General features: G+C 63.9%; 50 protein-coding genes, 1 tRNA gene and 1 pseudogene (2 of these 52 running past the window's edge). 29 read left to right on the top strand and 23 right to left on the bottom strand.

The annotated features are described in order from the left end of the window. Together AC72UB_RS14280 and AC72UB_RS14275 are read left to right on the top strand one after the other, a co-directional pair. Positions 1–2,561: the 3' portion of an HAD-IC family P-type ATPase gene (locus AC72UB_RS14280; RefSeq protein ID WP_505190361.1), read on the top strand. 73 nt of this gene lie to the left of the window's left edge; only the last 2,561 of its 2,634 coding nucleotides appear in the window; its start codon lies off the left edge, out of view; it ends in the stop codon at positions 2,559–2,561. A gap of 290 nt (positions 2,562–2,851) precedes the next feature. Further along, positions 2,852–3,139 carry a hypothetical protein gene (locus AC72UB_RS14275; RefSeq protein WP_505190360.1) on the top strand — a complete coding sequence of 96 codons (288 nt, stop codon included), beginning with the start codon at positions 2,852–2,854 and terminating at the stop codon, positions 3,137–3,139. Positions 3,140–3,820: 681 nt separating this feature from the next. Here the strand turns inward: AC72UB_RS14275 and ettA are convergent. Next, positions 3,821–5,476 (bottom strand): energy-dependent translational throttle protein EttA, encoded by a 1,656-nt coding sequence (gene ettA / locus AC72UB_RS14270; protein WP_463289528.1) that lies wholly within the window; start codon positions 5,474–5,476, stop codon positions 3,821–3,823. Positions 5,477–5,581: 105 nt separating this feature from the next. Here ettA and AC72UB_RS14265 point away from each other — a divergent pair, with 105 nt between their 5' ends. Then, on the top strand, positions 5,582–6,181 hold the full coding sequence (locus AC72UB_RS14265) for a nicotinate-nucleotide adenylyltransferase (RefSeq protein ID WP_505190359.1): 600 nt from the start codon (positions 5,582–5,584) through the stop codon (positions 6,179–6,181). Between the two features lie 40 nt (positions 6,182–6,221). Then, positions 6,222–7,691 (top strand): D-alanyl-D-alanine carboxypeptidase/D-alanyl-D-alanine endopeptidase, encoded by a 1,470-nt coding sequence (gene dacB, locus AC72UB_RS14260; protein ID WP_505190837.1) that lies wholly within the window; start codon positions 6,222–6,224, stop codon positions 7,689–7,691. Positions 7,692–7,910: 219 nt separating this feature from the next. Here dacB and AC72UB_RS14255 read toward each other — a convergent pair whose 3' ends face one another. Further along, a complete protein-coding gene (locus AC72UB_RS14255; RefSeq protein ID WP_505190358.1) occupies positions 7,911–11,204 on the bottom strand; it encodes a Hint domain-containing protein in 3,294 nt (1,097 codons plus the stop codon). A 257-nt stretch (positions 11,205–11,461) separates the two neighbouring features. On the opposite strand from AC72UB_RS14255, the gene AC72UB_RS14250 reads away from it, so the two are divergent. Further along, positions 11,462–11,761, top strand: a complete 300-nt coding sequence (locus AC72UB_RS14250; RefSeq protein ID WP_505190357.1) for a hypothetical protein — start codon at positions 11,462–11,464, stop codon at positions 11,759–11,761. Positions 11,762–11,764: 3 nt separating this feature from the next. On the opposite strand, the gene AC72UB_RS14245 is transcribed toward AC72UB_RS14250, so the two are convergent. Beyond that, the gene (locus AC72UB_RS14245) at positions 11,765–11,959 is read right to left on the bottom strand and encodes a hypothetical protein (RefSeq protein ID WP_505190356.1); all 195 of its coding nucleotides are present in this window, start codon (positions 11,957–11,959) and stop codon (positions 11,765–11,767) included. Continuing rightward, the gene (locus AC72UB_RS14240) at positions 11,956–12,741 is read right to left on the bottom strand and encodes a formate/nitrite transporter family protein (RefSeq protein ID WP_505190355.1); all 786 of its coding nucleotides are present in this window, start codon (positions 12,739–12,741) and stop codon (positions 11,956–11,958) included. Before AC72UB_RS14240 ends, AC72UB_RS14245 begins: the two co-directional genes overlap by 4 nt. A gap of 99 nt (positions 12,742–12,840) precedes the next feature. Between AC72UB_RS14240 and AC72UB_RS14235 the strand changes: the two genes are divergently transcribed. Further along, positions 12,841–13,179: an antibiotic biosynthesis monooxygenase family protein gene (locus AC72UB_RS14235; protein WP_505190354.1), complete on the top strand. Its 339-nt coding sequence runs from the start codon at positions 12,841–12,843 to the stop codon at positions 13,177–13,179. Positions 13,180–13,182: 3 nt separating this feature from the next. On the opposite strand, the gene uvrB is transcribed toward AC72UB_RS14235, so the two are convergent. Next, entirely contained in the window at positions 13,183–15,366 is a 2,184-nt protein-coding gene (gene uvrB, locus AC72UB_RS14230) for an excinuclease ABC subunit UvrB (RefSeq protein WP_505190353.1), read from the bottom strand. A gap of 337 nt (positions 15,367–15,703) precedes the next feature. Between uvrB and AC72UB_RS14225 the strand changes: the two genes are divergently transcribed. The 4 genes from AC72UB_RS14225 to AC72UB_RS14210 all read left to right on the top strand — a co-directional run bounded on the left by AC72UB_RS14225 (position 15,704) and on the right by AC72UB_RS14210 (position 18,111). Further along, complete coding sequence (locus AC72UB_RS14225) at positions 15,704–16,015, top strand: ETC complex I subunit (RefSeq protein WP_463289538.1); 312 nt, start codon at positions 15,704–15,706, stop codon at positions 16,013–16,015. Between the two features lie 72 nt (positions 16,016–16,087). Further along, positions 16,088–17,551: a hypothetical protein gene (locus AC72UB_RS14220; protein WP_505190352.1), complete on the top strand. Its 1,464-nt coding sequence runs from the start codon at positions 16,088–16,090 to the stop codon at positions 17,549–17,551. A gap of 3 nt (positions 17,552–17,554) precedes the next feature. Continuing rightward, positions 17,555–18,022 carry a GNAT family N-acetyltransferase gene (locus AC72UB_RS14215; RefSeq protein WP_505190351.1) on the top strand — a complete coding sequence of 156 codons (468 nt, stop codon included), beginning with the start codon at positions 17,555–17,557 and terminating at the stop codon, positions 18,020–18,022. Positions 18,023–18,034: 12 nt separating this feature from the next. After that, positions 18,035–18,111, top strand: a tRNA-Arg gene (locus tag AC72UB_RS14210). A gap of 170 nt (positions 18,112–18,281) precedes the next feature. Here the strand turns inward: AC72UB_RS14210 and AC72UB_RS14205 are convergent. From AC72UB_RS14205 to iolD, 6 genes are all read right to left on the bottom strand, one after another. Continuing rightward, entirely contained in the window at positions 18,282–19,424 is a 1,143-nt protein-coding gene (locus AC72UB_RS14205) for a glycine cleavage T C-terminal barrel domain-containing protein (RefSeq protein ID WP_505190350.1), read from the bottom strand. A gap of 162 nt (positions 19,425–19,586) precedes the next feature. Next, positions 19,587–20,102 (bottom strand): Lrp/AsnC family transcriptional regulator, encoded by a 516-nt coding sequence (locus AC72UB_RS14200; RefSeq protein WP_505190349.1) that lies wholly within the window; start codon positions 20,100–20,102, stop codon positions 19,587–19,589. A gap of 272 nt (positions 20,103–20,374) precedes the next feature. Further along, positions 20,375–21,226: a class II fructose-bisphosphate aldolase gene (locus tag AC72UB_RS14195; protein WP_505190348.1), complete on the bottom strand. Its 852-nt coding sequence runs from the start codon at positions 21,224–21,226 to the stop codon at positions 20,375–20,377. Further along, positions 21,223–22,062, bottom strand: coding sequence for a 5-deoxy-glucuronate isomerase (locus AC72UB_RS14190; RefSeq protein WP_505190347.1), 840 nt, complete (start codon positions 22,060–22,062; stop codon positions 21,223–21,225). The genes AC72UB_RS14195 and AC72UB_RS14190 overlap by 4 nt, the downstream gene beginning before the upstream one ends. 11 nt (positions 22,063–22,073) lie before the next feature. Next, on the bottom strand, positions 22,074–23,054 hold the full coding sequence (gene iolC, locus AC72UB_RS14185; protein ID WP_505190346.1) for a 5-dehydro-2-deoxygluconokinase: 981 nt from the start codon (positions 23,052–23,054) through the stop codon (positions 22,074–22,076). Next, on the bottom strand, positions 23,054–24,916 hold the full coding sequence (gene iolD / locus AC72UB_RS14180) for a 3D-(3,5/4)-trihydroxycyclohexane-1,2-dione acylhydrolase (decyclizing) (RefSeq protein WP_505190345.1): 1,863 nt from the start codon (positions 24,914–24,916) through the stop codon (positions 23,054–23,056). Before iolD ends, iolC begins: the two co-directional genes overlap by 1 nt. Positions 24,917–25,024: 108 nt before the next feature. Between iolD and AC72UB_RS14175 the strand changes: the two genes are divergently transcribed. From AC72UB_RS14175 to AC72UB_RS14165, 3 genes are read left to right on the top strand one after another with little or no spacing between them, the layout of a single operon-like run. Continuing rightward, a complete protein-coding gene (locus AC72UB_RS14175) occupies positions 25,025–26,140 on the top strand; it encodes a Gfo/Idh/MocA family protein (RefSeq protein ID WP_505190344.1) in 1,116 nt (371 codons plus the stop codon). A 7-nt stretch (positions 26,141–26,147) separates the two neighbouring features. Beyond that, positions 26,148–27,038, top strand: coding sequence for a TIM barrel protein (locus tag AC72UB_RS14170; RefSeq protein ID WP_463289548.1), 891 nt, complete (start codon positions 26,148–26,150; stop codon positions 27,036–27,038). Positions 27,039–27,050: 12 nt separating this feature from the next. Further along, complete coding sequence (locus AC72UB_RS14165) at positions 27,051–28,184, top strand: Gfo/Idh/MocA family protein (protein ID WP_505190343.1); 1,134 nt, start codon at positions 27,051–27,053, stop codon at positions 28,182–28,184. Here AC72UB_RS14165 and AC72UB_RS14160 read toward each other — a convergent pair. The 3 genes from AC72UB_RS14160 to AC72UB_RS14150 form a co-directional block, all read right to left on the bottom strand. Next, positions 28,181–29,176, bottom strand: a complete 996-nt coding sequence (locus tag AC72UB_RS14160; RefSeq protein WP_505190342.1) for a LacI family DNA-binding transcriptional regulator — start codon at positions 29,174–29,176, stop codon at positions 28,181–28,183. The genes AC72UB_RS14165 and AC72UB_RS14160 overlap by 4 nt on opposite strands. Before the next feature lie 147 nt (positions 29,177–29,323). Next, positions 29,324–30,511, bottom strand: a complete 1,188-nt coding sequence (locus tag AC72UB_RS14155) for a Zn-dependent hydrolase (RefSeq protein ID WP_505190341.1) — start codon at positions 30,509–30,511, stop codon at positions 29,324–29,326. 155 nt (positions 30,512–30,666) lie between these two features. Next, the gene (locus AC72UB_RS14150) at positions 30,667–31,671 is read right to left on the bottom strand and encodes a glycosyltransferase family 2 protein (RefSeq protein ID WP_505190836.1); all 1,005 of its coding nucleotides are present in this window, start codon (positions 31,669–31,671) and stop codon (positions 30,667–30,669) included. A gap of 153 nt (positions 31,672–31,824) precedes the next feature. On the opposite strand from AC72UB_RS14150, the gene pth reads away from it, so the two are divergent. The 3 genes and pseudogenes from pth to AC72UB_RS14135 all read left to right on the top strand — a co-directional run bounded on the left by pth (position 31,825) and on the right by AC72UB_RS14135 (position 34,285). Continuing rightward, a complete protein-coding gene (gene pth / locus AC72UB_RS14145) occupies positions 31,825–32,547 on the top strand; it encodes an aminoacyl-tRNA hydrolase (protein WP_505190340.1) in 723 nt (240 codons plus the stop codon). Positions 32,548–32,623: 76 nt separating this feature from the next. Beyond that, a pseudogene (locus tag AC72UB_RS14140) lies at positions 32,624–33,786 on the top strand (serine hydrolase domain-containing protein). 136 nt (positions 33,787–33,922) lie between these two features. Then, the gene (locus tag AC72UB_RS14135) at positions 33,923–34,285 is read left to right on the top strand and encodes a hypothetical protein (protein ID WP_505190339.1); all 363 of its coding nucleotides are present in this window, start codon (positions 33,923–33,925) and stop codon (positions 34,283–34,285) included. Here AC72UB_RS14135 and AC72UB_RS14130 read toward each other — a convergent pair. The 5 genes from AC72UB_RS14130 to rpoN form a co-directional block, all read right to left on the bottom strand. Beyond that, positions 34,268–34,729: a low molecular weight protein-tyrosine-phosphatase gene (locus tag AC72UB_RS14130; RefSeq protein ID WP_505190338.1), complete on the bottom strand. Its 462-nt coding sequence runs from the start codon at positions 34,727–34,729 to the stop codon at positions 34,268–34,270. The genes AC72UB_RS14135 and AC72UB_RS14130 overlap by 18 nt on opposite strands. After that, positions 34,726–35,406, bottom strand: coding sequence for a pyridoxamine 5'-phosphate oxidase family protein (locus tag AC72UB_RS14125; protein ID WP_505190337.1), 681 nt, complete (start codon positions 35,404–35,406; stop codon positions 34,726–34,728). The genes AC72UB_RS14130 and AC72UB_RS14125 overlap by 4 nt, the downstream gene beginning before the upstream one ends. 72 nt (positions 35,407–35,478) lie before the next feature. Then, positions 35,479–35,976 carry a copper chaperone PCu(A)C gene (locus AC72UB_RS14120; RefSeq protein ID WP_505190336.1) on the bottom strand — a complete coding sequence of 166 codons (498 nt, stop codon included), beginning with the start codon at positions 35,974–35,976 and terminating at the stop codon, positions 35,479–35,481. A gap of 223 nt (positions 35,977–36,199) precedes the next feature. Beyond that, positions 36,200–36,487: a 50S ribosomal protein L28 gene (gene rpmB / locus AC72UB_RS14115; protein WP_463289559.1), complete on the bottom strand. Its 288-nt coding sequence runs from the start codon at positions 36,485–36,487 to the stop codon at positions 36,200–36,202. 101 nt (positions 36,488–36,588) lie between these two features. Next, positions 36,589–38,040, bottom strand: coding sequence for an RNA polymerase factor sigma-54 (rpoN, locus tag AC72UB_RS14110; protein ID WP_505190335.1), 1,452 nt, complete (start codon positions 38,038–38,040; stop codon positions 36,589–36,591). A 117-nt stretch (positions 38,041–38,157) separates the two neighbouring features. Between rpoN and selD the strand changes: the two genes are divergently transcribed. After that, on the top strand, positions 38,158–40,338 hold the full coding sequence (selD, locus tag AC72UB_RS14105; RefSeq protein WP_505190334.1) for a selenide, water dikinase SelD: 2,181 nt from the start codon (positions 38,158–38,160) through the stop codon (positions 40,336–40,338). A 136-nt stretch (positions 40,339–40,474) separates the two neighbouring features. Here the strand turns inward: selD and mnmH are convergent, their stop codons facing one another. The 3 genes from mnmH to rpe all read right to left on the bottom strand — a co-directional run bounded on the left by mnmH (position 40,475) and on the right by rpe (position 42,993). After that, positions 40,475–41,524 carry a tRNA 2-selenouridine(34) synthase MnmH gene (mnmH, locus tag AC72UB_RS14100; RefSeq protein WP_505190333.1) on the bottom strand — a complete coding sequence of 350 codons (1,050 nt, stop codon included), beginning with the start codon at positions 41,522–41,524 and terminating at the stop codon, positions 40,475–40,477. A 102-nt stretch (positions 41,525–41,626) separates the two neighbouring features. Further along, the gene (gene gph, locus AC72UB_RS14095) at positions 41,627–42,304 is read right to left on the bottom strand and encodes a phosphoglycolate phosphatase (RefSeq protein ID WP_505190332.1); all 678 of its coding nucleotides are present in this window, start codon (positions 42,302–42,304) and stop codon (positions 41,627–41,629) included. Continuing rightward, complete coding sequence (rpe, locus tag AC72UB_RS14090) at positions 42,301–42,993, bottom strand: ribulose-phosphate 3-epimerase (protein ID WP_505190331.1); 693 nt, start codon at positions 42,991–42,993, stop codon at positions 42,301–42,303. The genes gph and rpe overlap by 4 nt, the downstream gene beginning before the upstream one ends. Before the next feature lie 124 nt (positions 42,994–43,117). Here rpe and idi point away from each other — a divergent pair, with 124 nt between their 5' ends. The 9 genes from idi to AC72UB_RS14045 all read left to right on the top strand — a co-directional run bounded on the left by idi (position 43,118) and on the right by AC72UB_RS14045 (position 52,101). Further along, positions 43,118–43,636: an isopentenyl-diphosphate Delta-isomerase gene (gene idi / locus AC72UB_RS14085; protein ID WP_505190330.1), complete on the top strand. Its 519-nt coding sequence runs from the start codon at positions 43,118–43,120 to the stop codon at positions 43,634–43,636. Between the two features lie 250 nt (positions 43,637–43,886). Continuing rightward, entirely contained in the window at positions 43,887–44,810 is a 924-nt protein-coding gene (locus AC72UB_RS14080) for a lipid A-modifier LpxR family protein (protein WP_505190329.1), read from the top strand. Positions 44,811–45,052: 242 nt separating this feature from the next. After that, the gene (locus tag AC72UB_RS14075; protein WP_505190328.1) at positions 45,053–46,045 is read left to right on the top strand and encodes a Hint domain-containing protein; all 993 of its coding nucleotides are present in this window, start codon (positions 45,053–45,055) and stop codon (positions 46,043–46,045) included. A gap of 253 nt (positions 46,046–46,298) precedes the next feature. Then, entirely contained in the window at positions 46,299–46,919 is a 621-nt protein-coding gene (gene rpsD, locus AC72UB_RS14070; RefSeq protein WP_463289569.1) for a 30S ribosomal protein S4, read from the top strand. An 80-nt stretch (positions 46,920–46,999) separates the two neighbouring features. Then, positions 47,000–47,533: a TIGR00645 family protein gene (locus AC72UB_RS14065; RefSeq protein WP_463289570.1), complete on the top strand. Its 534-nt coding sequence runs from the start codon at positions 47,000–47,002 to the stop codon at positions 47,531–47,533. A gap of 11 nt (positions 47,534–47,544) precedes the next feature. Next, on the top strand, positions 47,545–48,960 hold the full coding sequence (locus tag AC72UB_RS14060; protein ID WP_505190327.1) for a homospermidine synthase: 1,416 nt from the start codon (positions 47,545–47,547) through the stop codon (positions 48,958–48,960). A gap of 156 nt (positions 48,961–49,116) precedes the next feature. Next, a complete protein-coding gene (gene hisC, locus AC72UB_RS14055) occupies positions 49,117–50,202 on the top strand; it encodes a histidinol-phosphate transaminase (RefSeq protein WP_505190326.1) in 1,086 nt (361 codons plus the stop codon). Then, complete coding sequence (locus tag AC72UB_RS14050) at positions 50,199–51,134, top strand: prephenate/arogenate dehydrogenase family protein (RefSeq protein WP_505190325.1); 936 nt, start codon at positions 50,199–50,201, stop codon at positions 51,132–51,134. Before hisC ends, AC72UB_RS14050 begins: the two co-directional genes overlap by 4 nt. A gap of 4 nt (positions 51,135–51,138) precedes the next feature. Beyond that, a complete protein-coding gene (locus tag AC72UB_RS14045; RefSeq protein WP_505190324.1) occupies positions 51,139–52,101 on the top strand; it encodes an extensin-like domain-containing protein in 963 nt (320 codons plus the stop codon). Between the two features lie 21 nt (positions 52,102–52,122). Here AC72UB_RS14045 and AC72UB_RS14040 read toward each other — a convergent pair whose 3' ends face one another. Then, the gene (locus AC72UB_RS14040; protein WP_505190323.1) at positions 52,123–53,106 is read right to left on the bottom strand and encodes a DUF2125 domain-containing protein; all 984 of its coding nucleotides are present in this window, start codon (positions 53,104–53,106) and stop codon (positions 52,123–52,125) included. 96 nt (positions 53,107–53,202) lie between these two features. On the opposite strand from AC72UB_RS14040, the gene AC72UB_RS14035 reads away from it, so the two are divergent. From AC72UB_RS14035 to AC72UB_RS14025, 3 genes are all read left to right on the top strand, one after another. Then, positions 53,203–53,733 carry a gamma-glutamylcyclotransferase gene (locus tag AC72UB_RS14035; RefSeq protein ID WP_505190322.1) on the top strand — a complete coding sequence of 177 codons (531 nt, stop codon included), beginning with the start codon at positions 53,203–53,205 and terminating at the stop codon, positions 53,731–53,733. 93 nt (positions 53,734–53,826) lie between these two features. Continuing rightward, a complete protein-coding gene (locus tag AC72UB_RS14030) occupies positions 53,827–54,996 on the top strand; it encodes a biopolymer transporter ExbB (RefSeq protein WP_505190321.1) in 1,170 nt (389 codons plus the stop codon). Position 54,997: 1 nt separating this feature from the next. Further along, a protein-coding gene (locus tag AC72UB_RS14025; RefSeq protein ID WP_505190320.1) for a peptidoglycan -binding protein crosses the window boundary here: on the top strand, positions 54,998–56,224 show its 5' portion. Its footprint extends 228 nt past the window's final position; the window shows 1,227 of its 1,455 coding nt (coding positions 1–1,227); its start codon is at positions 54,998–55,000; the stop codon falls past the right edge of the window.

Here is a 56,224-nt window from a genome sequence, read left to right as displayed (position 1 = left end):
AAAGCCTTGGCGTGACCGAGGCCGGGATTTCCTCTGCCGAAGCGGCCGACCGTCTGGCCTGTCATGGTCCAAACCTGTTGCCGCAGGTTCATGCCCGGGGGCCTTTGCGCCGCTTTCTGGCTCAGTTCAACAATGTGCTGATCTATGTGCTTTTGGCCGCCGCCGCCGTAACCGGGGCGCTGCAGCATTGGGTGGATACAGGGGTGATCCTTGCGGTGGTGCTGGCCAATGCCAGCATCGGATTTTTGCAGGAAGGCAAGGCTGAAACCGCCATGGCCGCGATCCGCAACATGCTGGCCCCGCGCGCTGCGGTCTTGCGCGATGGGCGCCGGCAGGCGGTGGAGGGGGCTGTTTTGGTGCCGGGCGACATCGTGCTGTTGGAACCGGGTGACAAGGTTCCGGCGGACCTGCGCCTGATCGAGGCGCGCGGTCTGGCCGCGCAAGAGGCGATCCTGACCGGTGAATCCGTGCCGGTGGACAAGACGCCTGACCCGGTCGCGCCAGATGCCGCGCTGGGCGACCGCCGGTCCATGCTGTGGTCGGGCACGCTGGTGACCCAAGGCACGGCGCGCGGGCTGGTGGTGGCCACCGGTGCAGGCACCGAGATTGGCCGCATCGGAGGGCTTCTGGCTGGGGTCGAGGAACTGACCACGCCCCTTGTGGCGCAGATGGACCATTTCGCCCGCTGGCTGTCGTTCCTTATCCTTGCGGCGGCCGGGCTTTTGCTGGCCTGGGGCTATTTCGTCGGTCACATGGCCTTTACCGAAGTGTTCATGACCGTCGTTGCCATCGCAGTCTCGGCCATTCCCGAAGGCTTGCCCGCCGTGATGACCATTACGCTGGCCATCGGGGTGCAGGCCATGGCGCGCCGCCATGCCATCGTGCGCCACCTGCCGGCGATTGAGGCGATTGGCTCGGTCTCGGTGATCTGCACCGATAAGACCGGCACGCTTACCCGTAATGAAATGGTGGTGGCAGCGGTGGAAACGCCCGAGGGGGTGTTTGCCGTGGCGGGCGAGGGTTATGCCCCGCAGGGCCGGATCACGCCAACGGGCGATCTGACCCGGCTCGCGCGGGCGGCAGCCTTGTGCAACGATGCCGCCCTTGTTGACAAGGGTGGCCTTTGGACCGTCGAGGGCGATCCGATGGAAGGTGCGCTTTTGGCCTTTGCGGGCAAGGTCAGCCCCGGCATCGCGGCCCAACGTCTGGACGTGCTGCCCTTTGACAGCCGCCACCGGTTTATGGCTGTGCTGAGTGAGGAATCCTTGGGCCGCGTCACCCATGTCAAGGGTGCGACAGAGCGGGTGCTGGGCATGTGCCGCGACATTGACCAGCGCCATTGGCACGCAAGGGCCGAGGTTATGGCGCGGCGCGGTCTGCGCGTGCTCGCGCTGGCTGAACGAGTTGAGGCGGGCGCCAAGATCCACGCCGAGACCTTGGAAAGCGGCCTCACCTTTCTGGGGCTTGTCGGCCTGATCGATCCACCCCGCCCTGAGGCGATTGCCGCCGTGGCGGAATGTCGGGCGGCGGGCATCCGGGTTAAAATGATCACCGGCGACCATGCTGGAACAGCGGCGGCCATCGCCGCCCAAATCGGGCTGGAGACGCCCCACCGCGTGCTCACTGGTGCGGATCTTGATCGGCTGGACGAGGCTGAACTGGCGCTGGAGGTGGGATCGGTCGATGTCTTTGCCCGCACCAGCCCCGAACACAAACTGCGCCTTGTCACCGCCTTGCAGGCCGCTGGGCTGACGGTGGCCATGACGGGGGATGGGGTGAACGACGCCCCAGCACTGAAGCGCGCCGACGCAGGCATCGCCATGGGGCTGAAAGGGTCTGAGGCCGCCAAGGAGGCCGCCGATTTGGTGCTGGCCGACGACAACTTTGCCAGCATCGCGGCCGCGGTGCGCGAGGGGCGCACGGTTTATGACAACCTGAAAAAGGTCATCAGCTGGACCTTGCCCACCAATGCCGGGGGATCCTTGGTGATCGTTGTCGCATTGCTCGCAGGGATAGCCTTGCCGATGACCGCGGTCCAGATCCTGTGGATCAACCTGATCACCGGGATCACGCTGGGCATCGCTCTGGCCTTCGAGCCGACTGAGACCGGCACCATGTCCCGCCCCCCGCGCCGCCGCGAGATGCCGATCCTGTCAGGACAGCTGGTCTGGCATGTGGTGCTGGTGGCCGGGCTGTTTGTAGCGGCGGTTTTCAGCGTGTTCAGCTATGCCATAGACCGGGGCTATCCCTTGGCCTTGGCGCAGACCCTTGCGATGAACACGCTGGTGGTGCTGGAGATTTTCCACCTGTTCTTTATCCGCAACCTCCACAGCACCTCACTGACATGGGCAGCGGTGCGGGGGACGCGGGTGGTCTGGACGGTGGTTCTGGCCATCACGGCGGCCCAATTCGCGGTGACCTACCTGCCCGCGCTGCAGGCGGTCTTGGGCACAAGGCCGGTGCCGTTGTGGGATGGCGTGCTGATCGTCGGCATCGGCGCCGCATTTTTCGTGTTGATCGAGATTGAAAAGCAGATCCGATTGGGGCTGCGCATGGGGTGACTGATCAAGCGTGCCCAAGGTCAAAAGCGTGTAAATGTCTGAAAGAAATTGATTTCGAAGACTGCATGAACCCAAGGTAAAGGCTCAACCCTGGGCGCGGCTGGCTTCTGGACGGCGGTTGGTGTGGGTGCAAGCCCTGCGTCTGGGATCAAGCGGCAGGCCTTGTCCCAATTTTGCTTGTCCGGTTGGGGATTCCTAGCTTTAGTGAACACTGGGCTTGGGGTTCCCTCCTGACGCTCATTTCTGGACGCAGGCGATTTTCATTTTCACATTTGAACAAAGGAATTCAGATGGGACAGCAGTATTTTTTGGTGGAAAGCATCCAGCAGGTTGGCGCGGACCAGGTGATCAAAGGGCAGTTCATCGTTGCTGGCGAGATCGTGATCAGCGGCGGGCAGACATCGGCCTTGGCATCCGAACAACCAAAGCCCAAGTCAAAACCGAAGATAAAGCCGCTTAAGCCGCGAGAGTTGAAGTGGATCATCGGACCCAGCGGCTTTGGCAAGGAAACGGCTGAGTTGATGGGGTATGAGACCGTGCGCTTCGACGATATCAGCTATCCCGGCCCCCGGATCTAAGGCGTTCAGGATTTGCCAACGATATGGGCTGTCCGGCAGCGATGCCGGGCAGCCTGTGCCGTGTCAGCGTTTCGGGTGGATCGGGGCACGGGTTCGGTTGAACTCTTTATGGGCGTGGGTGGGGTGGGCCATCTGCCCACCGCCCATTCGCCTTGGCCTAAAAGAAGTCGAAATAGTAAAGCGCGATGATCGCGATCAGCGGGACGCCCAAGAACCAAGCAATGATACCCTTCATCTGAAACTCCATGTGTTTGCCTTGTGGCAGTGGGATTTATGGATCCAGCGTAGGGCAGATGCCGGGGGGCGGTGTTATCAGGGATCAGGATTTGGGGTGAGAACCGCCCCGCCCCTTGGCGGGGGAAAACGCTCCAGTGGAGCGTTTTCAGGTTCGAACGCCCGCGAACGCTTTCGCGGGCCGGGTAAGACCGAACGCCTGCCACATGCGCCCCTTGGCCCGCAATCAAGGCGCGAACGCTCCGCCGGGTTTGCCATTGGTTTGAGAAGCCAATGGCATGGCCCGACATCTCCCCGGGAGGGCGCGTTGCAACGGTTGCCAGCAGAACTGCGGTGGGAGGGGTTGGGAGATAAAGCGCCTAGCATGGGCGTTGGCGCGTCGTCCCGAGGTCGGGCGCGGCCCAGGGTGGGGATGGGGTGCGCAATGAATGCGCACCCTACGTTTTCTTACCGCGAGAACCGCTTATACTTCACCCGCTTCGGCTCCAGCGCGTCCGGTCCCAGGCGGCGGACCTTGTCGGCCTCATAGGCCTCGAAGTTGCCCTCGAACCATTCGACATGGGCATCGCCCTCAAACGCCAGAATATGCGTGCAAAGACGGTCAAGGAAGAAGCGGTCGTGGCTGATGATGATCGCGCAGCCCGCGAAATCTTCGATGGCGGCTTCCAGCGCTTGCAGGGTTTCCACGTCCAGATCGTTGGTCGGTTCGTCAAGGAGCAACACGTTGCCGCCCGATTTCAACAGCTTGGCCATGTGAACGCGGTTGCGTTCCCCGCCTGATAGCAACCCAACCTTCTTCTGCTGGTCGGTGCCCTTAAAGTTGAAGGCCCCGGTGTAGACGCGGCTGTTGACCTGCATGTCACCCAGATGAATGACCTCGGCCCCGCCCGAGATTTCTTCCCAGACGTTCTTACCCGGGTCCAGCGCATCGCGCGACTGGTCGACATAGGCCAGATGCACAGTGTCGCCCAGCGTGATGGTGCCCTCGTCAGGCTGCTCGCCGCCGGTGATCATGCGGAACAGGGTGGATTTGCCCGCGCCGTTTGGCCCGATGACGCCCACAATCGCGCCCGGCGGCACGGTGAAGGAGAGATCTTCAATCAGCAAGCGGTCACCCATGGCTTTCTTCAAACCCTGAACCTCGATCACCTTGTTGCCCAGACGTTCGCCATTGGGGATGATGATCTGCGCCTGCGAGGCGCGTTCGGTAACAGTTTGGCCGGCCATTTCGTTATAGCGCGCCAGACGGGCCTTGCCCTTGGATTGGCGGGCCTTGGCGCCAGAGCGGATCCACTCCAGTTCCTTTTCCAGCGCCTTTTGCTTGGATTTGTCCTCACGGGCCTCTTGCTGCATCCGCTTGGCCTTTTGGTCCAGCCATGCCGAATAGTTGCCCTCGTAAGGAATGCCCCGGCCGCGGTCGAGTTCCAGAATCCACGTTGTGATGTCATCCAGGAAGTAACGGTCGTGGGTGACGATCAGGATCGTGCCCTTGTAGTCGATCAGGTGCTTTTGCAGCCAAGCGATGGATTCGGCGTCCAAGTGGTTGGTCGGTTCGTCGAGGAGCAGCATGTCGGGCTTTTCAAGTAAGAGCTTGCACAGCGCGATGCGGCGGCGTTCCCCGCCCGACAGCGTGGTCACATCGGCGTCATCCGGCGGGCAGCGCAGCGCGTCCATGGCGACGCCCACGGTCGCCTCCAACTCCCAGAGATTCCCAGCGTCGATCTGGTCCTGCAGCGCGGCCATCTCATCAGCGGTCTCGTCCGAGTAGTTCATGGCAAGTTCATTGTAGCGTTCCAGAATCTTAGTCTGTTCGGCCACGCCCAGCATCACGTTTTCTTTGGCGGTCAGGGCCGGGTCCAGATAGGGCTCTTGCGCCAGATAGCCGACCTTGGCGCCCTTGGCGGCCCAAGCCTCGCCTTTGAAATCCTTGTCCATCCCGGCCATGATCTTCAAAAGTGTCGATTTACCGGCGCCGTTGACACCGACGACCCCGATCTTCACGCCGGGCAGGAAGTTCAGGTGGATGTTTTCAAAGCAGGTCTTGCCGCCCGGATAGGTCTTGGAGACGTTCTCCATGTGGTAGACATATTGATAGCTGGCCATGACGGGCTCCTGACAGGTGATCTTGCGGGTTGCGGGCTATGTAGCGATTGTTGTGGACAAGGGCAACGTGTGCGGGGATGGTGACGCCCGGATTCTGGAGGGGCCATGCGGTCGGGGTTTCCCATAGCGACAAAGGGCATGGTCATTGGCCTTTTGGGCGGGTCGTTTGACCCTGCCCATGAGGGGCATGCCCATCTGAGCCATGAGGCGATGAAGCGGATGGGGCTGGATCAGGTCTGGTGGCTGGTGACCCCCGGCAACCCGTTGAAAGCCCGTCAACCTGCCCCGATGGCCGAGCGGTTGGCGCGGGCCAAGGCGGTGCTCAAAGGCCATCCGCGCATCAAGGTGACGGCTCTAGAGCTGGCCTTGGGCACCAAGCGCACCGCCGATACCATCGACAGGTTGCGGGCGATCTATCCGGGTGTCAAATTCGTCTGGTTGATGGGGGCTGACAACCTCGTGCAGTTCCACCGCTGGGGCCGTTGGCGCGACATCCTACGCAGCGTTCCGGTGGGGGTTTTGGCGCGGCCGGGCTCGGGTGTGGCGGCGCGGATGTCGGTCGCGGCGCAGTCGTTCCGTGTGCATCGGGTGCAGCGCGGCGAGGGTCTGGGGCGGCAACGTGCCCCGGTCTGGGCGTTCGTCAACATGCCGATGAGTACGGCCTCGTCCAGCGCCATCCGGGCGCGGGGCGAGTGGAAGGTCTAGCGGGCGAGAAGATGCAGGCAGGGCAGGGGTCTTGGCAGGAATGATCGGGCGGCGGGCGCTGATAGGCGGGCTAATGGCAGGCATGGCGGCGGCGGCGCAGCCGGTCTGGGCCGAAGCCCCATCTGTTGTCCCGCGCCCCAAGCGTCGGCCCGAGCCGGGCGAGGACCGCGCGCTGAACCGCCTGATCGAGGCGGCCAAGCTCTCGGGCGCTTTGGCCTATGTGGTCGCTGACCGCGCCACGGGCCTGGTTCTGGCCTCGAAAGATGCAAGCCTGCCCCTGCCGCCCGCCTCGGTCGCCAAGGCGATCACTTCGCTTTATGCGCTCGAGCAGCTTGGCCCCGCCTTCCGCTTTCGCACCCGGCTGATGCGACAAGGGCCGGTGGTGAACGGGCGGCTTGAGGGGGATCTCTATCTGGTCGGCGGGGGGGATCCGAACCTTGACACCGACGACTTGGGCGATCTGGCCGCTGCCCTTGCCGCCACGGGTCTGCGCGCGGTGTCGGGCCGGTTCATCGCCTGCGACGGGGCCTTGCCCGCCCATGCCCGGATTGCCGCCGATCAGCCCGACCATCTGGGCTATAACCCGGCGATTTCCGGGCTGAACCTGAACTACAACCGGGTGCATTTCGAATGGAAACCGGCAGGGCAGGGCTGGCAATTGGCGATGGACGCGCGGGGCGCGCGCTTTGTGCCGCCCGTCGCCGGGGTCAAGGTGGCTTTGGCTGCACGCGAGGCACCGATCTTTGCCTATGAGGGCAGCGATCCGACCGAGCGTTGGACCGTGGCCGAGCCTGCCTTGGGCGAGGCGGGCAGCCGCTGGCTACCCGTGCGCCGCCCCACGCCCTATGTGGCCGAGGTCTTTGCCACGTTGGCCGCCGCCCATGGCCTGACGCTTCCGCGTGCCGAGATCATGGCCCAGCCGCCCGCAGATGCGGTGGAGATCGTGGCGCATGAGGGGGAAGATCTGACCGCCGTCTTGGCCGATATGCTGCGCTTTTCCACCAACCTGACCGCCGAGGCCGTGGGCCTGATGGCCAGCGGGGCGGGCAGCCTTTTGGGGTCTGGCGCCGCGATGAGCGACTGGGCGCGGCGGCGCTTTGGGCTGGCGGCGCGGTTTGTCGATCATTCAGGCCTTGGCGTGCAATCGGCGATCACTGCCGAGGATCTGGTCAAGGTCATGCTGCGCGCCGATGCCGCCCGCCATGGCGACCTTTTGGCGGGGCTGATGCGCGAAAAGGGACTGGCCGATGACGAGGGAAAAGAGCTGCAATCGAACCCTGTGCGCATTCACGCGAAATCCGGCACGCTGAATTTCGTGTCCAATCTGGCGGGCTATGTCGCCGCACCGGGGGGCGAGTTGGCCTTTGCCATTATCGCCGCTGACCCAACGCGTCGTGCAGCCGTGCCGATGGACGAGCGGGAACAGCCCAAAGGCGGGCGAAGCTGGACCCGGCGCGCACGCCGTCTGCATCACCAGTTGATCCGGGCTTGGAGCGAGGCCTATCTTTGACATCAGTCGCTTGGTCTGCGCCAAGAAAATCACGTGATTTCAATTGCCTGCCATGGGTTCATATTTGCCGCGTTGGGCGGGACCTTGCCCCCGCAACGGTCAGAAGCCAGACGCGGGCGATCTACCAAAAGCTGGGCATCGACTACCGCGCCAGCCTCTGTGCGGCGCTGTCGAAGCCACATTACGCAGCCTGATCTCTCGCGCCATCAAAAGGCAAAGCTAGGCCGCCTTTCGCCGGGGCGCCTCGGGGGCCAGCAGCAACCGCGCCTCATGCGCCTTGAGGGTTAAGCGGGCTGAGACATATGCCTCGGGGTGTGCGGGTTCGGGCGCGTTGGCAAAGACCGCAAACAGCTCATCGCGCGCCGCATCATCCAACCCGCCGATATTGCGCGCGGCGGGCTGGAAGCTTTCGCTCCAGATGCCATCGGCCAAGATCACCTCGTGGCGGTCGAACATCAGGTGCAGATAGGTCACCTCCTGCACCACCGCTTCCACAATTCCGGGCTGGCCTGCCATGTGCAGCGCGCGGACAAAAACCTCGTCCTCGCCGAAATACAACTCGGCCCGCGAGCCGCTTTGCAACAGGCAATGCTGGCGCGACACTTTCATGTCACGCTCAGGCACGCCCATGCCGAAGGCGTCCTTATGGATGAGGATCGGCTGCAAGGCGGCATTGGCCTGCAAGTCATGGGTGCCAAAGCTTTTGACCCCCACCCAGCGGATCGGCTGATAGCCCCGGTCGCGCGTCAGGACCATGTCGCCCGGTTGCAAGCGTTCAATCGCGCGGGGGCCAGAGGGGGTGGCCACCTGCGTTCCGGGGGTGAAACAGGCGATCCCGGCGTCGATGCCGGTAAAGCTGAGCGTGCCGATGACATTGCCCAGCGCATCCAGAAACTCGACGGTGCCCGAAGTCCGGTCACTGGGGTCCTTGATGATCCGGTAGGGGCCCGCGCCGGACAGGTCGAGCACGTCATTGTCACCCGCGCCGCCCACGATGGTATCGCCAATGCCGCCGACAAAGGTATCAGACCCCGCGCCGCCAACCAGACTGTCTGCCCCCGCCCCGCCCGAGATCAGGTCATTGCCTGTGCCGCCAAACAGGGTATCGTTGCCTGCCCCGCCATAGAGGCTGTCATTGCCTTCACCGCCCGTGACGCTGTCATTGCCGGTGCCTGCGTCGATCAGATCATCGCCTGTGCCGCCATCGGCGGTGTCATTGCCTGTGCCGCCATAAATGGCGTCATTGCCCTCGCCGCCCGTGGCCACGTCATCGCCCGCGCCGGCCAGAATGGTGTCATTGCCCTCATCGCCATTGGCAATGTCATTGCCCGCGCCGACATCGATGTAATCATTCCCACCACCGCCGAAAAAGACGTTGGTATAGACGTCACCCACCAGCCCTTGGTTGTCAAAGCCGATCAGCGTGTCGTCAAAGGCCGAGCCGAAGATACCGTCCACCCCGGCCAGCACATCTCCCGTGGCATGCCCGCCCGAGGCCGTGCCCGCGCCGAGGTTGACCGACACGGCGGCATTGCTGTCGGAGTAGTCAAGGTAATCCATCCCTTGGCCGCCATAGAGCGTGTCACGCCCCGCACCGCCATTCAGGGTGTCGTCGCCATTGCCCGCGTCGATGAGGTCGTTGCCCAGCCCACCGCGGATGGAGTTGTCACCAGTGCTGCCGTAAAGCGAGTCGTTGAAGACCGAGCCGAACAGGTTTTCGACCCCAACCAGCGTGTCCCCGGCCGCCGTGCCGTCAGCTCCGCTACCGCTCGCAAGGTTGACGTTCACGGCGGCGGTTGAGTCCGAGTAATCGGCCGTATCAATCCCCGCGCCGCCCTCGACCCGGTCGGCTCCTGCGCCGCCCTGCAGCAGATCATTGCCATCGCCACCAAACAGGCTGTCGCTGCCCGCGCCGCCATACAGGCTGTCATCCCCCGCGCCGCCGCTCAGGCTGTTGGCAGTGCCATCCCCGATCAGCAGATCGGCATAGCTTGAGCCCAGAATATTCTCGATCTGGCTTAGCACATCGCCAGCCGCATCCCCCCCAGCCCCGGCGCCGGTGGTCAAATTCACCGTGACGCCCGCGCCCGAGGCGGAATAGTCCGCCGTGTCAATTCCGGTGCCGCCAATCAGCGTGTCACTGCCCGCGCCGCCGACCAAGAGATCATCCGCAGCGCCACCGTCCAAAAGGTTGGCACCGCTGTCGCCGATCAACGTGTCGTTAAAGTTCGACCCGATCAGGTGTTCAATCCCGCCCAGCACGTCGCCCGCCGCAAAGCCACCCGTGAAGCCGGTGGCCAGGTTGACGCTGACCCCCGCCGTCGCACTGCCATATGAGGCGGTGTCATTGCCGCTGCCGCCCAAAAGCGTGTCGGCCCCGGCTCCGCCTTGCAGGATGTCATCGCCTGCGCCGCCCGCAAGGATATTGGCCGCGCCATCGCCTGTCAGCGTGTCATTCAGGCCCGAGCCTGTGAGGTTTTCGATCCCCGTCAGGCTGTCGCCCGCAGCATCACCCCCAAGGCCCGGCGTCCCCGTCAGGCCAATGTTCACGCCCGCAGCCGAGGTACTGTAATCGGCGGTGTCACTGCCCAACCCGCCCACCAGCGTATCGGCCCCGGCCCCACCGATCAGCAGGTCATCGCCCGCCCCGCCTGACAGGCTGTTGGCCAGCCCATCGCCCTGCAAGCTGTCGTTGAAGCCCGAACCTTCGAGGTTCTCGATCCCAGCCAGCACATCGCCCGCCGCATCGCCGCCCAGCCCGGTGCCGGCCGCCAGATCGACATTCACCGCAGCGCCCGAACTGGCGTAATTCGCCCAGTCGATGCCCGCGCCGCCGTCCAGCGTGTCGGCCCCTGCGCCGCCGCTCAGGCTGTCATTGCCCGCGCCGCCAAGCAGATATTCATTCCCCGCCGCTCCGATCAGCGTGTCGTTAAACCCTGACCCGATAACGCCTTCGATCCCGGTCAGCGTATCGCCCGCTGCATCTCCTCCGCTGCCCAAACCTGTTGCAAGGTTGACCGAAACCGCTGCGGTTGAGCCGCTGTAATCGGCAATGTCAAAGCCGTCGCCCCCAAAAAGCCGGTCCGACCCGCCGCCGCCGATCAGCGTGTCACCCCCATCGCCGCCGTAAAGGGAATCGTTGCCCAAGCCCCCAAACAGGCTGTTGGCCCCGCTGTCACCGGTCAGCGTGTCGGCAAAGTTCGATCCGATCAGATGCTCGATCTCAAACAGAACGTCGCCCGTGGCATGGTTGCCGCTGCCCAGCCCGGTGGACAGGTTCACAGAAACCGCGCCTGTCGCCGAGGCATAGGTCGCAATATCATTGCCCGTTCCACCATAGAACGTATCTGCGCCGTTGCCGCCGTTCAGCGTGTCATTGCCGTCGCCACCGAACAAAACATCGTTGCCCGACCCAGCATTGAGCGAGTCGTTGCCGCCAAAGGCGTTCAGCGTGTCGGCCCCGGTGCCCCCGGTGAGGGTGTCGTTGCCGGAAGTGCCATTGAAAACGGGCACGTCGGTTCTTCCTGCTCTGCCGCGCCCGCCTTGGGTCTGATGCCCGGTCGGGTCTGTTCTGGGATGGCGCCCCTTTGGGGGCTTTGGTCTTATATGATCTGTTGCGCGCGTGAATTGGGGCAAAATCATGACAAATACGGCGAAAATGGAATGATTGTCTCGCGAACGTGGCAAAGTCGCCGCGAAATCAAGGCGCTGACGCCCTGTTTCCATGTCGCCTTAACGCCCTGTTAACCTTGGTTTGGCAGGCTCACGGCATGATGCAGCGATGGATTTCCCTCCTTTTTCTTGTCGCCTTGGTCGGCTGTGGCGCGCATCCCGCGCCTGAATTTTTCGGAGCCCAGCGCAGCGAGGTCAGCCGCGATGGCCGCAGCTATATGGTGTTTCACACCGACAAACGGGTTGAGGTCGTTCGTCTGGGATATGCGCCGCGCGGCGCGCATCGGGCGATCCGGGCCACGATGATCGATCTGATCCCCGAAGTGACGGGCTGCAAACTGGTGGACAGCACGCTGCAAGGCGACAGCGGCGAAATGCGGGGCAGCATCCGCTGCTGATCCTCAGGCGCGCAGGAACAACTCCCACAGCGCCCAAGCGGCAGCCGCGGCGAACAGGATGCCAAAGCCGGGGCTGGCCATGGAAAACTCCAGCGCCGCCATCCCGGCGGGCACCGCCACCGTCACCGCGCGAACCCAAGTCTTGGCAAAGAACGGATGGTTGCGGTCAAGGAACTTGTATTTCGGACTGTTGCTCATCTGGGGTCCCCTTTGGCCCCAAGATAGGCATAGCGATAGGCCAGCGCCACCCCTCCGGCCCCACCCAGCAGATTGCCTAAGGTCACCCAGAACAGGTTGTTCAGGGCCAAGGCCACCGGGATGTCGGCCCCGGCCAGCAGGCCAAGCGGGAAAAAGAACATATTGGCGACCGAATGTTCCAACCCCAACAGCACGAAGGTCGAGATCGGCCAGAGGATCGCTAGGATCTTGCCCGTGGTGTCGCGCGCCGAAAACGACAGCCAGACCGCAAGGCACACCAGCGCGTTGCACAAGGCCCCCTTGACCAGCCAAGGCACGGCGCTGCCCGCCGCCTTGGCGGTGGCGACAGTCGCGGCGGTCTGGCCCAAGGCGCCATCCGTCAGCCCGCCAAACCAGAAAGCCCCCGCAACCCCCACAGCGCCCAGCAGGTTGCCGACATAGACCACCCCCCAATTGCGCAACAGCGCGCCAAGGCCGATCTTGCCGTCAACCGCCGCCATCACCATCAGCGCATTGCCGGTGAACAGCTCGGCCCCGCCGACGATCACAAGGATCAGGCCCAGCGAAAACACAATGCCGCCCAGCAGTCGCTGCGGGCCAAAGCCCGCATCCGCCCCGGTCATGACCATCAGATATCCCGCCGCGCCAAAGCTGATGAAGGCCCCGGCCAGCACCGCCAGTGTCAGCATTTGGCCAAGGGGCAACCGGGCCTTGGCCACCCCGACCTGTTCGATCAACGCGGCAATCTCGGCGGGTTTATAGGCGTCATGGTCATTCGGCATGTCGGGTCTCCCATGGGGCTAAGCCTAACCTGTCCGGTTGGGAAACGGGATGATTTTTCGCGCCATCCGTGGCAGACTGCGGGGCAGGGAGGACCGTCCATGCACGACCATCACCTGACCATTACCCCCGGATTTGTGGGGCAGACCGTCATCACCACCTTCGAGATGACCCCCGCCACCGCCCATGACCTGATCGAAAAGCTGCAAGCCGCCTATGACGAAGTCATCCGCCATCAGCCGGGCTTTGTGGCCGCCGGGCTCCACATGAACGACGCAATGACGCGGGTCTGCAACTATTCGCAATGGCGCGTGCGCGAGGATTATCAGGCCATGCTGCGCACCCACGAAATGCGCGACCGAAACCGCGAGATCAACGCGCTGTGCAAAGGATTTGAGCCGGTGATGTATGAGGTGGTGGGGGTCTTGTCGAAGAGCTGAGCGTTACCGCCCCCGGTTCGAGCGCTTGCCACCCCGCATCCCCGCGCGGCCACCCGTGCTGCGGCCCCGCGCCTTCACGGCCTCATCCACCGCCTCTTCGATCACCGACTGGCGCGCCAAGGGGTCGTCAGCCACGGCCAGTTCTACCGCCTCCAGCCGCTTGACCTCATCGCGCAGGCGGGCGGCTTCTTCGAATTCCAGATTTTCCGCCGCCTTGCGCATGGCCAGACGCAGCGCATCAAGATGCGCAGCAAGGTTCTGGCCGACATTGGGCTTGTCGACCTTGGTCGTCACCCGCGACTGGTCGGTGTCGCCCTGATAGATGCCCAGAAGGATGTCTTCGACGTTCTTCTTAATGGTCGTCGGCGTGATGCCATGTTCGGTGTTATAGGCCACTTGCTTGGCGCGGCGCCGGTTGGTTTCGCCCATCGCCCGTTCCATCGACCCGGTGATGCGATCCGCATACATGATGACCCGGCCTTCGGAATTGCGCGCCGCCCGCCCGATGGTTTGGATCAGCGAAGTTTCTGAGCGCAGGAAGCCCTCTTTGTCAGCGTCAAGGATCGCCACCAGCCCGCATTCCGGAATGTCCAAGCCCTCGCGCAAGAGGTTGATCCCCACCAGCACATCAAACGCCCCCAGCCGCAAATCGCGCAGGATTTCAATGCGTTCGATGGTGTCGATGTCCGAGTGCATATAGCGGATGCGAATGCCCTGTTCGTGGAAATACTCGGTCAGATCCTCGGCCATCCGTTTGGTCAACGTTGTGACAAGCACCCGCAAGCCCTGCGCCGCGACTTTGCGGATCTCGTCCAAAAGATCGTCAACCTGCATTTCTACGGGCCGAATTTCGACCTGCGGATCAATCAGGCCAGTGGGGCGGATGACCTGTTCGGTAAAGACGCCGCCGGTCTGCTCCAACTCCCATTTCGCGGGCGTGGCGCTGACAAAGACCGACTGCGGGCGCATCGCGTCCCATTCCTCAAACTTCAGCGGGCGGTTGTCCATGCACGAGGGCAGGCGGAACCCGTGTTCGGCCAGCGTGAACTTACGCCGGAAGTCGCCTTTGTACATGCCGCCAATCTGCGGCACCGAGACGTGGGATTCATCGGCAAACACGATGGCATTGTCAGGGATGAACTCAAACAGGGTGGGCGGTGGCTCGCCCGGTTGCCGCCCCGTCAGCCAGCGCGAGTAGTTCTCAATCCCGGCGCAAGAACCCGTTGCCTCCAGCATCTCAAGATCAAAGTTGGTGCGCTGTTCCAGCCGTTGTGCCTCAAGCAATTTGCCCTCGACATTCAGCTGTTTCAGGCGGTGAAAGAGCTCATCCTTGATGCCTTTGATCGCCTGCTGCAGCGTCGGGCGCGGGGTGACATAGTGCGAATTTGCATAGATGCGGATCTGCTCAAAGCTGTCGGTCTTGGCCCCCGTCAGCGGATCAAATTCCACAATCGTTTCAAGCTCTTCGCCAAAGAAGGAAAAGCGCCAGGCCCGGTCGTCAAGGTGGGCGGGCCAAACTTCCAGACTGTCGCCCCGCACCCGGAACGCGCCACGCGAAAATGCCTGATCGTTGCGGCGGTATTGCTGGGCCACCAGTTCGGCAATCACCTTGCGCTGGTCGTAAAGCTGGCCAACGGTCAGGTCTTGGGTCATGGCCGAATAGGTCTCGACCGAGCCGATACCATAGATACACGACACAGACGCCACGATGATCACGTCGTCCCGTTCCAAGAGCGCCCGGGTGGCCGAGTGGCGCATCCGGTCGATCTGTTCGTTGATCTGGGATTCTTTCTCAATATAGGTGTCGGTGCGCGCGACATAGGCTTCGGGCTGGTAGTAGTCGTAGTAAGACACGAAGTATTCGACGGCGTTATCGGGGAAGAAGCCTTTGAACTCGCCATACAACTGGGCCGCCAAGGTCTTGTTGGGGGCCAAAATGATGGCTGGGCGCTGAGTTTCCTCAATCACCTTGGCCATGGTAAAGGTCTTGCCGGTGCCGGTGGCCCCCAAAAGCACCTGATCGCGCTCGCCCGCCATCACCCCTGCGGCCAGTTCGGCAATCGCCGCGGGTTGATCGCCCGCCGCCTGAAACGGCGTCTGCATGACAAAGCGTTTGCCGCCCTCCAGCTTCGGCCGGGTCAGCACTTCGGGGCGTTCAGTGGGCAGGTTGGCATTGTTGTGGGGCATGGTGATTCCCTTTCCCCGCAATCTATTCTGTTTTTGTTCTAGAGAAAGGGTTGCGGGCGGTTCTGGTAAGGCTTTGTTCAGCTTGATGAAGGGAACGTGAACAATGCCGGCTCAATTTTAGGGGAAAGGCGCCTAAAAATTGCATCTTTGGGTTGCAAGGCGGCTGGGGCTGGGGCAAACTGACCTTGCAAGCAGCAAACCTCGCTGCCGGCTGGTCGCACCACACACCCCACCCACACTCCCCGTGACCAGCCGGCAGCATCTTGCGCGCCTTCGGCCCTTGCACTTTCCCGCAGTTTTCGGAATAACCCGACCATAGCCCAAGGGAGGTTCCACCATGCGCGCCCGCATCTATCAGCCCGCGAAAACCGCCATGCAGTCGGGTGTCGGCAAGACCAAGCTTTGGGTGCTGGAATATGCGCCCGCCGCGGAACGCACCGTTGATCCGTTGATGGGCTGGACCTCGTCCAACGACACGCAGACCCAGGTCAAACTGCGCTTTGACAGCCGCGAGGCGGCGCTGGCCTATGCGGCCTCCAAAGGGATCGAGGCCGAGGTGGTTGAACCAAAGCCGCGCAAGCACAACATCCGCCCCGGCGGCTATGGCGAAAACTTCGCCACCAACCGCAAGGGCGCTTGGACACACTAAGACATTGCCCGCCGCGCCCGCCCTTGTCGGCGGGCGGTTTCATTGCCAGCCCTTCCTTTGAAAGGTGATTTCATGCGGATTATCTCAACTTCGGCCTTGGGCCTGACCTGCGCCATGACCCTATGGTCCACCACCGTCTTGGCCGAGGCCACCGATCAGGGCGCGGCGGATCTTTTGGCGGTGTTCCAGACCTATCTTGGCACCACCGAGGGCGTTGTGACCGTGGCCGTGGACGGCGATGCCTATCAGGTGACGCTCGATCCCGCCTCCCTGTTGGCCCAAGTCCCGGCCGAGGTTGGCATGACCTCGACCATCACCCCCATCGTGATGACGCTGGCCGACAATGGCGACGGCACCTGGGCCTATGAGGTCGATCAGCCGGTGTCGGTCGCCTATGACATCCCCGGCGCGATGACCACAAAGACCGAGTATGAGCAGTTCTTGCTGACCGGCACCTTCGATGAAGCCTTGGGCGATACCTCCTCCTACAGCCTTGCTTTGAGCAACATGCTCACCGAGCAGACCCAGATCGCCCCGACTTTGGGCGAAATGGTGATGAAAGTGACCCAAGACAGCGTCACCATCGAGGGCACAGCGCAGGCGGGCGCGGCGGGCGGGGTGGATGGCCAGTTCACGACCAGCTCGGGCAATCTGCGCTATGAAATGACCATTCCGGGTGGCGAAGGCATGCCGCCGATGCCCTTCGTCCTCACTATGGCCGAGGGCAGCGCCGAGGGCGGCATGACCGGCTATCAGCCCAAAGGCCTTTACGGGCTTTTGGCCTATTTCGTCGCCCGCCCCGACGCGGCCATGATCGAGGCGGACAAGGCTGGGCTGAAGGCCGCGCTTGAAGCCGCCATGCCGATCTTTGCCAATCTACAAATGACCGGGGCTTACAAGACCCTGACGCTGGAAACCCCGATGGGTCCGGTGGGCATGGATGAGGTGGGGCTGACCATCGACGTGAACGGCGCGGTGGCTGAGGGCAAATTCCGCGAGGCGATCAGCTTCAAGGGCCTGTCCCTGCCTGAGGGCCTGGTGCCACCCTTTGCCGCCGCGATGGTCCCGACGGATATGACGCTGGACGTCGCCGCATCGCGCTTTGATCCGGCCGCGGGTGCGGCGCTGGCGCTGGGCTTGTTGGATCTGCCGGCAGATGCCACCGCAGGCCCTGAGTTCGGCATGCAGTTGCTCTCAGCGATCCTGCCCGAAGGCTCGCTCGACATCACTATCGCGCCCGGTGAAACCAACGCGCCGGGCTACAGGCTGACCTATGAGGCCAGCATGGCCGTTGGTCCCGCGATGCCGATGCCCGTGGGCAAAGCCCGCATCGGCCTGACCGGGATGGACAAGATCAACGAGGCGCTCTTGGCCAGCCCGCCCGAAATGGGTCTGCAAGAGATGGGCATGATGCTTGGCATGGCGCAGATGATGTCGCAGCCCGGCGTCGATGGCGAGTTGATCTGGGAGATCGAGGCGACCGAGGCCGGGGGTCTGTTGATCAACGGTCAAGACATGATGGGGGGCGGTCAGTAAGCCATGGCGGTTACCATTGCCAAGGAAAGCCCGGTCGGCCCGGATCTGACGCTCTTGTTCACGCGTCACACCGCCGACATGCACGCCGACACCCCGCCCGAAAGCATCCATATGATGGATGCCTCGGAGCTGGCCATCCCGGCGGTGCAGTTCTTTGTCGCGCGCGAGGCGGGGCAACCCTTGGCCATGGGGGCCTTTAAGGCGCTGTCAGATCCCACCCATGCCGAGATCAAGTCGATGCATGTGCTGGCCGAGGCGCGGGGCAGGGGTCTTTCGAAAGCCATGCTCGCCCATGTCGAGGCGACCGCGTGGGCATCGGGTGTGACGCGGTTGTCCTTGGAAACCGGGGTGCAACCCACCTTCATCGCCGCCCGCGCGCTTTATGAACGCGCGGGCTACAGCATCTGCGGCCCGTTTGAAGGCTATTGGGATGACCCCAACAGCCTTTTCATGACCAAGAGCTTGGTCTAAAAGACCCTCACTGGTCCCGTAGCTCAGCTGGATAGAGCAGCCGCCTTCTAAGCGGCGGGTCGGGGGTTCGAGTCCTCCCGGGATCGCCAATCCTTTGGTGTGTTGACGCCGTAAGGGGCAAGGGCAAGCCCCCTGCCTGCGGTCAGCAACAACGCCACAAACTAGGTGCGGTTGTCAGCCACTAGCTTACCAAGCCGCCTTAACGCATTGCCAGCGCAGCTGGACGGACCGCGCCCTTTTTCGCGCGCGGTCTCTCAGATCAGGACGCGGCCAGCGTCTTTTTCGGGTCGTAGAACGGGCGCTCTACCACGGTGGCTGAGAGCGTGCCGTTGCCCGTAACGACCTCAACCCGCGTGCCAATCGCGGTGTGATCCACGGCCAGCATCGCAAGCGCGATGTTTTGCTTCAGCCGCGGCGAGTGGATGGCCGAGGTCACCTTGCCAATCGCCGCGCCATCCTTCGTAATCGCCCAGAAAGTGGTGTTCGGCCCGGTTAGGGCAGCGCTTTCAATCACCAAGCCCACCTGCTTGCGGCTGACACCCGTGTCCTTGATGCGCTGCAAGGCCGCCTTCCCGATGAAATCGGCGCCGCTTTCCAGGTTCACCAGCCGATCAAGCCCCAACTCATAAGGGTTGGTGTTGATATCGGCATCCGCATGATACGACAGCATCCCCCCTTCGATCCGCCGGATCGACGAGGTATGGCCCGGCTTCAGCCCCAAGGGCTGACCCGCTGCCATGATCTTTTCCCACAGTTTATCGCCATCAGCCGAATCCTGCAGGTAAATCTCGTAGCCCAACTCGCTGGACCATCCGGTGCGCGACACGATCAGCGGGATGCCGTCCAATTCGACACGTCGCAGCCAATAGTATTTCAGATCCATAATGCTGTCGCCAAAGAGCGCGCGCATCACCTCGCCCGATTTCGGGCCTTGCAGCTGCAAGGGCGAGACGTCCGGCTCGTGGATGGTGACATCCATGCCCGAATGTACCGCAACCCCCTTGGCCCACAGCAAGATATCGGTGTCCGCCAAGGACAGCCAAAAGCGGTTTTCTTCCAGCCGCAGCAGAACAGGGTCATTCAAGATGCCGCCTTCGGCATTGGTGATCAGCACGTATTTGCACTGACCCACCGCCAGCTTGGACAAATCACGCGGCGTCAGCATTTGCACAAAGCGCGCGGCATCCGGCCCTGCGATTTCCACCTGACGTTCAACGGCAACATCGCACAGGATGGCATCGTTGATCAGGTTCCAGAAGTTTTGCTCGGGGTTTCCGAAATCACGCGGAATATACATGTGGTTGTAGACCGAAAACGCCGTTGCCCCCCAGCGCACCGTGGCATCAAAATAGGGGGACTTGCGGATCTGCGTGCCGAAGCCAAAGTTCTGGACGGTTGTCATCTGATGTGCCTTTTCTGGTGGGTCTGGAGCCTCAAAACCTGAGGCCAGACCGCGCGAGGGTTCGTTGATGACAAGAATCTAGGCACAGAGTACCAGACAAGCGGGCCAAAAATCGCGCGCCAAAAGACCGATCAGACCAAAGTTATCAGCAAGACAGACCGATCAGTCTTTTGGCCCTGCATCGGGTTTAAGACCTTGCCCCGCGGCAAGCCTTGCAAGATCGGGACGGGTCGATTTGATCTGACGGGTGACGATATAGGTCATGTACCGGTCAATCGCCAAATCGGCGTCCAGCATCGCCTCCATCAGGTTTTGAAAAGCGGGCAGGCTGGTGGTCACCACGGTCATGACATAGTCCATCCCGCCACCGGTCGAGATACACTCCGTCACCTCGGGCGTGGCTTGGACAAAGTTCTCAAACTTTTCAAAATCGGCCTTGCGATGGGTTTTGAGCGAGACCGTCACCACGACCTTCGCCATTTCGACAATCTGCGCCAGCGCGAGGTCGGCATGATAGCCTTGGATAAGCTTCGCCGTCTTAAGTCGGTTCAGCCGCGACCAGCAGGGGGTGGGCGAAAGGCCAACGATCATGGCCAGCTGCGACTTGCTCAGCTGCCCATGATCCTGCAACGCGCAGAGAATCCGAATATCGGCGGCGTCAAGCGCGAAGGGCTTCATCTTGGAACCGACTGCAGGTTGGGGAACTGTGCAAGGGGGCCAGTTCCAAGGACATATCGGCGCTGTTTACGCCGCCAGACCTGCAAATGCCAGCAAATGTAGATGGCGGAGCCTTAAACGGGCGTTGCAGTCGCTTGCTTCGGTCGGATCGCAGCGATCAGGAGGCCGATGTAGCATGGAGAACCGTTGATTGACTATGCGACACTGGGGCTCGCCTCGCAGGATTGCGCGTTCTTGAGGAACCGCTCGCCGCCCATCAATCACCCAAAGGCCTACCCCGCAGCCTCTGCCTGACCATGGGCGCCCAGATTGCGGATCACGGCCTGCGCGGCGGCCGTCATGGGGGCTTCCGTGGCGCGCAGGATCTCAATCCGATCAAACTGGCTGGGGTCACGCGCCAGTGCCGCGCGCAGGGCCGTGCCAAAGACCATGCGCAATTCCGTGCCGATGTTGAACTTGCAGATATTGCTGGTCGCGGCCAGTGCCGCGCGCTCTGCGGTTGGCACGCCAGACCCGCCGTGGATCACCAGCGGCACGGGCGTCAGCGCCTCAATCGCGCGCAGGCGGTCAAGGTCGAGGCCCTGGCCGGCATCTTGCTGCAAATGGACGTTGCCGATGGAAATCGCCATCGCATCCACGCCAGTTTCCCGGGCAAAGCGCGCGGCCTCGTCCGGGTCTGTGCCCGCCGATGCCGCCCCTCCGGCATAGCCGACAAAGCCGATCTCGCCTTCGCAGGACGCCCCCGACGCATGGGCCAGTTCGGCCACGGCGGCGGTCAGGTCGATGTTAGCCTGCAGCGGCAGTTTTGATCCGTCCACCATCACCGAGGTAAACCCCGCATCCAAGGCCGCGCGGCACTCCTCTAGCGTATAGCCGTGGTCGAGATGCGCCACGACCGGCACCGATGCCTCCTCCGCCAGATGCCGGAACATGCGCCCAAGGATGGGCAAGGGGGTGTGCGCGCGGCAGCCGGGGCCCGCCTGTAGGATGATCGGCGCGCGCTCGGCCTCAGCGGCGGCGACATAGGCGCGCATATCCTCCCAGCCCAAGCACACGAGCCCCGGCACGGCATAACCGCCCTTCAGCGCCGGTTGCAGAACTTGGGCCAGTGTCACAAGCGTCATTTGAACTTGGCCACCATGTCCATGATGCCGGGGATGGTGTGCAGTTGCGCGGCATGGGTGGGTTGGAAATACTGCTTCAGGCTGCGCTGGCTTTGGCCGCCAAGGATGGTGAAATAATACATCTCATAGCCCGGCAGCACGCAGCAGGGGTGATAGCCCTTGTCGATCAACACGGTTGAGCGGTTCATGATGTGATAGGCGTCACCCGGTTCATTATCGACCCGCTGCAGCATTTGCAGGCCAGACCCGTAATCGGGACGAAAACGGAAGTTATAGCATTCGTCGTGGCGTGTTTCATCCGGCAGGCGGTCGGTGTCATGCTTGTGGCTGGGAAAGCCCGACCAGCCGCCTGCACCGACGGTGAACAGCTCGCTAACCAACAGGCGGCCCACGCGGTCATGATAGGCCGCGCCAAGGATGTGCTTGATCTTTCGGTGCGTCTTGGTGTCGTCAGACCCATATTGCACCCGGTCCAGATCCGCCGCCCGCACCGCAAACGGGCGCAGGGTTTCTGCGAATTTGGCACCTGCGATGAACACCTCGGTGTCGGTCAGGGCTGTGATGCGGCAACCGGTGTCGGTCGGCACATAAACCCCCTCAGGCTCGCCATCCCAGACATCCACACCGCGATGGCCGATCTGCGCGAATGTCTCCCCGGCGCAGTCCACCGTCACCGTGCCAGTCGCGGGCACCACGCAGGTCTCGTAGCCCGGCGTGCGATAGTCAAAATGCTGCCCTGCCGTCAGACGCACAATGTTGAAATAGACATAGGGCACCAACGGGTGGTCCATCTCGACGATGGGGCGGTTTTGGTTGTCATGAGGGGCGATATGCATGGGGTGTCCTGTCAGGCCGGGGTGGGGCCATTGTGAAAGGTGTTAAAGCGGTCAAGCTCCTCGCGGCTGGGCATGGCCGGGGCGCAGCCAACACGCGACACCACAATCGCGGCGGCGGCAGATCCGTGCAGCACCGCCTGTTCCAAGCCGCTGCCCCGCGCAAGGCTGGCGACAAGATTGCCCAAGAACGCATCGCCCGCCCCGGTGGGCTTCAAGGTGGCGGTGCGGAAGATGCCCGTTTTGATCTCGGCCCCGCGGCTGAAGGTGATCGCACCCTTTTCGCCCATCTTGTAGACCACGATCTGCGCGCCTTCGGCGATCAGGCTGCGGGCCTTCTCGAGCCCTTTCTCGAAATCCCCAGCCATAAACCCGAACTCCACATCATTGCCGACGATCACATCGCAAAGGGCGGCAGCGCGGGAATAGACTTGGGAGGCCTCCTCGGCAGAGGCCCAGGAATAGGGGCGGTAATCCACGTCGAAAATCAGCGGCAATCCGGCCGCGCGGGCCAGATCAAAGGCGCGAAAGGCCGCCTTGCGTGAAGGTTCAGAGGCCAGCACTGTGCCCGTGGTGATCAGGGCCGAAAAGCGGGTGTAATCCACCGCCTCAACATCCTGCATCGACATCTGAAAATCCGCCGCGCCGTTGCGGTAAATGACGGATTGGCAGTTTTCCAACCGGCTTTCCACCACGGCCAGCGAGTTGCGCGCCTCGCCCGCGATGCTGCGCACATGGGTGCGGTCGATGCCGTAGTGATCCAGCTGCGCCAGACAGAAGCGCCCCACCGCATCATCCGACACGCAGGTCAGCAGCGCAGCCTTCCCACCCGCCCGCATCAGCGCCACAGCGATATTGGCCGAGGATCCGCCAAGGGCGGTGGTAAACCGCGTGGCTTCTTCAATCGCCGTGCCCGGCGGATCGGCGTAAAGGTCCATCCCGGCGCGACCGATCACAAGGCAGGGCTTGGCGCCCAACTGGCTTAGCGATCCCATCAGACGCCCGGCCTTTGGGCCGCGCGACCTGCCTCAACCTCGGCATGTTTTTCGGTCACGCGGGCATTTGCCGAAACCTCGGCGGTGCCGATCTCCCACCAGGCGTGGCCTTGGGTGGTCCAGCCCTCATAGGCGTCAACCTGCATGACAATCACGCTGGTCTTCGCCGCCGCCTTGGCGCGTTGGAAGGCCGCACCCAGTTCCGCCGGATTGGCCACAGTTTCGGCATGGGCCCCCATCGCGCGGGCATGGGCCTCAAAATCCACCCCGAAAGGCGCGGGCACTGTCGGGCAATCGGCGATCAGGTTGTTAAAGCTGGCTTGGCCTGTGTTGTTCTGCAACTTGTTGATCACGGCAAAGCCGCCGTTATCAAGGACCAGAACGATCAGCTTTTTCTGCGTTAGGACCGACGAGTAAATATCTGAATTCATAAGAAGATAACTGCCATCTCCCACAAAGACGATGGTGTCTTGATCGGGTTCGGCTTCCGCTTGGGCAATGCGCGCGCCCCAGCCGCCCGCGATCTCATAGCCCATGCAGGAAAAGCCAAACTCGACATCCACAGTGCCGACGCCCAGCGTGCGCCAGTTGGCCGTGACCTCGGCAGGCAGGCCGCCCGCCGCCGTCACCACCCGGTCACGCGGGTCACACAGCGCATTCACCACGCCGATGGCTTGGGCGTAGGAGTTGGGCCGGTTGCCGTGGGCGACGTTGCCCGCCACATAGGCGTCCCATGTGCGGCGATTCGCTTGCGCGGCGCTCAGCCAGGTCGCATCGGCCCGGTGATCGCCCAAGGCGGCCCCCAGCGCCAAAAGGCCCAGCTTGGCATCGCCGACCACCGCCAAGGACTGATGCTTCGCCGCATCCTGCCGCCCGGCATTCAGGCCAATCAGGCGGGCGTCGGGGGCAAAGACCGTCCACGACCCGGTGGTAAAGTCTTGCAGGCGAGTCCCGACGGCCAGAACCACATCTGCGGCACCCGCCACCGCATTGGCGCTGTCAGACCCGGTCACGCCTAAGGGGCCAATGTTCAAGGGATCACCGGACAACAGGTTCGCCCGCCCCGCGATGGTTTCCACCACCGGAATGCCATGCGCCTTGGCAAAGGCCGTCAACGCCCCCACCGCACCCGAATACTGCACCCCACCGCCCGCCACGATCACTGGGCGCTTGGCGGATTTCAAAAGGGCTGCAGCTTCGGCAATCTCAAGCACATCGGGCGACTGGCGGCGAATACGGTGGACATGGCGGGCAAAGAAGGCGGTTGGGTAATCATAGGCCCAGCCCTGCAAATCCTGCGGCAGGCCGATGAAGGCAGGCCCACAATCGGCCGGGTCCAGCATTGTGGCCAAAGCAGCGGGCAGGGATTGCAGGATCTGCGCGGGGTGCGTGATGCGGTCCCAATACCGGCTGACCGCCTTGAAGGCGTCGTTCACACCGAAGGTCGGGTTCCCGAAATGCTCCAACTGTTGCAGCACCGGATCGGGCAGGCGGGTCAGGAAGGTATCACCACACAGCATCAGCATCGGCAGGCGGTTCGCATGAGCCAGCGCGGCCGAGGTCAAAAGGTTCGCCGTCCCCGGCCCGGCACTGGCGGTGCAGAACATGAAGCGACGCCGCAGGTGGTATTTGGCATAGGCGGCCGCCGCAAAGCCCATGCTTTGCTCATTCTGACCGCGATAGAGCGGCAAATCCTGATGCACCGGATATAGCGCCTCGCCCAGACAGGGCACATTGCCATGGCCAAAGATGCCAAAACCACCGCCGCAGATGCGGGTTTCCACCCCGTCGATGTCGATGAACTGGTTCATCAGCCAGCGCACAATCGCTTGGGCCACGGTCAGCCTGATCGTATCCTGCATCGTCCATCTGCCTTTCGAACGGGGCTTGCGCGATTTTCAAGGCGAGGATACATATTTTGCAACCGGTTGCAATATCGGCGTGCGATGCGCGTTCAGGGGGAATGTCCAATGCTAGACATCGGAATCGGGCTGGTCGGCGGCGGCTATATGGGCAAGGCTCATGCGGTCGCGTTGTCGGCTGTGGGCCCCTTGTTTGAAACCGCTCTCCGCCCCCGGTTGGAGGTGATTGCGGCCACCACCCCGGCCTCAGCCGCGCGCTATGCCGCCGCTTACGGCTTTGCCCGCGCCACCGATGATTGGCGTGACCTTGTGGCCGATCCTAAGGTGCAGGCCGTGGTCATCGCCTCGCCCCAATCGACCCACCGCGCCATTGCCGAAGCCGCCTTTGCCGCTGGCAAGCCAGTCTTTTGCGAAAAGCCCTTGGGCGCGTCACTGGACGACGCCAAGGCCATGACCACGGCGGCCGAAGCCTCCGGTCTGGCCAATATGATCGGCTTCAACTATGTCCGCACCCCGGCCACCCAGTTTGTGCGCCAGCTCTTGGCCGAGGGCGCGATCGGCACCGTGACGTGGTTTCGCGGCGAACATACTGAGGATTTCCTCTCCGATCCCCAAGGCCCCGCCAATTGGCGCACCACAGGCCGTGCCAATGGCTGCATGGGTGATCTTGCACCGCATCCGATCAACTGCATGCTGGCACTGATGGGCCCGGTGGCGGAACTGTCGGCGCGGATCGAAACCGTCCATGCCACCCGCCCCGGCCCAAATGGCCCCATGGCGGTGACCAATGACGACCACGGCCAGTTGATGCTGCGCTTTAACTCCGGCGCGATGGGGCATCTTTACATCAGCCGCATCGCCACGGGCCGCAAGATGGGCTATGCCTATGAAATTCATGGCACAAAAGGTGGCATCCGTTTTGATCAGGAAGATCAGAACGCGGTCTGGCTTTACCGGGCCGAAGGCCCCGAGGCCACGCGCGGCTATACCCGCATCCTGACCGGGCCTGCCCATCCTGACTATGGCATGTTCTGCCAAGGGCCGGGCCATGGCACCGGCTATCAGGATCAGATCATCATCGAGGCCCGCGATTTTCTGCAGGCCATCCATTCGGGCAAACCCGTCTGGCCCACCTTCCGCGATGGGCTGGCAGTATCCCAGATCATCGACACCGCGTTCAAAGCATCTGACGATGGCGGCTGGCACGCCGTCCCCCAAACATGAGGACCCTATGACCATCCGTATCGGCAATGCGCCCTGTTCTTGGGGCGTCGAATTTGCAAACGACCCGCGCAACCCCACTTGGGCTCAGGTTTTGGCCGACTGCGCGGGCGCGGGTTACAAGGGGATCGAACTTGGTCCCATCGGATTTATGCCCGAAGACCCGGCGATCCTGGGGCCTGCCTTGGCCGAGAATGATCTGGAGCTGATCGGCGGCGTCGTGTTCCGCCCCTTCCACGATCCGGCCAAATGGGATGAGGTCTGGGACGCCGCGCAGCGCACCTGCAAGGCGCTGACCGCGCATGGCGCGCAGCATCTGGTGCTGATCGACAGCATCTCACCCCGCCGCGCACCCACCGCAGGGCGCGCCGCCGATGCCGAACAGATGGACAGCGCCGAATGGGCCGCCTTCCGCGACCGCATCGCGCAGGTCGCCAAGCTCGGGGCCGAGGAATACGGCCTGACCGTCGGCATCCACGCACATGCCGCAGGGTTCATCGACTTTGAGCCGGAGTTGGAGCGCCTTTTGGATGAGGTGGACGAAAAGATCCTGAAGATCTGCTTTGACACCGGGCACCATTCCTATGCCGGATTTGACCCCGTGGCCTTTATGCGCCGCCACATTGGCCGCATTTCCTACATGCACTTCAAGGACATCGATCCGGTCGTAAAGGCCGATGCCATCGCCAAATCCACCGGCTTTTATGACGCCTGCGGGCAGGGGATTTTCTGCAATCTCGGCAAGGGCGATGTGGATTTCCCGACAGTGCGGCAAATCCTTTTGGATGCCGGGTTCGAAGGCTGGTGCACAGTGGAACAGGACTGCGACCCCACGCTGGACGTCAGCCCCATCGACGACGCGCGTAAGAACCGCGAATATCTTTCCTCCATCGGTTTCTGAGGGGCAGACATCATGGCACAACTGAACTGGGGCATGATCGGCGGCGGTGAGGGCAGCCAAATTGGCCCAGCCCACCGTCTGGGCGCCTTGGCCGATGGGCATTTCAAACTGGCCGCAGGCGCCTTGGACCACCGGCCCGATGTGGGGCGCGACTATGCCCAGCGGTTGGGCGTGGCGGCCGACCGCGCCTATGGCGACTGGCAGGAAATGCTGGCGGGTGAACGGAACCGGCCTGACCGCTGCGATCTCGTCACCGTCGCCACCCCGAACTCCACCCATTTTGAAATCACCAAGGCCTTTCTTGAGGCCGGCTTCAACGTCTTGTGCGAAAAGCCGATGACGGTGACGGTGGAAGAGGGCGAAGAGATCACCCGCATCGCCGCCAAAACCGGTAAGATCTGCGCGGTGAACTACTGCTATTCGGCCTATCCGATGATCCGCCAAGCCCGCGCCATGGTGCGCAATGGCGATATTGGCAAGGTTCGGCTGGTGGTCACCAACTTTAGCCACGGCCACCACGGCGACGCGACAGACGCCGACAATCCGCGGGTGCGCTGGCGCTATGATCCGGCGATGGCGGGGGTGTCTGGCCAATTCGCCGATTGCGGCATCCATGCGCTGCATATGGCGAGCTTCATCTGCGACGATCAGGTGGAAAAGCTGTCCGCCGACTTCGCCTCGACCATTCCCAGCCGCGTGCTGGAAGATGACGGGATGGTCAACTTCCGCATGTCGAAAGGCACGGTCGGGCGGCTTTGGACATCCTCCGTCGCCATTGGGCGGCAGCATGGGTTCGAGATTCAGGTCTTTGGCGAAACCGGCGGCTTCCGTTGGGCGTCGGAGCAACCGAACCAATTGATCTACACCCCCGTCGGCGGGCGCACCCAGATCATGGAAAAGGGCGAGGGCGGGCTTTACGACGATGCCAAGCGCCTATCCCGCGTGGCGATTGCCCATCCGGAAGGCTTCCCGCTGGCCGTGGCCAATATCTACTGCGATCTGGCCGATGCGATCCGCGGCATCCCGCGCGACGGGCTGCCCACGGCCGCAGATGGCACGCGGTCGATGGCGGCGGTGCACACGGCAGTGGCCTCGGCCAAGGCAGGCGGCCAGTGGATGGACGCCCGCCCGCCGATGTTCCGCTAAAGCGCCCGCAAGGTCCGCCGTTCGATCACCCGGCAGGGGAACAGGCGGACCTCCGGGGGGCGATCAGGCGTTTCGATGATCGACACCACCAGATCAATCGCCGCCTCAATGATCTGAGCCACGGGCTGATGAATGGTCGTCAGCCCAATCAACTGCCAGCGCGCCATTTCCATATCGTTCAACCCGATCAGGCCGATGTCACCGGGCACCGACAGCCCCGCCTCCTCAATGGCGCTGAGCGCACCGACCGCCAACAAATCGTCGCCGCAGAAATAGGCCTCGGCCGGGGTGTCGGCCAGCAATCGCTGCATCTCCGCGCGGCCCGCATCAAAGCTGTAATCTGTCGCGTAGGATGTGGTGACCTTGATCTCAGGATAAGGCGCCAGCGCCCCCAGAAACCCCGCCACGCGATCTTGGGTCGAGGTGGCGGTTCTCGGCCCGCCCAAAAAGGCCAAACGCCGATAACCCCGCTGCACCAAAGCCTCCGCCGCCATCCGCCCACAAGCCACGTTGTCGATGCCCACAACATGCACATCGGGCGCAATCGCATAGCGCCCAAAGGCATGCACCACTGGCAGGCCTGCGTTCTGGAACGACTCGGCAAAGCTGGACGGCAAGGTGGAAGAGGCCACGATCACCCCATCCACCGAATACTGCCGCAGCATCTTGACCGAAGCGGCAGGGTCCGTCGCATCGCTCAGGTTCACCAGCAAAGGCCGCAGCCCACGGTCCTGCAAACCCCGGGTGAAAAGATCAAACACCTCAAGGATCAGCGGGTTGTGAAAGTTGTTGACGATCAGCCCGATCAGCTTCGTCCGCCCGGTGGTCAAAGACGAGGCGAGCGCATTGGGCGTATAGCCCAGATCATTCGCCGCTTTTTCCACCTTGGCGCGCGTCTTGGCCGACACCGAAGCGCCTTCGGTAAAGCTACGCGACACCGCAGAGCGCGAAACCCCAGCCCGCTCGGCCACGTCTTTCAGGGTGACGACCATTCTTTATCCGCGCTGTTGTCTGTCTTGCGGGGACTATAGAGGCAAAGAACGGGAATGGCCGCAAGATTTGTGCAACTGCAGGCGGCTTAAGGCAATTTTGATCCCGATACTTAGCCTTTAGGCACCACGGGCAAGCCTTGCGCGCCCTTAGGCACTGACCCCGGCCGCATGGGCCAGAACCTGCAAGCCCGCGACCAGATCAGCCTCGGCGGTGTCCTCTTCAAAGGCATGGCTGATCCCCCCGATCGAGGGCACAAAAAGCATCGCCACCGGCATCAGCCGCGCCACATTGGTCGCATCATGCAGCGCGCCCGAAGGCATGCGCCGCCAGCGCCCCGGTGCCACCGCTTCGGCCGCCGCCTCAAGCCGGGTGCGCAGGGCAGGGTCCATTGCCACCGGCTCAAGGCCCAAAACCGCGCCTTGGTCCAGCCCAAGGCCCATCTCCGCAGCCACCTCGGCCAGCGTCTCTGTGATCACGGCTTCCATCCGCCCCAGCCGATCGGCGCTGCCATCGCGCCATTGCATGGAAAACCGCACCTGCCCCGGCACGATAGAGGCCGCGTTCGGGGCCACTTGCACATGGCCAATCGTCCAGACCGATTGCGGCGTGACCACATTGCGCAGCCGGTCATTCAGCCGGCTGTTAAAGGCCGACAGCCCCTGAAACGCATCCCGGCGCAGCGCCATCGGGGTGGTGCCCGCGTGGTTTTGCTGGCCGCTGAAGGTCACCATCATCTCGCGGTAGCCGACAATGTCGGTCACCACCCCAATCTGCTCGCCCGCTGCATCCAAGGTCGGGCCTTGTTCGATGTGCAACTCGATGAACCCGGTAAAGCGGGCAGGGTCCACATCCGGGCCCACCCGGTTGCCCAAAACCTGCCGCGCCTCGGCAAGTGTCACCCCGTCGGTGTCGGCAACTGCATCGGCCTCGGCCAAAGTCATCATCTCGGTCCAGACCGCCGAGCCGGTGGTGCCGCCAAAGCGGCCCTCTTCGTCCTGAAAAGACACCACCGAAATCGCAGGCCCCCCGGCGGCGCGGGCCGCGCGGGCCACTTCCAGGGCCGCAATCACCCCCAAGGCCCCATCCAGCCAGCCGCCCGTGGGCTGGGTGTCGGAATGTGACCCCAGCAAAAGCGATTTCCCCTCGGCCAGCCCAAAGAGATTGCCCATCGCATCAAACTGCACGCTCAGCCCCGCATCCTGCATCCGCGCGGCCAGCCAATCGCGGGCCAAAATGTCGGGCGGTGAAAAGGCCGGACGCACCACACCGGTGCCCGTTGCGCCAAAGCTGCGCAGTTGGTGCAGGTCGGCAAGAAAGCGGTTGGCATCGATCATGGGGCGTCCTTTCGCGGTCAGAAGGGCAACCTAAAGCGCGGGACGGTGCTTTGAAAGATGGGTCGAGCCTGTGGCTGGGAAAAGCTGCGAACACGCTGGCAGGGATCAGCTGCCACGTGCGACCCATCGGCTCCTACTGCAACTGTAGGCCGATCTCACACCCCGACATACCCCGCCTCCAGCGCCTTGCCGCGGGCGAGGTAATCATGCCAGCGGGCATCCTCCTCCACCCGCCGCCCATGCTTTTCCGCGATCAGACGCAGATGGTCGGCGCAGCACAAGAGGTGCAGCCGTGCAACGTCGGGCAGCGCCATCGCCTGCGCGTGCAGCGCGGTGAAGGCATCGGCATAGTGAAAGGCTGACATGTCCGGCTCGTTGCCCTTGTCCGCGCGGGCGCGGTAGGCATCGGTATAGCGGTCGGTCAGCGAGACCGGCGCGCGGGTGCCCGCCTTCAGGCTGAAGGTCTCGGCCGAGCGCAGCATGTAATGGTTCATCTGGGCGCGAGCATGGGTGGCATAGGGTTTGGCCAGCGTGCGGATATAGCGCGGCGCCTCGGGCGACCAATGCGGCACAGGCTCACCCTTGGCATTGACCAGATACATCCCCGGCCCCTCCGGGCTGCGGCCATAGCGCGCCAGATCCCAGCCGCGCGGCCCGTGTTCACCCAAGGATTGAAACCAGCGCGGTTGGCGGTGCATCATCTTCATCATGCTGCTGCCCGACCCCTTCAAGGGCAAGGCCAGCGCGAATTGCTGATGCACGGGTTCGTCCTGAAACGCCTCCACCCCGCAACTGCCAAAGATGCGCCAGTTGAACCCCATCGCCAAGAACGGCACATCGGTGGTGCGGGTGCCGATCAACTCCTCAATCCGCCCCGTGCCTTCGTGGATCACCAAGAACTCATCGATATCGCAGACCAGCGCCCAATCGGCGCGGCGCACCGCCTTGTGCTGCGTGGCGGCGGCCAGTTTCTGATGCGTGATCCTTTGGCCCGGCGCCACATCATGGCGCAGATGATGCACCCAGCCCGCTGCCTGCAGCGCGTCCAGCAACTCGGGCGAGCGGTCGGTGCAATTGTTGGTCACCACCACCACATCGGAAAACCCCAGCATGCGGTACCAGGTCACCCACTCCACAATGAAGGGCCCTTCGTTTCGCATCGAGGCAACGACGGTGACGCGCAATCTTTACTCCGGTCTTTGGGTCCAAGTGACCCGGGCAGGGGGGGCAAGTCAAGCTGGGCCAATGACGGAAGGCGCGGGCTTGCCAAGCGGCGCTGGGCATGGGATTCGAGGTGAAAAGGGGAGGGCGTGATGCGGCTGTTCGTGGGGCTTGGCAATCCGGGCGCGAAATATGCGGGCAACCGCCACAACATCGGCTTCATGGCGCTGGACCGGATTGCCGCCGATCACGGCTTTGGCCCTTGGAAAAAGGCGCATCAGGGGCTGGCCTGCGAAGGGCGGCTGGGGCTGGAAAAGGTGGTGCTTCTCAAGCCCGAAACTTTCATGAACCTCTCGGGCCAATCGGTGCACGCTGCGGTCAGTTTCTACAAGCTGGGCCTGAACGAGGTGACGGTGTACCACGATGAGCTGGACCTTGCCCCCGGCAAAATCCGGGTGAAAACCGGCGGCGGGCATGCGGGGCACAACGGCCTGCGCTCGATCCACCAGCATCTGGGCGAGGCTTACCACCGCGTGCGTCTTGGCATCGGCCATCCGGGCCACAAGGACGCGGTCGCGGCCTATGTGCTGCATGACTTTGCCAAATCCGATCAGGATTGGCTGGATGACCTGATGCGCGGCATTTCCGATGGGGCGGTGGCCTTGGCGGCGGGCGACAGCGCAAAATTCCTCAATGCGGTCTCCTTGCGCGTGGCCCCTGCGCGCAATTCCGGCACTGGGGGCGAAGCCGCCACAGAGGTCAAATCTGCGGCCAAATCTGCGGCCAAACCCGCCACGCCATCCCCTTCGACCCCGCCCGAAGCGCCCGCCAGCCCCTTTGACCGCCTCCGCGGGCTTTTGCGCAAGGGCGATTGACGCAAGGTCCGCCGCATTTGCGGCTTGCCAGCGGCCCTGCCGCATGATCGCCTGCGGCAAACCGAAAGGAACCGCCATGCCCCGCCTTCTGCGCCGCCTGTTGCAAGCGCTTGCCGTTCTGGCCTTGATCCTTGCCGCCGCCGCCCTGTGGAAGCGCGAAGAGATTGGGCGGCTTTTGGCGGTGAACAGCCTGTTTGAGGCCGATACCATCGTACAGAACTTCAGCCACATGGATCAGCTGTTCCTCACCCGCCCCCTGTCGCGCGGCGAAGGGCCGGTTTCGCCCCTGCCCAAAGGGCCAGAGGCGACCCTTGCGCCCGAGGTGCAAGCGTGGATCAAAGACCGCTCGGTAACTGCGATGGTCGTGCTGAAAACCGGACAAATGGTGCATGAAAGCTATCATCTGGCACCAAACCCGAGGATCTGCGCATCTCATGGTCGGTGGCGAAAAGCTTTCTGTCAGCCCTTTTCGGGGTGATCGAGGCTGAGGGCGCGATTGGCAGTCTGGATGATCAGGTGGTGCAATACGCGCCGCTTTTGAAAGGCTCGGCCTATGACGGGGCCACGATCCGCGATGTGCTCACCATGTCCTCGGGCGTGGCCTTCAATGAGGATTATCTCGATTTCAACAGCGACATCAATAAGATGGGCCGCGTTCTTGCACTCGGTGGGTCGATGGACGGCTTTGCGGCAGGGCTGAAAACCCGTGACGCGGAGCCCGGCGCGCGGTTCCACTATGTCTCGATCGACACCCATGTTTTGGGCATGGTGATCCGGGGCGCGACCGGCAAGGACATTCCCGAACTTCTCGAAACCCGCATTCTGGCGCCGATGGGGTTTGAGACCGCGCCCTATTACCTGACAGATGGTGAGGGCGTGTCTTTCGTCTTGGGCGGCATGAACATGCAAACGCGCGACTATGCGCGCTTTGGCCAGATGGTGCTGCAAGGCGGCGAGTGGCAAGGGGTTAAGGTGGTGCCCGAGGCTTGGGTTCTGGCCATGACCAGCCCGCAGGCCAAGGATGGCTCAGACTACGGCTTTCAGTGGTGGATCCCTGACAATGCCACCCCGGGCGAGGTCATGGCGCAGGGGATTTACGGCCAATACATCTATATCAACCCCGGTCTTGGTGTGGTGATCGCGGTGAACTCTGCCGATCGGGGCTTTGAAGAGCCGGGGGTCGATGATGGCAACATCGCCATGCTCCGCGCCATCGCCGCCGGACTGCCAACGCCTTAAGTCATTGGGTCTTGAGTCTTTCGGTCGCAGCCGGTCTGCAGCCATTGAAAAATCCCGCCAATGCCGCCATATTGCGCTCCAGAACATGATCCGCAGGGGGCTGATGCCCGCCATGTGGGCAGCCCGAGACAGACATATGACGCACCTAACCTTGCCCGCCCGACGGCTGGCTTTGCATTGCAGCATCCTTGTGATCGCGAGCTTGATGGCCAGTGCCGCGCTGGCCGGCCCGATTGAGCGCGCCTGCAACAAGTCTGACCGCGATGCCGCCAACCGCTCCGTGTGTAATTGCATCCAGCAGGCCGCCGACAGCACCTTGTCAAACCGCGACCAGCGCCGGGCGGCGGGCTTTTTCAAGAACCCCGAAAAGGCCCATAGGGTCTGGATGTCTAAATCCAAAGGCGATGATGCCTTTTGGGACCGCTACAAGGCCTTTGGCGCGCAAGCCGAAACCCTGTGCGGCGCGCCGGCCCCCGAAGATCTAGGCACGTCCCCGTAACGATAGAAGCGCCGCGATCAACCCGTCGCTCGCGGCCTCAATCATCTCAAGAACAGTGTCGAACTCACCCGTGTACCACGGGTCGGGCACCTCGTCGCCAAAGGCGGGGGCATAATCCATGAAGAGTTGTGACGCGGTGCCGCCCTTGGGACAAAGCGCCTGCACATCTGCCAGATTGCGCCGATCCATCACCAGAATATGGCTGAAGTCGGTGAAATCCGCGGGGCTGATCTGGCGCGCGCGCAGGGCGGACAGATCATAGCCACGCTTGGCCGCGGCGGCGATGGCGGGCGGGTAGGGCGGCTCGCCCTGATGCCAGCCACTCGTGCCGCAACTGTCCACCTGCACCCGCAGCCCGGCCACCCGCGCGCGCTGGGCAAAGACCGCCTCGGCGGTGGGCGAGCGGCAGATATTGCCAAGGCAGACGAACAAGAGCCGGGTCATTCCGCCTTCTCGCCAAAGCGGTAGCTCGCCGCATGTGCGGGCAGGTCCACGCCCGCAGGCAGGTCTGGCGCGGGCAGGGGGGCCCCCATGGCATAAGACATCGGCAAAAGACCGGCCCAGACAGGCCAGCCCTTGTCCTCATCAGGATCCGTGCCGCCCGGTTCGGCGGCTGAGATCTTGGCCGACGCCTCGGACAAGGGCAGCGACAACAGCCCGGTTGACTTCAGCTCTTGCTCTGTCATCGGGCGCAGGCCGTCCCAGCGACCCGGGAACAGTTGCTCCACCATCGTGCGAAAATGCGCGGCCTTGGCCACGGGGTCGGTGACCCATTCCGCCGTGCCAAACACCATGACTGACCGCGAATTCACCGAATGTTCAAGCGCCGACCGCGCAAGGACCATGGCATCGGTCAGGGTAACGGTGAGGCAGACCTGCATCCCCTTGCCAGTCTTCAAAGACCGCGACGCGGCCGAGCCATGCCAGTAAACCCGATCCCCCTCGCGCCATTGCAGGGTGGGGATCACCACCGGCGCGCCGTTCATCACATAGCCCACATGGGCCAGCGGCATCGCGTCCAAAATGGCGTCGATCGTGGCCCTGTCATAGGCCGCCTTTTCGTGCATCCGGCGCAGTCGGGTGCGGTCTGTTGGGGCTTTGGGTGCGGGTGCTTTGGTCATGTGCGCCAGCCTAGGATGCGTGGCGCTCAGCGTAAAGGGGGCGACCAAAGGCCGCCCGCTTTGCGCGAAACATCAGTTTCCGTCGTCGGTCTGGCCGTGCTGCATTTGGTGGCCGGAATGGTCCATCTCTGCCTTGCGGGCATTGTCGACCGGGGCCTCAACGGCGATTTCGCCCGCCTTTTCAAAGACCAGCGTCAGGTTGATCACATCACCATCCGCGACCTCGCGCGTCAGGCCCATCAGCATCACATGATCGCCGCCCCGCGCCAGCGCATGTTCGCCGCCCGCAGGGATGGCAAAGCCCTCCGGCACATGCATCATCTGCATCACGCCATTGCCGTCCTCTTTATGGGTGTGCAACTCCACCTTCTCGGCCACGTCCGAACGCACGTCGATCAGCCGGTCCTCCTCGGCTCCGTGGTTCATCACCGTGAAAAACACCGCCCCCGAACCACCGATGCTGCCCATGCTGCGGGCATAGGGGTCTTGGATCATCAGCGTGTCCCCGGCAAAGGCGGGAAAGGCCAAAAGCGCGGCCACAAGGGCAAGGGCGGTCTGAATGCGGGTCATCGGGATACCTGTCTGACAAAGAGGGGGGCGCAAGCCCAAGGCCAAGCCAAGGCTGCGACCAAGGAATATCGAACTGTCGCACAGCATCACAGGCGGCAAAAGGTGACAGATTGACCGCAAAGGCGACATCCCGACCATCCGCCGTGCAACGCCCCATGCGGCAAAGCCAAAAGGCCCCGCCTGACGCACAGGCGGGGCCTTCAATTGGAACCGACGCGAAAGATTAGGCGGCGGCCTGAACCTTGGCGATTTCGCGCTTGATCTTCAGCGCATTGACCGACAGCTCGTCGTCCTTGGCCTTGGCCAAGAACGCGTCCAGACCACCGCGATGGTCAACGGTGCGCAGCGCCGCAGCCGACACGCGCAGCTTGAACGACTGGCCGAGCACGTCAGAAATCAGCGTGACATCGTTCAGGTTCGGAAGAAACCGACGACGGGTTTTGTTGTTGGCGTGGCTGACAGAGTTGCCAGACATCGGGCCTTTGCCGGAGAGTTCGCAGACGCGCGACATTGTCGTGATCCTTCGTGTCAAAACAGGAGGGCCCACCCGAAAGGGGCGGAAACCGAATTCGATGAAGGGCGTTTAGGGGGAATCCCCGGAGACGTCAAGCGCTAGTCGTGCGCCTGCGGTGGGGGATCTGCCTGCAAGCGCCGTCGACGCGGTCTGCCCGCGCCATCCCCGCCTCTTGCCCCAAGGCCAAGGCGTTTGCGGCGGTGCGCAGGGGGGATTTTCTCGGCCTCGCGGTACTGCGCCACGGTGCGCCGCGCCAGCCGCACGCCTGTCTCCTCGGCCAACCGATCCGCCAAAGCGGCGTCCGACAAGGGCGCGCCGTCCGGTTCAGCCGCAACGATTCGCCCCAGCCGATGACGCAGCGCGGCGGCCGACAGGACAGGGCCCGTGCCCTCGGTCGGCGCTGAGGTGTCGGCGTCGTGGCCTCGCTCAATGCCCCGCCGCGCCGCACGCCCCGGCCCGCGCGCGCCCGAAAACATTTGGCGCAGCCACCAGACACCAAAGGGGCTGTCCATGCTGGCCCCGGCCACCACCCGGCTGATGGTGCTGACATGCAGACCCAAGACCTCGGCCAAATCCGCCATCGTCATCGGCACCAGCGCGCCCGGACCGTCCACCAGCGCCGCCTTTTGCCGAAGGGCGATCTCTTGCCCCACGCGCAAGAGCGTCTCATTGCGCGCCTGCAGCATATTGCACAGCGCCTTGGCCGCACTGCGCTGCCCTGCGGCCTCAGGCGTGCTGTCGCGCTCGGGACGCGGCTCAAGGCTCAGCGAGGGCAGGGCTGATCGGTTCAGCGCCAAGGACCAGCGCCCCTGCGCATCGGGCCGGGCCAGAAGATCTGGCTCCCGGCCAAGCGCGGGGGCCGCACCCGAAAACAACGTGCCGGGCTTGGGGTTCATCGTACGGATCAGCCGAAAGCGTGCCAGCACCCCCGCTTCGTCACAACCGCAGAGCCGCGCCAGACGCGCAGTCTGCCCCTCGGCCAACAGGTCCAGATGGGCCAAGATCACCTGCATCTCAGGGTCCAGCCGCCCCATATCACGCGCCTGCAGCGCCAGACACTCGGCCAGATTGCGGGCAAACAGCCCCGCAGGCTCCACCCCCTGCAACCGCTGCAGCACCGCCGCCACCTCGTCGGGCGGCAGGCCCAGATCCTTGGCCACAGCCTCCGGTGCCCGCCCCAGCCAGCCCGAAGGCTCCAACGCCTCCACCAGCGCCAGCGCGATGCGCTGCGCGGGCCGCGTGAGGTCAAGGGTGCGGATTGCGGCCACGACATGGGCCATCAGGCTGGGCTGGGCGGCGGCAGGCTCGGCCGCTCCGCCCCGGCCGTGCTGGACCGGGCCCAAAACCCCCGTCCAACGCGGCAGCCAATCGCCCGGCGCGGGCAGTTCGGGCGCAGACAGCCGCAGATGCGGGTTCTCGGCCGCCTGTTCTTCCAGATAGCGCGTCAGCCCCGCCGTATCACTGCGCAACAGCCGGATCGCGCTGTGCAGGCTGGTGTTCAGCGCCAGCCGCTGCTGTTGGGCGATGACAATGCGCTGGCGTTGGCTCATGGGACAAAGCTAGCGCAAGCCCGCCAGCCCGGCAATCTGTCACGCGGTCGTGTCGGCGCGCGCCCTGTTCAAGCCGGGCACCGGGCGTTAGGAAGGCGGCCAGCGAAAGGGGCGACGATGCAAGCCATGGCATATCCGGCGGTCAAGGATCTGGTCTTTGTGGGCGGCGGTCATGCCCATGCGCTGGTCTTGCGCGCCTTTGCGATGGCCCCTTTGCCGGGGGTGCGTCTGACGGTCATCAATCCCGGCCCCGCCGCGCCCTACACCGGCATGCTGCCTGGCCTGATCGCCGGGCATTACCGCCGCGACGAGATTATGATCGACCTTCTGCGCCTTGCCCGCCAATCCGGCGCGCGCGCGATCTTGGACCGCGCCACCGGCATCGACCGCGACCGCCGCCTTGTGCATCTGGCCGACCGGCCCCCCATTGCCTATGACCTTCTGTCGCTGGATGTCGGCATCGCGTCCGACCTGCCCGACATTCCGGGCTACAGCGATCATGCGGTGGCCGCCAAGCCCCTGGGCCGCTATGCCGAGGCGTGGGAGGCCTTCGTGACCCGGGCCCTGCCTGCGCCCCGCCTGACGATCATCGGCGGCGGGGTCGCGGGCATGGAACTGGCGCTTGCCTCCCACCACCGGCTGGCAGGGCTTGGCCGAAGCCCCACGATCACCGTCATCGAACGCAGCGCCGCCGTCTTGCCGAACATCGGCCGCGGCGCGCGCGACAGTCTCCTTGCCCACGCCGCCCGCGCCGGGATCCGCCTGATCACCGGGGCCGAAGTGGCCGAGATTGCAGCCCAATCCGTGCGGCTCACCACCGGTGAGGTGCTGGCCAGCGATTTCACCCTCTCGGTCGCCGGAACCCGGCCACAAGGCTGGCTGGCCGACACCGGGCTTGCGCTGAGCCAGGGCTTTGTCACCGTTGGACCCACCTTGCAAAGCTCCGACCCCCTCATCTTTGCCGCGGGCGATTGCGCGTATCTCTCCCATGCGCCGCGCCCCAAGGCGGGGGTCTTTGCGGTGCGCGAAGCGCCAATCCTGCACCACAACCTGCGCGCAGCCCTGACCGGCGGGGCGATGAAGCCCTACCACCCCCAACGCGATTATCTCAAACTTGTGTCGACCGGCGGGCGCGGTGCGGTGGCCGACAAGTTCGGCCTGCGCTTCGGCGGGGCGTGGCTCTGGCGGATCAAAGACCGCATCGACCGCAATTTCATGGCGATGCTCACCGAAGGCGCGGCGATGGCACAACCCCTGCCACCCACACCCCGCGTGGAGGGTCTCATGGAGGCGATGGGGCCAAAGCCGCTCTGCGGCGGCTGCGGCGCGAAACTCGGGGCGGCAGGACTGGCCTCGGCCCTCGCCACGCTGCCCGCGCCCACACGGCCCGATGTGCTGTCCGGCCGCGGCGATGATGCGGCGATCCTTAAGGCGGCCACGGGCGTGCAGGTCATCACCACCGATCATCTGCGCGCCTCGACCGACGATCCCCGCCTCATGGCCCGCATCGCGGCCAATCACGCGCTGGGCGACATCTTTGCCATGGGCGCAAAGCCGCAGGCCGCACTCGCCCAAGTCATCCTGCCCCGCCTGTCCGAACCCTTGGGCGCACGTACGCTGGCCGAGATCATGGAGGAGGCGGCAAAGGTCTTTGCCCAAGCCGGGGCCGATGTCGTCGGCGGCCATTCCTCGACCGGGGCCGAACTCACCATCGGCTTTACGGTCACCGGCCTCGCCGACCGCCCGATCACCAAGGCAGGTGCGCAGCCGGGCGATGTGCTGATCCTGACCAAAGCCTTGGGCAGCGGCACGATCATGGCCGCCGAGATGGCCCTGACCCGCCTGCCGGGGGTGATCTTGGGCGAGGCGGTGGCCACCTGCCTTGCCATGATGGGCGAAAGCCTGGCCCCAGCCGCATCGGCGCTGGCCCCCATCGCCCATGCCATGACGGACGTCACAGGCTTTGGCCTAGCCGGGCATCTTCTCGAGATCTGCGAGGCCTCCAACGCAGGCGCCACCATCCGCCTCGCCGATCTGCCGCTCCTCCCCGCGGCCGAGGCGCTGGCAGAAGCTGGCGAAGCCTCGAGCCTCGCCCCGCAGAACCGTGCGGCCTGCCTTGGGCGGATCACGGGCGACCAAACCAGCCCCCGCGCCGCCCTGATGTTCGACCCGCAAACCTGCGGCGGGCTCCTCGCTGCGGTCCCGGCCTCCGCCGCGCCCGCGCTCCTCGCGCGCCTGCCAACAGCCCGCATCATCGGCACCGTGACCGAAGGCCCGCCCCGTCTCCACCTTGGCTAAACCGCCTTCAACGCGGGTGAAATATCCTCGGGGGGCGGGGCTGGCCAAGGGCCAGACCCCGTGTGGGGCAGACAGCCCCCCGGCTGCGCGGCAGATCATTCGCGATGAGGAACCAAAGGGACCGAAGAGCCTGCGGTTACAGCAAAGCCTGCACAGCCCCGGCCACGCGGGCGGCGGTGTCGGGCAGGGTTTCGGGCCGCAAGGACCCGGCGTCGACCTCGGCCAGACGCACCTCAATCCGCGCGCGGTGCTTGGCATAGCGCGGGTCATAGTGCTGTTCCATCAGGCCTTGGGCCAGATCGGCAAAAGCCCCAGCCCCGGCCATGGCCTGCCACTCGGCAATCACCTCTTGGGCATGGAGGGGCATCAAAAGGTCAATGACGCGCGACAGCCGCGCCGCATCGGCCACCATATCGGCATAGGCCGTGGTCAGATACTGCGCGCGGGCAGCGGGGGCGGCGCTGAGTGCCACACGCGGGGCCCGCGTCATCGCCTTCCAGATTTCCGGCGGCAGGCGGCACTCGCCGATTTTCGAGCTTTCCGCCTCCACCACCACAGGCCGCGTCGGATCAAGTGCCGCCAGCGCCTGCGCCAAACGGCCCTCGAAAGCCTTTTGGCTGGGCTGCGGCCCCATGGCGCCAAACAGGCTGCCGCGATGATTGGCCAGCCCCTCAAGATCGATGACCTGCAGGCCATGACTGGGTAAAAGCTTCAGGATCTCGGTCTTGGCCGATCCGGTATTGCCATCCAGCACCACCATCGGCGCGCGCACGGGCGTGTCGTAGACCTCATGCACCACCAAACTGCGCCAGGCCTTGTAGCCGCCCTTCAGCGTCTCGACCCGCCAGCCGATCTGCGACAGGATGATGGCAAAAGACCCCGAGCGCTGCCCGCCGCGCCAGCAATAAACCAAAGGCCGCCAGCCGCCGGGCTTGTCAGCCAAGGGCCCGAGCAGATGCCCCGCCACATTGCGCGACACCAAGGCCGCGCCCAGTTTCTTGGCCGTGAACGGGTTCACCTGCTTGTAGATCGTGCCCACCTCGGCGCGTTCGGCATCGCTCAAGACCGGCAGCGAAATGGCACCCGGCAGATGATCCTCGGCATATTCCGCCGGCGCTCGGGCGTCGATGATGTCATCAAAGCCGTAACCGGCCAGATCGGACAGAGAGGTGAGCGTAACAGCCATGCGCCGGGGTGTAGCCGATCGGGCCCGGGCCGGAAAGGGGGCGCGCGGCCGGGGCGTTGCAAGATGAGTATTTATGCCAAGATGAAAGACAGGCGGCGCGCCTTAGCCCCAAAGGCTTACAAGGCGCGGCAGATCGGCCCAATCGTCAAAGGCCGCGCTGTGGACAATCTGGTCCAGCGGCGATTTGCGGTAGCCTTCGGTGTAAAGAAGGAACGGCACCCCGGCGGCGTGGGCGGTCTCGGCATCGACCTCGCTGTCGCCGACAAAAACGATCCGGCTGCGCCCAAGAGCGCGGGCGGTGGCGTGCAGGTGGTCTGGGTGGGGTTTGCGAAGGGCCAAGCTGTCGCCGCCCAGAATGATGGGGAAAAAGGGTGTGAGGCCCAGATGGTCCATCACTGCGCGGGCCGGGGCGAGGGGTTTGTTGGTGCAGACCCCAAGTGCTGCGCCACGTGTGGCCAACTGGTTGAGCGCTGTCAGAACGCCGGGGTAAACCGTGGTCAGGCTGTGGGCGGTCAGATATTCATCCTCGAACCGGGTCACGGTTGGGGCGTGCAGCGCGCCCGCAGGGTCTTGGCCGTGACGTTCCAAAAGCCGGGCGACAAGGTTGGGCAGGCCCTTGCCGACAAAGGCCTGCACCTCGGCCCGGACGAGCGGGGCAAAGCCCAACCCGGCCATCACCCGGTTGGCGGTGGCATGGATGTCGGGCACGGAATCGATCAGCGTGCCGTCGAGATCGAAGATCACCGACAGATGCACGAGATCCACCCCGGTCTCGCTCAAACCGCCGCCTCCGCCGCCTTGCGGATGGCGCGGATGTTCTCGCCGTAAGGCGCGGGGTTGGCGACCGAGCCGCCTTTGAACACGGCCGATCCCGCCACCAGCACATCGGCCCCAGCGGCGGCGACCAAGGGGGCGGTCACCGGGTCTACCCCGCCGTCAATCTCGATATGGATCGGGCGGTCACCGATCATCTGGCGCAGCTGGCGCACCTTGGCCGTCATGTCGATGAACTTTTGCCCACCAAAGCCCGGGTTCACCGTCATCACGCAGACAAGGTCCGTCAGGTCCAAAAGATGCGCCACCGCCTCGGCCGGGGTGCCGGGGTTGAGCGCGATGCCCGCCTTCATGCCCGCCCCGCGAATGGCCTGCAGCGTGCGGTGCGAATGGGCGCCCGCCTCGACATGGGCGGTCAGGATATCGGCGCCGGCCTTGGCGAAGGCGTCGATATAGGCATCGACCGGCGAGATCATGATGTGCACATCCATCACGGTTTTCACGTGTTTGCGAAAGGCCGCCACGGCGGGTGGGCCAAAGGTGATGTTCGGCACAAAATGGCCGTCCATCACGTCAACATGGACCCAATCGGCGCCCTGAGCCTCGATCGCCTGAATCTCGCGACCGAAATCGGCGAAATCGGCAGACAGGATCGACGGGGCGATCTTGATGGACCGGTTGAAATTGGCGTTCATTGGGCGCACTCCGCTGGCGGTTTGGGCTGAGCTAGCGCGCCGGATGGGGCTTTGGCAAGGGTTGAAACCGGGGGGGCTTGTGGGGTAGGGCCGGGCGGGTTCACGCTGCAAGATGGGTGGGACGATGGACGAGATGATCCCGGCTTGGGTGGAGGGTCGGCTGACCCCGGTGGAAAAGCTGGCCGTGCACCAACAGGGCCTGCGCCACAAGGCGGTGTCGGTGTTTGTGCTGGACGGGGATCGGGTGCTGATCCAGCAGCGGGCGCTGGGCAAATACCACACGCCCGGGCTTTGGGCCAACACCTGCTGCACCCATCCTTTGTGGGGCGAGGACGATGCGGCCTGCGCCGCGCGCCGCCTGCATGAGGAATTGGGGATCACCGGGCTGACCTTGCAGGCCGCAGGCACGGTGGAATACCGCGCCGAGGTGGGCGGCGGCATGGTAGAACATGAGGTGGTGGCCCTCTTTCGCGCCAAAGCCGGGCCAGAGCTGCCCTTGGCGCTGAACCCCGACGAGGTGCGGGCGGCGCGCTGGGTCGATCTTGGGGCTTTGCAGGCCGAGATTGCTGCGACGCCGGAGGTGTTTACGCCCTGGCTGCGGATCTATCTGGCCGAACATGCCAGCCAGATTTTTGGGACCTGACCAAAGCGGTCGTCTTGCAACCGGTCGCCTGAAGAGGCGCGGCGGAGGCCTCCGGCGGGAGTATTTGGACCAAGATGAAATCTAAAGTTTCTGATGTTTTGCTGTTCTTGTGGAAAGAGCGGGCCTGTTCCGCGGCGGAAACAGCTGGGCCCGCCCGCTGCCTTCCATAATTTTACCACAGTGCTGGTGTGGGGTGGGACGCGCTATGGTTGTGGTGCGGGATGCTGCGCAGCGGTAAGGATGTCATGAGATGGTAAAGTGGTTCTTGATCGCCGTTCTGGCGGCGCTGCCGATGATGGCTGGCTCTGCGGCCACCGCAGACGAGCGGGTGACGCTGGGCTGGGGCCGCATCTTTACCAATGACCAGATCGGCGATGGCAAAGACCGTTGGCGCACGGGGTCCTACACAGTCAGCCGGCTGCGCGGGCCCTCGTGGCAGGGCCATGCCGGGCATGGGTTTGGCGACATTCTGGAACTGCGCGGCCATGCTGGGGTGATCGCGCCGTCGAACCTGACCTCGCCTGCCGCCAATGATCGGCGCTATGCCGGGGTGCTGAGCTTTGGGCTGAACACCCATTTCGGCTGGCAGGGGGCCGAGGTGGATCTTGGGGCCGAGCTTGCGCTGACAGGTCCGCGCAGCGGCATTGGCAGCTTTCAAAAGTGGTTTCACAATCAGGCCGGCATGGTGCCACCTTCCGCGGCTGTGCTGGATGCCCAGATCGGCAATCGCCTGCATCCGGGCCTGAATGCCGAGATCGGCCGCATCTATGGCTTGGGCGACACGTTTCGGCTGCGCCCCTTTGCCGAGGCGCGGCTGGGCCTGGAAAGCCTTGTGCGGGTGGGCGGCGACATCACCATCGGCCGCTTTGGCCAAGGCGGGCTTTTGCTGCGCGATGTCACCACCGGCCAGCGCTATCGCGGGATCGAGGGCACGCGGTCCAAAGGGTTCAGCCTGACCATGGGCGGCGATCTGGCCCATGTCTTTGACAGCGCGCTTTTACCCTCGGGTGGGGCGGTGACCGCCGAAAAAGACCGCTACCGTCTGCGCGCGGGCCTGCAATGGCAGGGCAAGCGCGCCTCGGCCTTTTATGGCGTCAGCTATCTGTCGCGCGAATTCGTCCAGCAGCCAGAAGGCCAGCTTGTCGGGGCGCTGAGCCTGAACTTGCGGTTTTGACGGGCCAAGCTCCGCGTGACCAAGGTTCGATCAGCCAGCCCCAACCCCCATCAATCTGCCCATGTGTTGCCGCTTTGCTATAGCCAAGTGTCGCCAATCTTGTTAACTTTTAGGCGCAACCGGCGGTAACTGCCGGAAAAACAAGAAAACGAGCAGGCATACAGGCAATGAAAACGGGCTCTTTGGGCACGTTCGTCATCTCCTGGTCACAGACAGAAGTCGACGGCCTTAAGGCCGCGCCCTTGGACGTTCTTGCGGTCGGCACCACTTGGCGTTGGTCAGGTGCGGCGGTGCGCGTGGATGGGCCGCAGGGCTTGTTGCTTCTGGAAGGGGCCGAGGGAGCGGCGGACATACGCAAGCGTGCGGCGCGCATGGTGCGCCGGTTGGTGGGTGTGGCGGTGGGTGACACAGAAGCACCCGGTGAGGAGAGCGGATCTGATCCGGTCCCCGATCAGGGCTTTATCGTCACCGACGGGCATCAAAGCTATACGGTCACCCTCATTCCCGTGCCCGATACGGGGGCGCGGCTTTTGATGCTCGTGGGCGATCTGCCCCCGGTCGATCAAGATCTGTGGGTGGTGCGCACGGCCATTGACCTCACCCATTCGGGGGCCGGGGCCCGCACGGCGGGCGGGGTCATCTGTTTCACCCCCGACACGCGGCTTGCCACGCCGTTGGGGCCGCGCATGATCCGCGATCTGCAGCCCGGCGATCTGATCGAAACCCGCGACAATGGTCCGCAAGAGGTTTTGTGGTGCGGCCACCGCCGCATGACCGGCGCGCGGCTTTACGCGATGCCGCACCTGCGGCCCATCCGCTTCAAGGCGGGCGCTTTGGGCATCGGCCGCCCGGATGAGGATCTTCTGGTCTCGCCGCAGCACCGCATGCTCTTGAAAGGCCCCGCCGCACAGGCCCTGTTCAACACGCCCGAAGTGCTGGTGGCGGCCGAGGATCTCTTGAACGACCAAACGGTGATCGTTGATCACACCCTGCGCGAGGTCACCTATGTGCATATCCTGTTGCAGCGCCACAATGTGATCTGGGCCAATGGGTTGGAATCGGAAAGCTTCCATCCCTCCAACACCGCGCTGGATACGGTGGATCCGGGGCAGCTTGGCGCGCTGTTGCAGCTTTTGCCGGGGGCGGATGCGAATCCGCATTCCTATGGCGATTATGCGCGGCGCAATCTGTCCTCTTCCGAGGCCGCCATTTTGCGCTATGAAATGGCGGGATAAGCCCGACCTCCTCGCGCGCCTTTGGCACCTCGTCGGTGGCGAAAGCCAAGGCGCGAGGCAGTCGACGACGCGGCCCGGGTTGGCTGTTGACTCCGCGCTTCGCCCCTGTATAAGCCGCCTCACTGTCCCGGAAGCAATTCCGGGGCTTTTCGTTGGTGTTGGTGGCCCTTGCAAAAGGATCCCTGTCGTCCCGTTCGGGAAGAGGACAACGCCCTTCACATCCGCCCTTCGGGGCCAAAGAAGGAGATCAGCCGTGACCAAACGCACGTCTGCCAAGTATAAAATTGACCGCCGCATGGGCGAAAACATCTGGGGCCGCGCCAAGTCGCCGGTCAACAAGCGTGAATATGGCCCCGGCCAGCACGGCCAGCGCCGCAAGAATAAGCTGTCGGACTTCGGCACCCAGCTGCGCGCCAAGCAAAAGCTCAAGGGCTACTATGGCGACCTGACCGAAAAGCAGTTCCGCAAGATCTATGGTGAGGCCGAGCGTGTGCGCGGCGACACCGGCGAGATGCTGGTTGGCCTGTTGGAGCGCCGTCTGGACGCGGTTGTCTACCGCGCCAAGCTGGTCCCGACCATTTTCGCCGCCCGCCAGTTCGTCAACCACGGCCACGTCAACGTCAACGGCAAGCGCGTGAACATCGCGTCCTATCGCGTTAAAGAAGGCGACGTTGTGGAAGTTCGCGAAAAGTCCAAGCAGCTCGCCATCGTGATCGAAGCTATGGCTTCGGCCGAACGTGACGTTCCGGACTATCTGGAAGTCGACGCGGGCAAGAAGATCGTCAAGTTTGTCCGCACCCCCGGCCTCGGCGATGTGCCGTATCCGGTCAAGATGGAACCGAACCTGATCGTCGAATACTACGCCAAGAACTAACGGCGCGGTGCGCTAAACCGCACCTTTCATTCGGGGCCGCGCCGCAAGGTCGCGGCCCTTTTTTACTTCTGGAGTGTCCCATGGCGCAAAAGCCCAATCTGGAAAGCCAATTCGAACGTGGCCTGTTCGCCAGCCGCTGGCTCATGGCACCGATGTATCTGGGGTTGGTGATCAGCCTTGCGATGCTCTTGGTGATCTTTGTCAAAGAGCTGGCCTATTACGTGCCACAAGTGTTCACCATGACCGCCGATCAGGGGATCTTGGCGATCCTGACGCTGATCGATCTGTCTCTGGCCGCCAATCTTTTGCTGATCGTGCTCTTCTCTGGCTATGAGAATTTCGTCTCAAAGCTGGAGATTGGCGAGAATGCCGACCGGCCCGACTGGATGGGCACGGTGGATTTCTCGGGGCTGAAGATGAAGCTCATCGCCTCGATCGTGGCAATTTCGGGGATCCATTTGCTCAAGGTTTTCATGGCCTTGGGCAAACCCGGCGCCTATGCCGTCACCAGTGAAACCCTGAAATGGATGGTCATTATCCATCTGACCTTTGTCATCTCGGGCGTCTTGCTGGCCTTGATGGACTGGATGGCAGCCAAGACCACCAAGCATTGAAAGGCCACACCATGACCCACACCGTTCACACCCGCATTGACGGCCCGCTTGTCATGATCGGCTTTGGCTCCATCGGGCGCGGCACGCTGCCGCTGATCGAACGCCACATCGGCTTTGATCGCGCGGCCTTTACCGTGATCGAACCCTCGGGCGAATTTGCCCATATCCTGCACGACCATGGCATCCGTCATCTGCAACGGGCGCTGACCCCCGACAATTACGCCGCCACGCTGCGGGGCCTTTTCCCGTCGGGCAAGGGCATGGTGGTGAACCTGTCGGTCGATGTGGACAGCATCCTTCTTATGGAGCTCTGCGCCGAACTCGGCGTGCAATACATCGACACCGTGGTCGAGCCTTGGCCAGGCTTTTACTTCGGCTCCACGCTCCCCAATGCCGACCGCACCAATTACCCTTTGCGCGAAAAGGTCCGTGCGCTGGGCAAGAACCACATCGGCGGGCCGACGGCGGTGTCGTGCTGCGGGGCCAACCCCGGCATGGTGTCTTGGCTGTACAAAGAGGCGCTCTTGCGTCTCGCCGCAGATACCGGCGTTGCCGCCGCCCCCAAAACCCGCGCCGATTGGGCGCAGCTGTCCATGACCTTGGGCGTCAAGGGCGTCCATGTGGCCGAACGCGACACCCAAGTTTCCGCCCGCCCCAAACCGCCGGGGGTCTTTGTGAACACGTGGTCGGTCGATGGGCTTCTTAGCGAAGGCTATCAGCCCGCCGAACTCGGCTGGGGTACGCATGAAAAGAACCTCCCGCCCCATGGCCACAGATTCACCCATGGCGCAGGCTATGCGATCTGGATCGACCGCCCCGGCGCCGATACTCGCGTGCGTTCATGGTGCCCCACGGTTGGGCCGCAATTCGGCTATGTGGTGACCCACAATGAATCGCTCTCGATCCCGGATTATTACACCGTTTGGGAGGGCGACCGGGCCATCTACCGCCCCACCTGCCACTATGCCTATCACCCCTGCAACGATGCGATCCTGTCCCTGCACGAGATCAACGGCGCGGGGCAACTCCCTGAGAAGAAACACATTCTGACCGCCGAGGAAATCACCGGTGGAGGCGATGATCTGGGCGTGTTCCTTTATGGCCATGCGAAAGGCGCCATGTGGTACGGCTCGCGCCTGACGATTGACGAGGCGCGTGCGCTGGCCCCTTACCAAAACGCCACCGGCATGCAGGTGACCTCGGCGGTGCTGGCAGCCATGGTCTGGGTGGCGGAAAACCCCAACGCCGGTTGGGTTGAGGCTGATGAGATGGACCACGACCGCTGCTTGGCCGTTCAGCGCCCCTATCTGGGCCGGGTGGAATGTCATTACACCGACTGGACCCCGATCCAGCACCGCATCAACAGCTTTGCCGAGGACCGCGACGACGACGATCCGTGGCAGTTCACCAACTTCTTGGCGGTGTAACCGCCTGCGATCGATGTGAAAACGCGGGCAGATCGGATCATTGCCAGCGATCTGCCTGCACAAACCCAAGGGGTGGCCGCCTGCCGCCCCTTTGCCTTTCCACTGGCCTTGCCTCCTTGGGGGCGATAAAAGCTGGGCCAGACCTTGAGGAATCCGATGAACGACCACATCCGACCACAGCCCGGCATCTTGGACATTGCCCTTTACGAAGGCGGCAAAGCCTCGGTGGCGGGGGTGACCAACATCGTGAAGCTCTCGTCGAACGAAAACCCCTTTGGCCCTTCGGACAAGGCGAAAGAGGCGTTTCAACGCTCGGTCCACCAACTGCACCGCTACCCGTCAACCGACCATGCCGCCCTGCGCGATGCGATCGGTGAGACCCATGGGTTGGACCCCGCCCGCATCATCTGTGGCGTCGGTTCGGATGAGATCATCCATTTCCTCTGTCAAGCCTATGCCGGGCCGAAGGATGAGGTGGTCTATACCGAACATGGCTTCCTCATGTATCGCATCTCAGCCATGGCGGCAGGCGCCACCCCGGTTGAGGTGCCCGAGCGGGAGCGCACCACCGATGTCGACGCCATCCTGCGCGCCTGCAACCGGCGCACCAAACTGGTGTTCATCGCCAACCCCAACAACCCCACCGGCACGATGATTTCGGCCGCCGAGGTGGAGCGTCTGGCCAATGGCCTGCCGCCTCAGGCCATTTTGGTGCTCGATGGGGCCTATGCCGAATATGTCGAAGGCTTTGACGCCGGAGCCGCGCTGATTGAATCGCGCGACAATGTCGTAATGACCCGCACCCTCTCCAAGATCTACGGCCTCGGTGGTCTGCGCATCGGCTGGGGTTATGGCCCCAAGCACATCATCGATGTGTTGAACCGCATCCGTGGCCCCTTCAACCTCTCCAACACCCAGTTGGAAACCGCCGAAGCCGCGGTGCGCGATCAGGACTACGTCGCCAAATGCCGCGCCGACAATGCCCGCATGCGCCATTGGCTGGCCGAGGCGCTGGCCGAATTGGGCGTGCCCTCTGACACCTCGATGGCCAACTTCGTCCTCGCCCGCTTTGCCAGCGCCGATGAGGCCGAGGCCTGCGATACCTTCTTGCAATCCCAAGGCGTGATCGTCCGCCGTGTGGCCAGCTACAAGCTGCCCCATTGCCTGCGCATCACCGTGGGCGATGCCGCCTCTTGCCGCCGCGTGGCCCATGCCATCGGCCAGTTCAAAGGTGCCAAATGACCCCGCCGATTTATGACCGCGTGGCGCTGATCGGGCTGGGGCTTATTGCCTCGTCCATGGCCCATGCCATGAAGCAGTTCGGCCTTGTGGGCGAAATCGTGGGCTATGCCAAAACCGAGGACACCCGCCGGGTCGCCTTGGAGATCTGCATTTGTGACCGGGTGTTCGGCACCGCCGCCGAAGCCGTGCAGGGCGCCGATCTGGTGGTTCTGGCCGTCCCCGTCGGCGCCATGGCCGAAATCGCGGCCGAGATCGGCCCGCATCTGGCCCAAGGGGCCTGCGTCACCGATGTGGGGTCCGTGAAACAAGCGGTGATCGCCGCGGTCGGCCCCCATATCCCCGAAGGCGTGGCCTTTGTCCCCGCCCACCCGCTTGCCGGGACCGAACATTCCGGCCCCCGGTCGGGCTTTGCCACGCTCTTTCAAAACCGCTGGTGCCTCCTGACGCCCACCGAACAGTCGACCCCTGACGCCATCCAGAGCCTGCGCCGCCTGTGGGAGGCGATGGGATCGAATGTCGATGAGATGGACGCGCCCCACCACGATCTGGTGCTGGCCGTGGTCAGCCATACGCCCCACCTCATCGCCTATACGATGGTCGGTGTGGCCGACCATCTGCGCCGGGTGTCGAACTCGGAAGTCATCAAATACTCTGCCTCAGGCTTTCGCGACTTTACGCGGATCGCCGCCAGTGACCCCACCATGTGGCGCGATGTGTTCTTGACCAACAAAGAGGCCACGTTGGATATTCTAGGCCGCTTTACCGAAGAGCTGTTCGTGCTTCAGCGCGCGATCCGCATGGGAGATGGTGACCAGTTGCATGCTTATTTTACCCGGACCCGCGCCATTCGCCGCGGCATCATCGAAGCCGGTCAAGACACCGACGCCCCAGATTTCGGGCGCGTCGCCCCAGCCTCGAAACCGGGCGAATAGCCCGGTGGTCCGGGCACTTGGGCTGGCTCTGGTCGTTCTGCTCGGTGTGATCCCGCCACAGGGCCCGGCATGGGCTGATGCACCGACAAGCTCGATCCGTCCTGCCGCCCGCCCGGCAGCCACGCAGGCTGCACCCGCTGCGTCCATCGTCGCCCCCGCTGCTGCTCAGGCCGCTCCGGCGACCGAGGCCACGCGCGCCGTCTTGCGGCCAAGACCCCGGCCCGCCGGTCTTCTGATGCCCAACCCCGCGACGCAGGCAACGGCCGCCGAACCTGTGCTGGCCGAACCGGCAACCCCCACCGCCGCCGTTGGCACCTCGGCCAGATCCCTGCGCCCAAAACCCCGGCCAGACGGGCTGGACACTCTCACCCTCGCCGCCGTCCCAGCGGCCACGCCCACCCCTACGGATGAGCCGCAACCCGAACCGCAGCAAAGCCGCAAGAAGCAGGAAAAGCTGTCGAAAAAGGGCTCGGTCTGCGGTGACCCCGCCATCAAGGGTGAGGCTCTCGCTCCGATCAAGGGCAAGGTCAAAGGCTGCGGTCTGGACAAACCGGTGCGCGTCACCTCGATCAGCGGCATCCGGCTAAGTCAGCCCGCCACCTTCAGTTGCGACACCGCGCAGGCCATGAAATCTTGGATCGAAAACGGCCTGCGCCCGGCGATGGGACGGCGCGAGGTGGTCGAGATCCGCGTCGCCGCCAGCTATATCTGCCGCAACCGCAACAACAAAAGGGGCGGCAAGATCAGCGAACACGGGCGCGGTCGTGCGGTGGATGTCGCGGGCTTTGTGTTTGCCGATGGCACCGAATGGTCCATCGCGCGCAACTACAACAAACAAGTGCGCCGCGCCCATAAGGCGGCCTGCGGCATCTTCGGCACCACGCTCGGGCCCGGGTCAGATGGCTATCACGAAGACCATCTGCACTTTGACATCGCGCGCCACAACAACGGGCCCTATTGCCGCTAAGCCCCAGTCAAACGGCTGAGATCAATCGCCCATCACAAAGGCCGGACCAAGGGGCAGCGGCCCAAAGCTCATCCGCCCCCCTTTGGCGACCAAAGGCACCACCAGCACCTCAGGGTCCTCGCCCTGCGCCGCCATGATCTCAAGGCCCCGCGTCAGCGAAGGCTCAAACCCCGGCGCAATCACGCCCGCGGCCACCAAAAGCGGCGGCAACAGCCGCCAGTTCTCGACCCGCACCGAAATCTCGCCCGCCGCAAAGCCCAGATCGTCGGGGGCCAATGCCCCCTTGGCAAAGACCTTCAGATCGCCCCAAAGCACCCGCGCCTCGGTCAAATCCAGCGCGCGCAGGGCAGGGCGCGTCTGGCCCGCGTGCCGGTCAAGCGGGGCTGACAGCGTCACCGTGGCATCCAGTGCCACTGCCTCAACCGTCGCGCCAAGGCCAGCCGCAGTGGCCAGTGCGGGATCAACGCCCAAACTGTCCACCGCCAGTCCCAGCCGATAGATCGCATCTGCGCCCTCCTCGGCCCGGATTGACACCACCGCCCGCTTGGCCCCCAAAGCCGCGCCCGCCTCAGGCGTGAGCACCAGCGCATCGCCCTCCACCACCGCCTCAGACAGCGCAAGATCAGGCCCGGGCACCAGCAAAAGGCTGGCCATCAACCGATTAGTGTCCAAGCCAAACTCTTGGCCAAAAACGGACATCTCCTGATCCCCCGGCAGCGCGGCAATCAGATGCCAAGGCTTCCAGCTCATGGCGAACACTTGGGCAAAGGGCGCGCGCCATGCCATGCCTTCAGCCGGATCGGCCAGCATAGGCGCGGTGATGGTCAGATCAAACCGGCTGGGAAAGCCGCGCACCGCCAGCGTCTCATAGGTGGCGACACGGCCCTGCGCCACTTCGGCGTCAAACCAGCCGCGCGCCGCCGCCTCGACCCCGCGCGACCCCACGAGCCACCAGCCGCCCCACAGCCCCGCAAGGATCATCGTCAGCCAAATCAGACCGCGCATCTTGGCCCCTTCCCATTTTGCCCGCGCCTTTCTACACCATGGCCGATGCAAAGGGCCAGTGACGGCAGGTCACGTCGCAAAGGGATGGCGCAAAAGATGTCGGATGACATGTGGGTGTTCGGCTATGGCTCGCTGATCTGGAACCCGGAGTTTCCGGTTGCCGAACAGCACGTCGCCCGCGCCACGGGCTGGCACCGCAGCTTTTGCATGCGCTCGATCCACCATCGCGGCACTGAAGCTGCCCCCGGCCTTGTGCTGGCGCTGGATGCCGATCCGGCGGCCCATTGCGACGGGGTGGCCTTTCGCGTCCACCCGGGCGCCGAGGCGGCCACGCTGCAGGTGCTTCGCGACCGAGAGCTGATCTCGTCGGCCTATCTCGAACGCTGGCTGCCGGTCACGTTGACCGATGGTCGGCAGGTGTCCTCACTGGTCTTTGTCATCGACCCCGACCATGTGCAGTATTGCGGTGGCCTGCCGCTTGAGGATCAGGCCCAGATCATTGCCCAAGCCATCGGCGGGCGCGGCCCGAACCGCGACTATCTGCACGCCACCGCCGCCCATCTGGCTGACCTTGGCATTGCCGATGCCGATCTGGAATGGCTCTCCCAGCGCGTCCGCGCGCTTTAACGGCCCAGCACCGGCCGCCTTGCCTCGGTTTTGCTTGGCATGGCCCGCGCGCCTGCTATGGTTAGGTTGCACCACAGCATGCGGCCACAACATATGCCAAAGACCGAAACTCAGGGCGGCGTCCTTTTCAGCCAACCCATTCGCCAAATCGTGACCATGCTTTTGGTCTCCGGCCTTGTCATGGGCGGGGCTTGGCTCATCCATGACACCGTCTTGGGCATCATCCAGACGAACCCTTGGCTGAACGGCTTTATCGCGGGGGTGTTCCTTTTGGCCGTGGTCACCTGCTTTTGGCAGGTGTTCATCCTTGTGCAATCGGTCAGCTGGATCGAGGCCTTTGCCCGCCACGAACCCGGCTCGGCTGATGCCGAAGCGCCGCTTTTGCTCGCCCCCTTGGCGCAGCTGTTGCGCAGCCGGGGCGCGCGGTCAAACCTGTCGTCCTCCTCGACCCGGTCGATCCTTGAATCCGTCGCCACCCGCATCGACGAGGCGCGCGACATCACGCGCTATCTGATCAACCTTCTGATTTTCCTTGGCCTTTTGGGCACCTTCTACGGCCTTGCCACCACCGTGCCCGCCGTCGTTGACACCATCCGCAGCTTGGCCCCCGAAGAGGGCGAGACCGGGCTTGATGTGTTCTCCAAGCTGATGGGCGGGCTGGAAAGCCAGCTTGGCGGCATGGGCACGGCGTTTTCGTCGTCACTTCTCGGCCTTGCCGGCTCGCTGGTCGTGGGGCTTTTGGAGCTTTTTGCCGGTCACGGGCAAAACCGCTTTTACCGCGAGTTGGAGGATTGGCTCTCGTCGATCACCCGCGTCGGCTTTACCTCGGGCGATGGGGAAGGCGACAGCGGCGCGATGGCGGGGCTGATCGACCATCTGGGCGCGCAGGTCGATGTGCTGCAAACCATTGCCGCCCAAGGCGAATACAGCCGTCAGGCGCTGGAAGAGCGGCTGGCCACACTCGATGCCACGCTGGCCCATCTCGCCGCGCAAAGCGAGGTGGCGCTAAACCAAACCGCCGACCAAACTGCCGTGCTCGCCCGCATCGCCGAGGGGCAAGAGCGGCTGATCGCCGCCCTCAGCGGGGCCGAAGGCGGGGCGGCCTCGGATGCCGAAAGCCGGATGCGCCTGCGCTCCATTGATGTGCAACTTCTGAAAATCCTTGAAGAAATGGCCGCCGGCCGCACCGAGACCACCGCCGATCTGCGCGCCGATCTGACGACGCTGACGGCGGCTGTGCGCCAATTGGGCCGGGCGCGCTAGCATGGGACTGTCGCGCCGCCGCGATTCCTCGATGATCTGGCCGGGTTTCGTCGACGCGGTGACGACGCTGTTGATGGTGATGATGTTCGTCCTCACCATCTTTACCGTCATGCAATCGGTCCTGCGTGAGACGATCACCGCCCAAAGCACCGAACTGGATGAGCTGAATTCGCAGGTGGCCCAACTCGCCACCGCGCTGGGGCTGGAACGCGCCCGCGCTGACGGGTTGCAGGCCAGCCTATCCGAGGCCGAAACCCGGCTTGGGGATTTCGAAGTGCAGGTGCGCGGGCTTTTGGCCGAACGCGACGCCGCCTTGGGCGATGTCGCCCGGCTGACCGATGAGAAATCGGCACTGGATGCAGCCCTTGCCTCAGCCCGCACCGAAATCGACGCCGCCGCCGAGGCCGCGCGTCTGGCCGCCGCACGGCGCGAGGCGCTGGAGGCGCTGGTGGCCGATCTGCAAGCCAAGGGCAAATCTGACGCCGAGGCATTGGCCGCCGCCCAAACCGAGATTTCCGCGGCCGAGGCCGCCCGTCTGGCCGATGCAGCCGCCTTGGCAGCGCTGCGCGCGCGACTTCAGGCGTCAGATGACGAACTCGCCGCGCTGACGCTGGCGCTTGAGGCCAAACGGCGCGAGGCCGAAGAGGTGCTGACGCTTTTGGCCGCCGCCCGCGCGGCCCCGCCCGAAGGGGCCGAGAAGGGCACGCTTTTGGATGTGGCCAAGGCCACGCTGACCGAAGAGCAGGAAAGATCGCTGGAGTCGCAGCGCAAGCTCACGCTTTTGAACGAACAGATCGCCGCCCTGCGCGGGCAATTGGCGAACTTGCAGGGGCTTCTCGATGCCTCCGCCGCGCGCGATGCGGCCTCTCAGGTGCAGCTTGAAAACCTTGGCAGCCAGTTGAATGCCGCATTGGCCCAAGTCGCCGCCGAAGAAAAGCGCCGCGCCGCGCTGGAAGAGGCCGAACGCAAACGGCTTGAGGCGGAGAACGCCGATCTCGAGCGCTTTCGCAGCGAGTTCTTCGGCCAACTCTCCCAGCTTCTCGCCGGGCGCGAAGGGGTACGGGTCGTAGGCGACCGCTTTGTCTTCTCCTCCGAAGTGCTTTTCACCCCCGGCGCCGCCGATCTCGCCCCCGAAGGCCGCGCCCAGATCGAAGGGGTCGTAGCCACCCTCTCCGAAGTGGCCGACCAGATCCCGCCCGCCATCGACTGGATCATCCGCGTCGATGGC

This window comes from Allotabrizicola aquatica (SeqCode) (assembly GCF_965194375.1).
Taxonomy (GTDB): Bacteria; Pseudomonadota; Alphaproteobacteria; order Rhodobacterales; family Rhodobacteraceae; genus Tabrizicola_A; species Tabrizicola_A aquatica.
The sequence above is the reverse complement of the archived record's forward strand: the minus strand, read 5'-3'. Positions and strand labels throughout refer to the sequence as shown.

What these genes read in the sequence shown, in the direction of transcription:
- AC72UB_RS14275 (WP_505190360.1), top strand. Translation starts at nt 2,852, where the DNA reads ATGGGACAGCAGTATTTTTTGGTGGAAAGCATCCAGCAGGTTGGCGCG.
- ettA (WP_463289528.1), bottom strand. Translation starts at nt 5,476, where the DNA reads ATGGCCAGCTATCAATATGTCTACCACATGGAGAACGTCTCCAAGACC.
- AC72UB_RS14265 (WP_505190359.1), top strand. Translation starts at nt 5,582, where the DNA reads ATGCGGTCGGGGTTTCCCATAGCGACAAAGGGCATGGTCATTGGCCTT.
- dacB (WP_505190837.1), top strand. Translation starts at nt 6,222, where the DNA reads ATGATCGGGCGGCGGGCGCTGATAGGCGGGCTAATGGCAGGCATGGCG.
- AC72UB_RS14250 (WP_505190357.1), top strand. Translation starts at nt 11,462, where the DNA reads ATGATGCAGCGATGGATTTCCCTCCTTTTTCTTGTCGCCTTGGTCGGC.
- AC72UB_RS14245 (WP_505190356.1), bottom strand. Translation starts at nt 11,959, where the DNA reads ATGAGCAACAGTCCGAAATACAAGTTCCTTGACCGCAACCATCCGTTC.
- AC72UB_RS14240 (WP_505190355.1), bottom strand. Translation starts at nt 12,741, where the DNA reads ATGCCGAATGACCATGACGCCTATAAACCCGCCGAGATTGCCGCGTTG.
- AC72UB_RS14235 (WP_505190354.1), top strand. Translation starts at nt 12,841, where the DNA reads ATGCACGACCATCACCTGACCATTACCCCCGGATTTGTGGGGCAGACC.
- uvrB (WP_505190353.1), bottom strand. Translation starts at nt 15,366, where the DNA reads ATGCCCCACAACAATGCCAACCTGCCCACTGAACGCCCCGAAGTGCTG.
- AC72UB_RS14225 (WP_463289538.1), top strand. Translation starts at nt 15,704, where the DNA reads ATGCGCGCCCGCATCTATCAGCCCGCGAAAACCGCCATGCAGTCGGGT.
- AC72UB_RS14220 (WP_505190352.1), top strand. Translation starts at nt 16,088, where the DNA reads ATGCGGATTATCTCAACTTCGGCCTTGGGCCTGACCTGCGCCATGACC.
- AC72UB_RS14215 (WP_505190351.1), top strand. Translation starts at nt 17,555, where the DNA reads ATGGCGGTTACCATTGCCAAGGAAAGCCCGGTCGGCCCGGATCTGACG.
- AC72UB_RS14205 (WP_505190350.1), bottom strand. Translation starts at nt 19,424, where the DNA reads ATGACAACCGTCCAGAACTTTGGCTTCGGCACGCAGATCCGCAAGTCC.
- AC72UB_RS14200 (WP_505190349.1), bottom strand. Translation starts at nt 20,102, where the DNA reads ATGAAGCCCTTCGCGCTTGACGCCGCCGATATTCGGATTCTCTGCGCG.
- AC72UB_RS14195 (WP_505190348.1), bottom strand. Translation starts at nt 21,226, where the DNA reads ATGACGCTTGTGACACTGGCCCAAGTTCTGCAACCGGCGCTGAAGGGC.
- AC72UB_RS14190 (WP_505190347.1), bottom strand. Translation starts at nt 22,062, where the DNA reads ATGCATATCGCCCCTCATGACAACCAAAACCGCCCCATCGTCGAGATG.
- iolC (WP_505190346.1), bottom strand. Translation starts at nt 23,054, where the DNA reads ATGGGATCGCTAAGCCAGTTGGGCGCCAAGCCCTGCCTTGTGATCGGT.
- iolD (WP_505190345.1), bottom strand. Translation starts at nt 24,916, where the DNA reads ATGCAGGATACGATCAGGCTGACCGTGGCCCAAGCGATTGTGCGCTGG.
- AC72UB_RS14175 (WP_505190344.1), top strand. Translation starts at nt 25,025, where the DNA reads ATGCTAGACATCGGAATCGGGCTGGTCGGCGGCGGCTATATGGGCAAG.
- AC72UB_RS14170 (WP_463289548.1), top strand. Translation starts at nt 26,148, where the DNA reads ATGACCATCCGTATCGGCAATGCGCCCTGTTCTTGGGGCGTCGAATTT.
- AC72UB_RS14165 (WP_505190343.1), top strand. Translation starts at nt 27,051, where the DNA reads ATGGCACAACTGAACTGGGGCATGATCGGCGGCGGTGAGGGCAGCCAA.
- AC72UB_RS14160 (WP_505190342.1), bottom strand. Translation starts at nt 29,176, where the DNA reads ATGGTCGTCACCCTGAAAGACGTGGCCGAGCGGGCTGGGGTTTCGCGC.
- AC72UB_RS14155 (WP_505190341.1), bottom strand. Translation starts at nt 30,511, where the DNA reads ATGATCGATGCCAACCGCTTTCTTGCCGACCTGCACCAACTGCGCAGC.
- AC72UB_RS14150 (WP_505190836.1), bottom strand. Translation starts at nt 31,671, where the DNA reads ATGCGAAACGAAGGGCCCTTCATTGTGGAGTGGGTGACCTGGTACCGC.
- pth (WP_505190340.1), top strand. Translation starts at nt 31,825, where the DNA reads ATGCGGCTGTTCGTGGGGCTTGGCAATCCGGGCGCGAAATATGCGGGC.
- AC72UB_RS14135 (WP_505190339.1), top strand. Translation starts at nt 33,923, where the DNA reads ATGACGCACCTAACCTTGCCCGCCCGACGGCTGGCTTTGCATTGCAGC.
- AC72UB_RS14130 (WP_505190338.1), bottom strand. Translation starts at nt 34,729, where the DNA reads ATGACCCGGCTCTTGTTCGTCTGCCTTGGCAATATCTGCCGCTCGCCC.
- AC72UB_RS14125 (WP_505190337.1), bottom strand. Translation starts at nt 35,406, where the DNA reads ATGACCAAAGCACCCGCACCCAAAGCCCCAACAGACCGCACCCGACTG.
- AC72UB_RS14120 (WP_505190336.1), bottom strand. Translation starts at nt 35,976, where the DNA reads ATGACCCGCATTCAGACCGCCCTTGCCCTTGTGGCCGCGCTTTTGGCC.
- rpmB (WP_463289559.1), bottom strand. Translation starts at nt 36,487, where the DNA reads ATGTCGCGCGTCTGCGAACTCTCCGGCAAAGGCCCGATGTCTGGCAAC.
- rpoN (WP_505190335.1), bottom strand. Translation starts at nt 38,040, where the DNA reads ATGAGCCAACGCCAGCGCATTGTCATCGCCCAACAGCAGCGGCTGGCG.
- selD (WP_505190334.1), top strand. Translation starts at nt 38,158, where the DNA reads ATGCAAGCCATGGCATATCCGGCGGTCAAGGATCTGGTCTTTGTGGGC.
- mnmH (WP_505190333.1), bottom strand. Translation starts at nt 41,524, where the DNA reads ATGGCTGTTACGCTCACCTCTCTGTCCGATCTGGCCGGTTACGGCTTT.
- rpe (WP_505190331.1), bottom strand. Translation starts at nt 42,993, where the DNA reads ATGAACGCCAATTTCAACCGGTCCATCAAGATCGCCCCGTCGATCCTG.
- idi (WP_505190330.1), top strand. Translation starts at nt 43,118, where the DNA reads ATGGACGAGATGATCCCGGCTTGGGTGGAGGGTCGGCTGACCCCGGTG.
- AC72UB_RS14080 (WP_505190329.1), top strand. Translation starts at nt 43,887, where the DNA reads ATGGTAAAGTGGTTCTTGATCGCCGTTCTGGCGGCGCTGCCGATGATG.
- AC72UB_RS14065 (WP_463289570.1), top strand. Translation starts at nt 47,000, where the DNA reads ATGGCGCAAAAGCCCAATCTGGAAAGCCAATTCGAACGTGGCCTGTTC.
- AC72UB_RS14060 (WP_505190327.1), top strand. Translation starts at nt 47,545, where the DNA reads ATGACCCACACCGTTCACACCCGCATTGACGGCCCGCTTGTCATGATC.
- hisC (WP_505190326.1), top strand. Translation starts at nt 49,117, where the DNA reads ATGAACGACCACATCCGACCACAGCCCGGCATCTTGGACATTGCCCTT.
- AC72UB_RS14050 (WP_505190325.1), top strand. Translation starts at nt 50,199, where the DNA reads ATGACCCCGCCGATTTATGACCGCGTGGCGCTGATCGGGCTGGGGCTT.
- AC72UB_RS14040 (WP_505190323.1), bottom strand. Translation starts at nt 53,106, where the DNA reads ATGCGCGGTCTGATTTGGCTGACGATGATCCTTGCGGGGCTGTGGGGC.
- AC72UB_RS14035 (WP_505190322.1), top strand. Translation starts at nt 53,203, where the DNA reads ATGTCGGATGACATGTGGGTGTTCGGCTATGGCTCGCTGATCTGGAAC.
- AC72UB_RS14030 (WP_505190321.1), top strand. Translation starts at nt 53,827, where the DNA reads ATGCCAAAGACCGAAACTCAGGGCGGCGTCCTTTTCAGCCAACCCATT.